The following is a 55,438-nucleotide window of genomic DNA, read 5'->3' as shown; positions in this document are numbered from 1 at the left end:
CGGGCCGCGGCGGTACATCGCGGACTGCCGTTCGTGACCTTCGGGCACAGTATGGGTTCGCTGGTGTCCTTCGAATTCGTCCAGCTCGCCGAGGCCGCGGGTATGCCGGTGAACCAGGCCGTGATCTCCGCCGCGGTCGCACCGTGCCGTGGCGAGCACCGCAAACCGGCCCCCACCGACGACGACGAACTGCTCGACCATCTGGCGAAACTCGAGGGAACCGGCTCCGATGTGCTCGCCAGCCGTGAGCTGATGCGGATGGCGCTGCCCGCCATCAAGGCCGATCACGCGGCCTCCGACGCCTACCGGTGCGATCCGGAGGTGAAGATCGCCACCCGGATCCACGCGATCGGCGGTGACCGCGATCCGATCGTCAGCATCGCCGATCTCAACGGCTGGCGCCGCCACAGCGGCGAGGTGGAGGTCACGGTGTTCGACGGCGGCCACTTCTATCTGAACGACCATGTGGCGGCCCTCGCCGGGCTGGTGGCCGAGAGCGCACGGTCGGGATCGAACGCATGACACGAGGATCTGCAATGGCTCAGGACACTGCGACCGACCATATCGTCATCTCCGGTATGGCCGTCGAAACGGCCGGTGGAATCGACGAACCCCGCGCCCTGTGGGACGCGCTCGTCGAATCCCGGGAACTCATCGGCCCTTTCCCGCGCGATCGTGGCTGGAATATCGACGAGCTGCTCTCGCTGCACCGGATGGAGGGCTGGAGCCGGGTCAACGATGCCGGGGGATTCCTGGACACGGCGGCCGAATTCGATCCCGGTGTCTTCGGAATCGGAAAACGTGACGCCCTCGCCGCGGATCCGCAGCAGCGGGTGATGCTGCGCACGGTCTGGCGTGCGCTGGAGAACGCCGGGATGAATCCGGGGGAGCTCGCCGGGGCGGATGTCGGGTGCTTCCTCGGCGCGTCGCCGATGGAATACGGTCCGCGCGGGGCCGCGGTCAACGAGTACTCGGGTCACCGGACGATCGGTTTCAGCACCTTCGGTATGTCCGGGCGGGTCTCGCACAGTCTGGGACTGATCGGCCCGTCGGTGAACATCGACTCGGCGTGCGCGTCGTCGCTGACGGCGCTGCACTTGGCGGCGGCGGCCGTCCGGGCCGACGAATGCGAGTGGGCGCTGGCCGGTGCCGTGAGCGTCATGGGTTCGGCCGGTGCGTTCTACGAATTCTCCCGGCTGGGTGCGCTGTCGACCGACGGCCACTGCCGCGCATACGCCGATAACGCCTCCGGGACGCTGTGGGGCGAGGGCGTGGGCGTGGTCGTGCTCGAGAAAGAATCCCGGGCCCGGCGGCTCGGGCACCGTATCTACGGCCGGATCCTGGGCTCCCACCACAATCACAACGGCGCGGGCAAACCGATCCTGGTGCCGCGAACCGATGCGCAGGAACGGGTGATCCGCAAGACGATCGCCACGGCCGGTATCGATCCCGCAATCGTGGGGATGATCGAGGGGCACGGCACCGCCACCCGCGCCGGTGATCCCGTCGAGATCCGGGCGTTGCAGAACACCTATGGCGAGGGCGGCTCGACCGCTCCGCTCGGTTCGGTGAAGGCCAATGCCGGTCACGCTCAGGCGGCCGCCGGAATGCTCGGCCTGACCAAACTCCTGCTGTCCGGCCTGTACGGACAGATACCACCCACCCTGTACGCCGAGACGCCGACCACCCGGGTCGATTGGGATCGCACCGGTGTGCGGCTGGCCGCCGAACTCACCGAGTGGAAACCGGTGGACGGATACCGCTACGGCGCCATCTCGTCGTTCGGGGCCGGTGGAGCCAATGCCCACGCGATCATCGCGATGCCTGCCTGTGAGGAGAACGGCGATGTCTAGCCATCGGATGCCCGACGGGTCGGTTCCGGTTCTGCTGTCCGCGGATTCGCCGGATCTGTTGTCGACGGAAGCGGCCGCGATCGGCGCCTATGTACGCGAGCACGCTGCGGTCACCGCGGGGGAGATCGCCGATATGCTCTTCCGGACCCGGGTGGCGCGCCGCCACCGGGCCTTGGCACTGGTGCCCGACCGCGACACCCTGGACGGTGCGCTGGCCGCGGTCGCCGCCGGACGCGAACATCCCGCCGTGGTCCGCAGCAGCACCGTCGTCGCCCGCAAACATGCCTTCGTGTTCCCGGGACAGGGCGGGCAGCGACCGGGTATGGGGAAGGTCTTCTACGAAGGCTCGCCCGCCTATCGCGACGAGGTGGACCGCTGTGTCGCCGAATTCGCCGAATTGTTCGGTGCCGCACCGCTGGACTATCTGCTCGACGATTCCGTGGCGGCGCACGATTCGGCCCGGCTCGTGCAGCCCGCGTTGTTCCTGCAGATGGCCGGACTGGCCGCGCTGTGGCGGTCGGCCGGGGTGGAACCCGCGGCCGTGGTCGGGCACAGCCAGGGCGAGATCGCCGCGGCCTACGTATCCGGGAAGATGACGCGCCGCGACGCGCTGCTGGTCGTGGGTGCCCGGGCCGAAGCCGTCGACGGTATCGCTCCCGAGGATTACGCGATGGCGGTCGTCGAGGCCGACCGCGAGGAGGCCGAATCCCTGCTCGCCCGGCGGTCGGGCTGGGCCGAGGTCTCGGTGATCAATTCCCCGCGCATGGTGGGTATCTCGGGTGATCGCGCAGTGGTCGCCGAGGTGGTCGACACCCTGGCCGAGGCCGGGCGGTTCAGCCGGGTCATCCGGGTTCGCTATCCGGCGCACACCGGTATGGTCAGCGGCCTGCGCGCGGATCTGCGTTCGAGCCTGGCCGACCGGCTGACCGAACAGCACTTCCTGGACAGCGCGATTCCCGCGTTCGGCGCCACCCTGGGTGAGGCGTTCCCCACCGAGACGACGCTCGACGACTATTGGTTCTGGAACCTGCGCAACACCGTTCGTTTCGATCGAGCGATCGCCGCGGCGGTGGCAGCCGGTGCCGATTCGTTCGTGGAACTGGCCGAACATCCCACCCTGCAACTCCCGATCCGGGAGAACCTGGAAACTGTTACGGCACCGTCCGAAACCGTCAACGCGGTGCCCGCGACGGTCACCGGTACCTCCAATCGGAGCGCCGAGGACCTCACGCTGTTCACCCGTAATCTGGCGTCTCTCGCGGTGAACGACCAGAACTACCGCTGGTCGGCACTGGCCACGGTGAGCGGGACACCCCGCCCGCCGCTGCTCGACTTCCCGAATACACCGATGAGCCGGCAGCGGTTGTGGTTGCCCCTCGGGGTCGGCGCCGAACCGGCGGCCCGGCCGGTCGCCGCGGCCCCGCAGGTGGCGCCGGCACCGGCGCCGGTGACTCCGGTGCCCGAACCGGCGGTGCCCGCCCAGCTGCTCGTCGAGGAGTGGACCCGGCTGACCCGGCGCAAGCTGGTGGCGCCGCGCGCCGTCGGCCTGGTCGACGCGACCGGCGACTGCGCCGAACTGGCTGCGGCGCTGTGCACGGCGGCGGAGAACCACGGGGCGACTGCCCGGCTCGTCGCTGCGGATACCGGTGGCGACCTGGCCGGGATCGAAGCCGTCGTCGTCCTGCTGCCCGCGGCCTCCGATCAGGAGATCGGCGAGGCGGTCGCGGATTTCTTCGGCACCCGCGCCTGGTGGTCGAAACCCGAGGCGACCGTCACCGATTTCTGGCTGGTCACCGTCGGTGGTGAAGCGGTCCTGCCCGGGGACGAGCCGCATCCGGTACCGGCCGCCGCGGCGGCCGGTTTCCGGTCGATCGGCGCGGAGTACCCGGGGATCGCCTTCCGGCATCTCGATCTCGCCGCGGCGACCGCGGATACGGCGGATGCGGTGCTGACGGCGTTGCACACCGCCGAGGAGCCCGAACTCGCCGTTCGCGCGGGCAACCTCTACGCGAAACGGCTCACCGAGGCCGAGCCGGCCGCCGAACCGGCTGCCGTACCGCACAATGTGCTGATCACCGGGGGGACCGGCAAGGTCGGCCTGGAATTCTGCGCGTATTTCGCCCGGACCGGCTCGCGGCGGATCACGCTGGTCAGCCGATCCGGCGAAACCGTGGCGGTGACCCGGAAACTCGCACCGATCCGGGCTACCGGAGCGACGGTCCGGGTGCTGTCCTGCGATATCGGTGATCCCGCGGCCGTGCGGGAGTTGGCGGCCGAGTTCGACGGCACGCCGATCGATTTCGTCCTGCACGCCGCCGCGGACTACGCGGGGATCGAGGGCATCGAACTGGCCGAGATCACCCGTGCACAGGTGGTCGAACTGCTGCGGGCCAAGGTCGGCGGGCTCACCGAGGTGCTGGGTGTGCTGCCGATGGCCGCGGGGGTCCGGGTACTGCTGTGCTCGTCGCTCGCCGCCACCCTGGCCGGGCGGGGCACCATCGTCTACTCGGCGGCCAACCGGATGCTCGACGCACTCGCGCACCGGTTGCGTGCCGCCGGAACGGACTGTGTGTCGGTGCAGTGGGGGCAGTGGGCGGTCCACGAAGGGGTCGGTGCCTCCGATATCGCGAAGCTGGCCGAGGTCGGCTATCTGCCGATGCGTTCGGCCGACGCCATCGCGCTGGGACTGGGCCGGTCGGCCGGGAACACGGTCGTCGCAGCCTTCGACTGGGACCGTGGCCGTTCGGTCTTCGGCGCGTTCGGCTACGGACCGCTGCTGTCCGGACTGGTCACCCCGGCGGCCGGAAGCGGCCCGGATCCGGCGCCGGCAACCGCGGCACCGGACTCCGGTGCCGCGGTACCCACGGCCCAGCGGATCGTGGAGCTGTTCGCGCAGGTTCTCGGTGAGGACGATCTCGGGTCGATCGACACCACCCGGCCGCTGGTGGCGCTCGGGCTGGACTCGCTCCAGGCCCTGGAACTACGTCGCCGGGTCCAGCAGGAATACGGTTACGAATTACCGGTCGGCGACCTGGTCGGCGGGGCCTCGCTCGACGATGTGGTCCGGCTCCTCGGTGATCGGCCCGCGCTGCGGCCGGCCGGGTCCGCTGCACCCGGCACCGCACCCGCGCGAACCACGCCGCCACGCACCGGGATACGCCAGGTCAGCGCCTTGCCCGTCGACGCGGCGGATCTCGGTGAGAAGGCCGGATGGGCGGCCGAACAGGTCGTCCCCGCGGATCTGGACAGCGAGCGGTTGCGTTCGGCCCGGCACGATCTCGACCTGTTCGGTGCCGCCGCCATGCATCGTGCGCTGGAACCGGTTCTGCGCGACGGTGCCGTACACACCGTCGACGACATCGCCGAACGGTTGAAGGTCGCGGCGCGGCACCGCTGGCTGCTGCGGCAGTGGCTACAGGAACTCACCCGGCACGGGTCGCTGACCGGCGACGCCGACGGCGGCTATCGCTATGTGCGTGACCTCCCGGCCCCGGTCCGGAGCGAGCTCGTGCAGGCCTGCACGGATCTCGGTTACGCACCCGAGCTCGCCACTTTCCTCGGCGGTACCAACGAACATCTGACCGAACTGATCCAGGACCGGATGCGGGTGCAGGAACTGCTGTTCCCGGGCGGCGATATGTTCACCGCCGAGGCGACCTATCGCGAGAACGCGATCAGCCGCTATCTCAACCACGCCGCCCGGGAGATCGTTGCCGGAACGGTCACCCGGCTGCGCGCGGATCGGTCGCCGGTGCGGATCCTGGAACTCGGTGCGGGGGTCGGCGGGACCACCGACGATGTCGTGGCCGGGCTGACCGATCTGCCGGTCGAATACCACTTCACCGATGTCTCGAACTTCTTCCTCGACGCGGCGCGCGCGAGGTTCGCCGACCGGCCGTGGATGCGGTTCGCCATCGTGGACATGAACGCCGATCTGGCGCGGCAGCCGCGCTACGACCTGGTGATCGCCTCCAACGTATTGCACAACGCCCATCACATCGGGCACACGCTGCGCGAACTGCACGATCTGCTGAATCCCGGCGGTGCGGTGGTGTTCATCGAGACGGTGGTGGCGCACAGCCAATTGCTCACCTCGGTGCATTTCCTCATGTCGCCCGCACCCGGACAACCGCATGCCGGGGCCACGGATGTGCGGGCCGGTACGGATCGGATCTTCCTGACCGAGGACGAATGGGTGGATCAGCTCGCCGCGTCGGGACTGCGGCCGATGCTGGTGCTGCCCGAGGCCGATCATCCACTGGCGCTGCTGGATCAGCGGGTGTTCGCCGCCGTGCGCGACGCGTAGGCCCCGGACGTGAACGAGTAGAAGTCGCCGGGTCGGCGGCGGGGAACATCAGGATGGAGAACACGATGTCAGAGAAACGGGCGGATTCCGGCGACGCGATCGTCGTCGAATCCGTCGTGAAGTCGTTCGGCGAGGTGAAAGCACTGCGCGGTATCGACTTCCGGGTACCGGCCGCAAGTGTGCTCGGCGTGCTCGGTCCCAACGGCGCGGGGAAGACCACTACCGTGTCGGTGCTGTCCACGCTGATCCGGCCGGATTCGGGCCGCGCGGTGGTGGCGGGATACGACGTGGTCCGCGATGCCGCCGAAGTACGGAAATCGATCATGCTCACCGGCCAGTACGCGGCGCTGGACGAAATGCTCACCGGCCGGGAGAACCTGGTGCTGTTCGGCCGGCTGCTGGGCCTGCGCCGCGGCGCCGCCCGGCAGCGGGCCGACGAGCTGCTGGAACGCTTTTCGCTCACCGAAGCGGCCGACCGGCGCGTCGGACAGTATTCCGGTGGTATGCGGCGCCGGATCGATATCGCGTGCGGACTGGTGCGCTCGCCCCGGGTGGTGTTCCTCGACGAACCGACGACCGGCCTGGATCCGGTGAGCCGCCAGCAGCTGTGGGCACTGGTCCGCGAACTCAAGGCCCAGGGCGTGACGATTCTGCTCACCACCCAGTATCTGGAGGAGGCGGACGCGCTCAGCGACAACATCATCGTGGTCGACAAGGGCACGGTGATCGCCGAGGGCACCGCCGATGTACTCAAGGCCCGTTCGGGTTCGAGCTACTGCGAAGTCGTACCGGTGGAGCCCGGCGATGTCCCGGCCGTGGTGGCCGCGCTGTCCCCGCTCGCGGAATGCACCGTCGCCGATTCCGCCGACCGGGTCTCGCTGCCCGCGCCCGACGGCGCCGCCACGCTGACCGCGGCGCTGGCCCGGCTCACCGAGGCCGATATCGACCTGATCGATATCGCATTGCGGCGGCCGTCGCTGGACGAGGTCTTCATCCGGCTCACCACCGGAACCGCGGAGACCGAGCCGGTAGAGGTCACCGCGTGAGTGGGCCGGGCCTCGCAGCGAGCAGCGCCGGTCTCGCGGTCGAGCCGGCGGCGGGCTCGCCGGTGAGCCTGCGGGTTCCACCCGGTATGCAGTGGGCCGCGCTCAGCGAGCGGTCGATCCGGGCGGCCGTGCGGGAGGGCGATCTGATCCTCGCCTTCGCCGCCCCGCTGACCTTCTTCGTCTGTTTCTATGTGCCCCTGCGGAAATCGGTGGAGGCGAGTGGGGTCGACTACGCGCAGTACCTGCTTCCGCTGATCATCGTGCACGCGATGTTCTTCAGTTCCATGTTCGCCGCCGACCGGGCGGCCCGGGAAGTCGCCGGGGGGATGGGCAGCCGACTGCGGGCCATGCCGGTGGCCTCGTGGGTGCCGCCGGCCGCGCGAGTTTCGGCGAATCTTGCCCGCGCGCTCACCGCGATCTGCGGTGCGCTGGTGATCGGGGCGTTGTTCGGGTTCCGCTTCCACGGCCCGGTAACCGCACTGGTGTTCCTGGGGCTGGTCCTCGGGTTCGGGCTGGCGATGATGCTGGCCACCGACGCGCTCGGCACCGCGACAGCGAACCCGCAGGTGGGCGCGACGGTGCTGTTCGTCCCGCAACTCCTGCTGGTCATGATCTCTACCGGTTTCGTCCCGGCCGAGGGCTTCCCGGGCTGGATCCAGCCGTTCGTCCGCAATCAGCCGGTATCGCAGGTTGCCGACGCGTTGCGCGGGCTCGCCGACGGACGCTACCCGGACGGACTCGCGATCGCGGTGGCCTGGGTCGCGGGACTGCTGGTGGTGGGCGCTGCCCTGGCGGTATGGACGGAAAGGAAGCGGCGGTGACCACATTTCTGGATCAGGCGCTGGTGGAGACCGGGCGGCTGCTGCGGCGCTGGAGCCGGCAACAGGAGGTGCTGTCCACCACGCTGGTGCTGCCGATCCTGTTGCTGCTCATGTTCGAATTGGTGCTGAGTAGAACGCTCGGCACGACCGGCGACGCGGAGCCGCTGTACGGGTTCGTGCCGTTGATCGCCGTCGCGGGCGCGATGTACGGGGCGATGGGTACCGGGGAATCGCTGTTCGGCGAACGGCAGAGCGGGCTGCTGCGCCGGTTCTGGGTGTTGCCGGTGTATAGGGCCAGTGCGCTGCTGGGCCGGTTGATCGCCGAATGCGCGCGGGCCGCGGTCGCGACTGTGCTGGTGGTGGTGGTCGGGGTACTGCTGGGCCTGCGTTTCGACAACGGCTGGGCCGGCGTGCTCGGTGTGATCGCGGTCCCGGTGATCGTGGTCGCCGGATTCACGCCCTTGGTGGTGACGGTCGGCGTGAGCCGGGCGGGTGGCCAGGCAGTCCAGATATTCGCGATCCTGGTGCTGGTCGGTATGTTCTTCAATTCCGGTTTCGTGCCGCTGGAGAACTACCCGGGTTGGTTGCAGCCGATCGTCCGAGGACAGCCGATGAGCTGTGCGATCGAGACCATGCGCGGATTCCTGCTCGGCGGGCCGATCGCCACACCGCTGGCGCAGACCGTGGCCTGGGCGGTGGGGATGGTCGCGGTATTCGGGGCGCTCGCCGTCCGCGGATACCGGAACGCGGCCGAGAGCTGATCGGCCCGCACCGAATTCCGGTGCCGACTATTCTCGGGTCTGCTTTGCGTGGCCGGTCTTCGTACCGTGCGGTGATGCGTCGAATTACCTTACCCCTGTGCGTTATCGGTGTCGCGATGGCCGGTCTGATCGGCCTCGCGGCACCTGCGAGCGCGGAATCGGTCCGCACCACACCATTGCGGACGCTGTCGAGCGGCCTGTGCCTGGGTGAAGTTCAGGTGACCGCCTCGACCGGGTCCGTGCCCGGCACGGCCGGTATCTCCGTGCCGCCGGTCTCCAGTTCCTTCGGAATTCCTGGACTGTCCGGTGCGTGCTCGTTCGAGCTGATCGTGCGCTGGCGCAACCTCGACACCGGGGCGACCGGTGCGGACCGGATCCGCGAGACCGTCGGCAGCCCCGGATGCGATATCTGGATCTGCTCCGGCCGGCAGATCCGGCCCGGATCGGGCCGCGTCGCCTTCGAGGTCGCGTCGAACCTGCCGCACCTGCCCGGATCGGCCGAGATCTTCGTTCCCTGAATCAACAGATGCCGGGGGAGCGGCCGGTCCGGCCGCTCCCCGCCGGTCACAGCTCGATGCGCTGGTCCGCGGGCAGGAAGAGCTTGTCCGATTCCACGACCCCGAATGTCCGATAGAACTCCGCGATATTGCGGACGACCTGGTTCACCCGGAACTCGTCGGGGGAGTGGGTATCACCGGCGAGCAGGCGTTCGGTGACCTCGGGGGTCGATTTCGACCGCCAGATCCGCGAATACGAATTGAACATGGTGTGGTAATCGGGCGCGGTGACCCCTTGCCGCTGTTCGGCGATACGGTACGCGTTCAGCGCGATCTGCAGACCCCGCAGATCGGCCAGGTTCTCCCCGACGGTGAGTGCCCCGTTCACATGCTGTTCCGGGGACAGTCCCTCGGGAACGAGCGTGTTGTACTGCTCGATGAGGGCCTGGGATTTGGCGTCGAAAGCAGCCCGGTCGGCAGGGGTCCACCAGTCGCGCTGATTGCCGTCGCCGTCGAATTTCGACCCCTGATCGTCGAAACCGTGGCCGATCTCGTGCCCGATCACCGCACCGACACCGCCGTAGTTCACCGCGATCTCGGCGTCCTTGTCGAAGAACGGTGGCTGCAGGAACGCGGCGGGGAACACGATCTCGTTGTTGGTGGCGGAGTAGTAGGCGTTCACCGTCTGCGGGGAAGCGCTCCACTCGGTCTTGTCCACCGGCTCACCGAGCCGGTCGAACGCCCGTTTCACCTCGAAATCATTGATGGCGCGCAGGGATTCGATCAGCTTGCCGCGGGTCACCTTCAGGCCGGAATAGTCGACCCATTTGTCCGGGTACCCGAGTTTGGCGACGATCTTGTCCAGCTTCTCGATGGAGGCCTTCCGGGTTTCCGGGGACATCCAGGTCGAGGCGGTGAAATTCTCCCGGTAGGCGGCCATCAGGTCGTCGACCATCGCCTTGACCCGGTCCTTGGCCTCGGGCGGGAAATGCTTGTCCACGTAGAGTTTGCCGAGCTGTTCGCTCAGATTGCTGTCCACCGAGCCGACGGCCGATTTCCACAGTTCCGGGCGTTGTTTCAGCCCCGACATCAGGCGCCCGTTGAAATCGAAATTGGCGTCGGAGATCTCCTTGGGCAAGACATTGGCATAGGTCTTGAGCACCGCGAGCTTCAGATAGTCCCGCCAGATCGCGATATCGGTCGCGGCCCAGATCTTGCCCGCCTCGGTGACGAACGACGGCTGGTTCACCACCACCTTCGCGAAAAGCTCCTGCGGCCGGTCGGTGATACCCCGCAGCCAGGGCGCCCAGTCGTATTCCGGGGCCAGCGCGGTGGCCTTCTTCCATTCGAAGACGTTGTAGGTCGCTTCGGCGTCGCGGTTGCGGACATTGTCCCAGTGCGCGGCCGCGATCCGGGTCTCCAGCGCGAGCAGCCGCCCGGCGATACCGGCCGGATCGGGCATATCCGCGCCCTTGGCCAGCCGCTCAAGGTAGGTCCGGTAGCCCGCGAGCTCCTCGGCGAACTGCGGATCGCGGTAGTACTGCTCGTCCAATCCCAGCCCGGACTGACCGATCGAGGGGATATAGGCCGTCGAGTTCTTCTGGTCGACGCTGACCCCGATACCGATCAGCCCGCCGATCGGCAGCCGGCCCATCACCTCGGCCAGGGCCGGTTTGTCCTTCGCGTCCTCGATCTCGGCGAACATCGAGTCCAGCGGGGTCAGGCCCAGGCGTTCGATCTCGTCCAGGTTCATCCGCGCGTCGAACAGATCGCGGATCTGCTGGGCCTCGGTCCCGTCCTCCGGGTCGCTGATGCTCTCGATGATCTCCCGCAGCTGCTGCTGGGTGCGCTCACCGGCCTCGCTGAACGCGCCGTAGGAGGTCTTGTCCGGCGGCAGCTGGTATTCACGCAGCCATTTGCCGTTGACATGCCGGTACAGATCGTCCTGTGGCCGGATCGCCGGATCGGAACCGCTCATATCGACCGATACCAATTTCACCGGCTGGGCCTCCGAACAGGAAGCCAGCCATGCGGCCGCGGGTGCCAGACCGAGCGCTACCAGGAATCCGCGGCGATCGAGCACGAACCGACGATCCGATGATTTCAACGAAACCTCTCCCCGATGCGAGACCCCGCACCTCTTCTAGGCGAACCGGCCCCATGAGGCTACCGGCGCCGTCCCGCGGCGTCGCGCGGGGCGAGGCCACGGCGGACTCTACGGTCGGGATCCGGCACCCGGGGATCAGCCGGGGCCACCCGAATGCTCGCCCTGCGTTCGGTATTCGGCCCAGGGTTTCGGGGTCCCCACCACGCCGGGTTTGATCACGACAGCGTGTTCGATCATCACGGAGCCCTCCTGTCGTACCAGGCCAGGGGAGCCTTCGGGCCAGAAGGTGATGTGGGTACCTTTCGGGGCGAATACGTCGAAAACTCCGGTTCCTGCGGAATTCAATGACTGGAAAGACTGGTCGGCGGCTGGGCCCCGGGCCGGTGCACACGACATCTGGATCACATTCGCCACGACCGGTCGACCGGCCGCCTGCGTAATTATTCTGGTATGTGCTGCGCTGAAGTGTTCATTGCTCGTCAGAATTCGTCCGTAAGTTTTGCCGTCCACGCTCATCCGTGTCCACCTACTCAAATTTCCTATTAATTTCTTCTTGACCTGTATCTGATACGAGTCCGGGTTCGCATGGGCTCTGGTGAAGATCAGATTTTCGTCCGGCCAAGGTGCAGGCCATGATTTTCCGTAGGCCCACTTCGGCTTAGCAGGTAGTGGCAGAATCCGCTCGAGCAGCCTTCTCAGTGGCGTCGATCCGGATCTCCGGGTGCCTTCTGCGTACCCGGTACTTATTTTCTTGTAGCCTTCGCGCGTAAACGACAGATTCTCTTTGCTGTCGGCGATTTTTGATGGAAACCGGACGCCGACTATATTTTTGTCCGGATCGAGCACCGGAACACTACGGATCTGGTTCGAGGTGAATCGGTGCAGCCGACCGCTACGTGGGCTCTGGCCGGTGAAATACGGCGACTCCGCGTCCACTCGGCCGGGCACAGCCGGAGTCTTGGAGTCGATCGTGACGAAATTGTCGACGATCGCCCGGATGTCGTGCGCAGTTCCGGATAGACGCCGGTACAGCCCGTCGGCTGCGCCGGTACCGATTGCGCGCAACCGCTGCCCGGTTATGCGCGCGAGTTCATCGAGCCGCATCATCACGGTCTCCGGGCCCCCGCGAGGCGCCGCGAGCGGGGCACGTGTCGGGTACGAGTGCGCTGAGCATCAGCCGGAAATGATCTATCGGGCCTGCCGTAGCGCCCGGGTGTGGAGCCGGAACTGACCCGGGCTGCCCGGATTCAGCAGAATGTCGACATTGGCCGGCACGATATCGGCCAATTCGCTGCCCAGTACCGGCCACCAGCGATCCGCGTCGACTCGCCGCTTATGGACGGCCGCGGTCGCGACGGCGACACAGGGCACCCCGTCGGGGGCTGCCCCAACCAACGGTTCGTTGTATTCGTCACAACTGATCTCGACCACGGCGTCGCGCAGCGTCGGAACGATCTCGCCTCCGACATCGTCGCCCTGGGCGATTCGCCGTAGCACGGCGTCGGTCGGATCGGTCGGGGCCGCGTCGTCGGCGGGGACGTAGTTCGGATTCGGCTGGAAAGGGCCCGGTCCACCGGCCTCGTCGAGCATCCAGCCGCCGACGATCATCTCCGAAGGCGGCTGCGCGTCCGGTGCGTCGTCCTGCCAGCCTGGATCGATCAGCAGTAACCAGTTGTCCTGGCGGATCGGCCGCGGCGCCCGACCTCGGATATCCACACATCCTCCGCTCTGCTGTGCATGTCCCGGGGCATCCGATTCTTCCGGATCCGGCACAACTCACGTACCGGAACTGCTCCCGACTGTGAAGAGCGAGGAACGGATCGTGCGCGCCACCCCCGGGCCCGATTTCGGTTCTAGCTGGGGGTTCGCTATCCTTGACCGGTTGCCTGCGGGCCCGGTGCCCGCGATTCGGCCGCGAACCCCCGGTGGTTGATCGTTGGAGATCGTAGAGAACCGCTGGTAGGCGCGCGTTCGGATGGTGACAGACCATGCCCGTCGGGTCGGCAATCCGGCGTGCTTATCGTCCAGGTCGAGGAGGCTGAAGTGATTCAGCAGGAGTCGCGGCTGCGCGTCGCCGACAACACGGGTGCCAAGGAGATTCTCTGCATCCGCGTTCTCGGTGGTTCGTCGCGCCGCTATGCCGGTATCGGCGATGTCATCGTCGCCACTGTGAAAGATGCCATCCCGGGCGGCAACGTCAAACGGGGTGACGTCGTGAAGGCCGTCGTGGTGCGCACCACCAAGGAACGGCGCCGTCCGGATGGTTCCTACATCCGTTTCGACGAGAACGCCGCCGTGCTCATCAAGGCGGACAACGACCCGCGCGGCACCCGCATCTTCGGCCCGGTCGGCCGCGAGCTGCGCGACAAGAAGTTCATGAAGATCGTTTCGCTGGCCCCGGAGGTGCTCTGACATGAAGGTGCACAAGGGCGATACCGTGCTCGTCGTCTCGGGCAAGGACAAGGGTGCCAAGGGCAAGGTCATCCAGGCCTTCCCGAAGGACAACCGGATCCTGGTCGAGGGCGTGAACCGGATCAAGAAGCACGTCGCGAACTCCGCGAACCTGCGTGGCGCCTCTTCGGGCGGCATCGTGACCCAGGAAGCGCCCATCCACGTGTCCAACGTGATGGTCGTCGACTCGGACGGTAACCCGACCCGGATCGGCTACCGCACCGACGAAGAAACCGGCAAGCGGGTTCGGATCTCCCGTAAGAACGGGAAGGACATCTGATATGACCACCTCCGAGAAAGTGCAGCCCCGGCTCAAGCAGCGCTACCGCGCCGAGATCAAGGATGCGCTGAACAGCGAGTTCAACTACCCGAACGTCATGCAGATCCCCGGCGTGGTCAAGGTCGTGGTGAACATGGGTGTCGGTGACGCCGCCCGTGACGCCAAACTGATCAACGGCGCGGTCGACGACCTGGCCCTGATCACCGGCCAGAAGCCGCAGATCCGTAAGGCCACCAAATCCATCGCGCAGTTCAAACTGCGTGAGGGTATGCCGATCGGCGCGAAGGTCACCCTGCGCGGCGACCGGATGTGGGAGTTCCTGGACCGGCTGGTCTCGATCGCCCTGCCCCGTATCCGCGACTTCCGCGGTCTGTCGCCCAAGCAGTTCGACGGCAACGGCAACTACACTTTCGGCCTGAGCGAGCAGTCGATGTTCCACGAGATCGATGTGGACAAGATCGATCGCCCGCGTGGTATGGACATCACCGTTGTCACCACCGCGACCAACAACGAAGAAGGCCGTGCCCTGCTGAAGCACCTCGGCTTCCCGTTCAAGGAGAACTGAGACATGGCCAAGAAAGCACTGGTCAACAAGGCCAACCGCAAGCCGAAGTTCGCTGTCCGCGCCTACACCCGCTGCCAGCGCTGCGGCCGGCCGCACGCGGTGTACCGCAAGTTCGGCCTCTGCCGCGTGTGCCTGCGCGAAATGGCGCACCGCGGCGAGCTGCCGGGCGTGCACAAGAGCTCCTGGTGAGCTGAGCCGGGCGGTTTCGACCGACCGGTCGTCACAAGGTATCGAGAAAGACCCGGGCCTCGGCCCGGGTCTTTCTCGTGTTTCCGTATCATCGCCGCCCGATACAGGTGCCGGGCTCCGCTTCGCGACGTTCTCGCCCAGCGACCATGTGCAATGGATGCCGGGTGAGCAACCGCAACCACCAGCGCGGCAGGGAGCAGATGACGGACGACCGATCGAGCGCCGAACGGACCCAGGCATTGGCCCGGCAGGCGTTGTACGGGCGTCTACTGCACATATTGCGGCTGCTTCCGGCCGGATCGGCGCTGTCGCTGGTACACCCGGATATCCCGCAGGCCTGTCTGCACGGGGGGGCGTCCTGCCCGATACCGGCGGCGGAACGGATGGTCCCGTCGAAGTCTTCGATATCTCTTACCGGGTCATCGGTGTCGAACCGGCGGCCGCCGGTGGCTGTTTGTGAGCTCCTGGACCCGAGCCGGCAGGTTCGACGTCGGCGTCCGTATCGCTCGCGCCGTGCTACACGACTGCGGCCTCGGCGCGAAACGCCTGGTCGGTGGCGCCTGAAGGTATCCGAATGCGGGACTTTCTGCCAGACTTGCCCGATGAGTGCAGAGCCTCTCCGGCGTCGCGACGTCCACCCCGGTTGTGGAGAGGCGAGTCCTGGGTGGATTCGGCCCCGCATCCGAGGTTGACCCGGCGCGCCGAGGCGATCAATTGCGCGGCCCCGAGCTGGATCGGGTCGATATCGAACCCTTTCTGGAGAAGCGGTTTCCCGCGGTTCTCCAGGCCCGAGCGCTGGCCGAGCGCTTGGAGCGCATCGTTGCGGAGATGGGTGCGGAGATATCCGAAAAGCTCTACCGCCGAACCCTCGATGCGGTGCGAGACGGAAACCTTCGCCTCATCGGAGCCGACGCGGAACACATCCGATTGCTCCGCGCATCGGAATCGCCACGGAGCCATCCGGAACGCGATGTCCCGGATATCGGACTGCCCGGCGATCCACGACAACTTCGGGAGTTCTGGGAGGGGCTTTCCGCTGCCGACAGGGCCGAACTCTTTCGCCTTGATCCGTTCCTCGGAAACCGGAACGGGATTCCACAGGTGGACCGTGACATGTTCAACCGCCGCACATTGATCGTGCTAGGGAACAAGGCCGAGACTTTCGAAGATCGTCAGCGATACAAGGGAATTGCGAGAATGCTGGACGATGTCGGCGAGGGACAACCCCGCGTCTATCTCTCCCATCTCGACGCCGATGGGGGGCTCGCCTTCTCGTACGACAATCCGGACTTCGCCGATAACCACGCGGTATTGCTGAAACCTCTCGTACACGATGATGAGGAGCTCGGCTACGCGAGACCGACCATGCAACAGCTACGGCAGCTCGCGTTACTCGCGGCGCCCGGTGACAGAACAGCAGTGACCTATTGGGGAGCATACGACCAGCCGCGGTCGATCTTGCAGAGTATGTTCCCGCAATTCGCGCAGGACGGTGCCGCCGGAGTGCGTGAATTCCACGAAGGTCTGCGAGCGACGCACGAGCGGGCTTCGGCGCACACCACCACGATCGGACATTCCTACGGAGGTGTCCTCGCCGGCCATGCCGGTCGAGGGGGTGCCTTGGATACCGACAGCGTCCTGCTCCTCGGAAGCTGGGGAACGGGTGTGAACCGCGCCGCCGAGCTGAGACTCACCGGGGTCGCGCCCGAACGGACCGGCGAGCATGTATTCGCGACGATGGCGTCCAGTGATTTCACGAGATTGATGCCGGACACGCACGGTGTTCTTCCCACCGATCGGGCCTTCGGTGCCACGGTGTTCGACTCCGTATCCAGTATCCCCGACCAGTGGAATATCTACGACCACACGGCGGAGGCATACCTGCACTCCGCGAACTCGGCTTCGGCGAATGTGGGGCGCGTCATCACCGGACGCGGCGACCTGGTTTCCTGATCGCCCGAGGTCGAAGAGCGAACGCAGTCCGGTGTGGCAACGGTTGCCCGAACGGGCGCCGCCTTCAGTCCGATCTCACGAGGTGGATGGGGCGTACAGCTGGGGAAAGGGACCGGAACGGGCCATTTTGTGGTCGTCGTCATCGGTTTCTCGGAAGCCACTGTACTGGCACACTGGTCGGATGATCCCCGCGCGTGCCGTCTACTCGTACGCGGCTTGCCGCGACGGGCTGATACGGAGATGCGCGCGATCCGCCGGCGCCGGATCCGAAACGATTGCGGGACTGTCGTGAGGAGGTCCGAGGAAGAAGAGAACGCTTACGATTTTCTCTCACACCATCTGCATCCCGGTATTCTTCGCGCTAATGTATTGGCGAGGCGCCTGGAACGCATCGTCGAGGATATGGGTACCGGGATATCCGAAGGGCTGTATCGAAGAGCCCGTGATGCGGTCCTGAGAGAGAACTATCAATTTATTACGGCAGAGGAGGACGGCCTCCGGGTCCTGCGGGAATTGTTGCGGCAAGAACGAACTCCTCACGTATCCGTATCGCGCGTTCCGGATCTCGGTTTACCGCAGAATCCGCGGGAACTTCGGGACGTGTGGGAAGGTCTCTCCCGATCGGATAGGGAAGAATTGTTCCGGGCGGATGCTTTCCTGGGAAATCGTAACGGAATTCCTGTGACCGATCGTGACTTCTTCAACCGGCGAACTCTGCAGAATCTATGGACGCAGGCTCGTCGCGACAGTGAAGATGGTCGGACCGAGATCTACAAAGAGCTGATTCAAATGCTCAACGTCCCGTCGCGAGGGCAGCCGCCGTTCTACCTTTCCCACATCGACGATGATATGCGAGTGGCGTTTTCGCTGGATAACCCTGATATTTCCGACAACCACGTCATGCTGCTGAAACCGGCCGGGCCCGAGGATCCGGTCGGCTATGCAGATCCGAACCTTAAGCAGCTGCGTCGGATAGCCCTGGCGGTCGAACCGAAGGCCAGGACCTCGGTGACCTTCTGTGGGGTCTATGACCAACCCCATTCCATGGTGGAGTCGATATTCCCCCAGTTCGCCCAGGACGGCGCGGTGGTGACGCGCAACTTTCACGAGGGGCTACGGGCGTCGCACATCGGGTCGCCCGCGCATACAACGACTATCGGTCATTCATATGGGGGTGTCGTCGGAGGACATGCCGCCGGCGACGGGGCGACTCTGGACACCGACAATCTCCTCTTCATGGGCAACTGGGGAACCGGGGCGAACCACGTCAGCGAACTGAGCCTGCGCGGAGTCGCATCGGACCGCACCGCCGAACACGTCTTCGCGACGATGGCTCCTCGTGATTCTGTGCAACTGATGCCGAAAACACATGGCAGGTTGCCGACCGATCCCGAATTCGGTGCCAAGGTTTTCCGTTCCGAGTCTTCGCCCGGCGAGGATCGTTGGAGTCCGCATGACCATTCGACCCGCAACTACCTGAACTCCAGCAACCCGTCCGCCGGGAAAATCGGTCTTGTCATCACCGGACACGGCGACCTCGTTTCCTGACAGGCGCACCCGGGAGATACCGTGACGTAGATGATCAGGATGCCCGAATGAAGCCGGAATCCACGCAGTCGGCAGCTCGGGAACAGCTGTGTCGGTACTTGGTGCACACGCTGCGCTCGCTTCCGGCCGGGTGCACCCTGTCGCTTTCGCATCCAGAACTCCCACACGCCCATCTGCATTCGGGCGTCGCCCTGCCCGTCGATGATTCTGCTACCGAGATCGACGCCGAGTTCTTCGATATCGGGTACTGGGTCGTCCCTGTACAAACCGCGGTAGCGGGCAGCTGTTTCGATCTGATCGTGCAGTGCTGGGTTCGACTCGGATGGCCGATTCGAACCGATCGCGACAGTCCGCCGCGGGCGGCCTACACGCGCACACCCGACCACTTCGGTTTTTCTGTTCGCGAGAGCGTGGACGGATACGTGAGTTTATCGGGTTCTACCGCGCCGTTCGCAGTCGGTTCGCCGATCGGCCGGCCACTACCGGAGTTGATCGAGCATCCACTCACCTCATCGGAAACTTCTCGTTCGGCGAGGGATTCGCTCGGTAGCGCCGAGGACCGACTACCCGGCCGGGCCGAGCCTCGATAGGCTGCCGGTATCGCCGCTGTTGTTCAGATGCGAAGCAGCCCGCTGACCAACAGAAGCAGTGATTGTTGTGTCTGCGTGCGGGCGTTTTCTTTGTCTTCGGCATGAGCGACGATCAAACCTGCCTCGGACACTGCGCTGAGCAGCAGTTGGGCGAGTACCGGAACCGCTTCGGCCGTGATCGCACCCATAGCGCGGGCGCGTTCCAGTTCGGCCGTGATGAGTCCGAGCCCGTGGCGCGCTTCCATCTCGCGCCACGCCTGCCAGCCCAGTACCGCGGGCGCGTCGAACAGGGCTATTCGAACGACCTCCGGCCGCTGGCACAGCTCCAGGAAGGTGTTCAGGCCGGAGGCCAAGGAGACCAGAATGTCATCGGTGGCCGCCGTCCGAAGGGAGTTCCGGACTTCGGCGGTGATCTCGGTTTCGAGCTGTTCGAGTACCGCCAGGAAGAGACCGCGCTTATCGCCGTAGTGGTGTTGCAGCGCACCTCGGGTCACCCCGGCTTCGGTGACCAGTTGCGCCGCCGAGGTGCCGGTGTATCCGTGTTCGGCGAACAGCCGCCGTCCGGCCTGTTCGAGCATCGTCCGGGTGGTGCGGGAGCGGTCCTCCTGGCTACGGCGTGGCATGTAGCCGAGTGAACTCCAGAATTCGCCGGGCGAGCAACTCGGGCTGGTCCTCCGGTATCAGCGTGTAGGAATCGTCGATGAGTTCCGCGGTGGCGTCGGGCAGATCCCGGACGAGACGTTCGGCGAACGATACCGGGAAAAGTCTGTCCTCCGCGGCCCAGACCACCAGTACCGGCACGCGCACCGACGCGAACCGGGTCGCGGCATCCAGGGTGTAGCGGCGATGCGCATGCTGCAGAAAGCGCCGCAGATCCGCGCGAATCGCAACCGATTCTCGGCTGGGCCGCAGATACGAATCGACCGCCGCCGGCGGGATCGGGCGCTTGGTGAGCCGCCCCAGGGCCAGGGGTAGCCGCTGCACCTTCCCGAAACGCAGGACTTCGGCCATGAGGCGGACGAATCCTGGGATGCGGGCCGCTTGCGGTAGCAGGGTGAACGGCTGCGGCAGGAAGCTTTCGTAGGAGTCCACCGCGGCGAGTACGACGCGGCCGATCCGCTCCGGCCGACGGGTCAGCAGTACCTGGGTGATGGCGCCGCCGGTGTCGTTGGCGACGATGGTGACATCGGTGAGATCCAGGTGCTCCAGGAATTCGGCGATGAGATCCGCCACGCCGGTCGGGGTGAGGTCCGCATCCGGAACGGGTACGGAATGCGCGCCGAGTGGCCAGTCGGGCGTGATGCAGCGGTAGCCCGCGGCTGCCACCGGCGGGACCACGTTTCGCCACAGATCCGCATTGACGAGCAGCCCGTGCACGAAAACCACCGGTGGCCCGCTACCGGTATCGGCATAGCGGATGCTGCCGCCGCTCAGGCTCGCGATATCGCTGGGGCCGAGTTCGTTTCTCATCGCCTGTCCTTTCGATGGGGTGGTCCCTTCGATAGTTACATACATACAGAATGTATGTCTATGGTTTGTGTGCTGTCCGGTGCCGGGCCGCACGTGCGAGGCGCCGGTGTCTCCTGCCGGTATCTCGTACCGGTGACCGGCTGCGGTGGGGTGTCGTGGCGGGGGCCGAGGTGGCCACCGGGTCGTTACGCCTGTTCCGGTAGCTGTTGCGGCATAGTCGAATTCGTTCCCAATGGCGAACAGAACCGGATAAACCGGACGTGGTCGGCGTCGGTTAGTATCGGCGACTGTGAGGCATATCGCGCGAGCGCCGCAGCTGCTGCGGATGTTCGTGCTCGTTTTCGCCGCGGTGGTGCTGACGCTCGAGGTACGCGACGGCCAGATGGTCGACCCGCGCGAGACCACCTACGTCTCGCTCGTATCCGCCATCATCGCGGCGAACAACCCGGCCGGGTCCGAAACCGAGCGGCCCGGGGAAACCGGCGGACAGTCCGTGCACTGCCGCTACGCGTGCATGCGAGCCGCTGTCCCGCGCCCCCGCCTCGATGATCTGTGGCCGGTCGCGCTGATCTTCCTCGGACTCGTTGTGGGACTGCTGGAGCCCGCACGTCGCGGCGCCCGGATCGCGTTCCCGGCATCCGGTCTGTCCGCGACCGGGGGAGAAATCCTGCTACGCCTCTGCGTCTGCCGGAGGTGACAGGCCTGCGCTGTGCCGGTGGGTCGATACCCGCCGGTCGGTGAAGGCCGTCCCGGCGCCGGGCGTGCGCCTCGGACCGACCGCGGGACGCCGCTTGTCGGGCGCGCATTCGCGGATCGTAGGTGTCCGCACGGTCTGTGGCGCGTCCGGGTCGATCGCGGCCCGGCGGTCACCGCTTCGCCGTCCCGGTCGCCGCCCGTCGACCCCACGCTCGCGCTGATCCGTACTCGGTCGCCGGTGTGTGCTCACTGCCGGGCCCGGTGCCGAGAGGCGGCCTCGTCCACTCCAGAAGCGCCGGCGGATTCGGAAAGGCACTTCCGAACCCAGTGCCGGGCACCTGCAGAAAGGAACGCGCCGAACGAAAAATCCTTCTCGTTCTCGGCCGGGTCCGTCCGGCGAAACGAGAGTTCAGCCGCCCGACCACCGCGTCGGGGAAAACGCAGATCCGACCGAACAATCGACACATACCTAGGAGTTCTTCCGTGAGATTCCACCTTCCACTGACCGTCCTCGCCGCATCGGCGGGCTGTCTCGTTCTCGGTAGCGGTTCGGCTTCGGCCCTGTCCGTGGATCGATCCGAGGAAGCGGTCACCGTGAACCTCACCGATACGGAGGCCCGGGCCATCGAGGAACTGAACCTCGGGCCCGTGCTGGGCGCGCTGCCGCCCAACTTCACACCGCAGGCGAAACAGCGCCTCGGCGAGAGCATCACCGAATACGCCGGGCGCGCCGCCGAGCAGCCGGGATCGACCCTGTCGGTGATCATCGACGAGCCGATCGCGGCACCGCCGGGTATCAGCGTGACCGTCACCCGCTGACGGAAATACCGCTCGACCGGCGGATCTCGTCGCCGGTCGAGCGGCGCCCGGTCGGCCGCGTGATCGCGGGGTGGGCCGCTGACCGTCCCGGGTCCGCGAACCCGGCAATGGCTACACCCAGACCGACGCCATCGTGAACGGATGTCCGCGTAGCCCGGACCATTTGGGTTTCGCGGCGATCCACGTGTCGTCGATCGAGCTCTCGGCGAGTTCGGCCAGCTGCCAGCCGACGGCGGACGCGGCCGTCACATGGTCACTGAAGGTGTGCAGATGGGTGGATATGGCCAGCGGTTCACCGTCGGAGCCGGTGTAATGGGTGGGCATACCGGTGACCATCATGAACTGCGGATGGTAGCTGACCAGCACGAACATACCGCCCGGCGTGGCCAGTCTGCGTGCCTCGGTGTAGAAGGGGGCGAGATCGGGCAGGTGCTCGTCGATCAGGGCGGAGATCACGAGATCGTAGGCGGCGCCGGGGAATCCGGTATCCCGGGCGTCGCCGAGCGCGAGGACGGAGTGGATATCGCGGTCGCGTGCCCGCGACAGCATTTCCGCGCTGAGATCGATGCCGTCGATACGGGCCGGGCTGTGCCGGCGCAACCAGGCCGCGGTGCGCCCGGTGCCACAACCCAGGTCGGCGGCTCGCCGCGCGGCTTTCCACGCCGGGCGGCGGAGGCGTTCCAGTAGCGCGAGATCCATGAAATCGAGAACTGTCCGGTCGTAGGTGGCGGCCCAGCCGTCGTATCCGGTGGCCACATCGACGGTCCGGTAGTGGCGCCGGTCGAATTCCGCGAAGGCTGGCATGGCCATATCTTGTGAGTGGGCCCGCCCGCCGCGCAATACATTTCCGAGTCGGCGTACCGGATCAGGCGAAATGGGATTTGTAGATCTGGCCGTGCACGCCGACGGTGCGGTCCACCACCTGGGATACGGTGAAATCCGCCGCCGCGGAGAGATATGCGTAGGCGGTGGCGCGGTCCATCCCCTTCGCCTCCTCCAGAAAATCGAGCGCGTTGACGACCGCGCGGCGCATGGCGATGTTCAGATCGCTGGACTGGCCGTTCTGCGAACCGTCCGGGTCGGAGAGGCCGATGGGGATCCAGGCCTCATCGGTTTCGCCGAACGGGTACCGGTAGGCGACCTCGGGCGCGTCCCCGGAGCCGGGTTTGCAGACGGTGAGGCGGAATGTGCCGCGCAGCGAACCTTCCATCGCGGTCAGCGCGGCTTCGCCGTCGCCCATGGCCATATGGGGGTCGCCGACGTAGAACAGGGCGCCTTCGGCGAAAACCGGCAGGTAGAAAGCGGAACCGGCGCCGAGGAGCCGGATATCGATATTGCCGCCACCGCGCGTGGGCGGAATCGAATTGGCGGAAGCCGCTTTCGGGTCCGCATCCGGTGCGAAGGCCACGCCCATCATGCCCATGAAAGGCCGTAGCGGGAACCGGACCTTCGCTGCCCCGAAGGGCATGACGCCGAGGCCCGATTCGATGGCGGTGAAGGTGGAGACATTGCCGTAATCGCGCGGATCGCCGGTGGGCCGCCGGTCGGTGGCCACCGGCGGCATCACCTCGTCGAGCGAGATACCGGCCGGTGCCTCGCCGTTGGCGGTCCGGGCCAGTGCGCCCTTGCCGTGCCGGCTCGATACGATGCCGTAGGGCACCCGGGGGACCGCGCCGAGGGTCTCGATCTTCAGTACATCGCCCGGCCGGGCGTCTTCCACGAACACCGGGCCGGTGACGATATGCGGGCCGTCCTTGTCGAAATCGCGGGGGGTGCGGTCGTAGCCCTCGGCGATCGCGATCGCGTCGGCGAGCACATCGTTCTTCGCGACCCCCTTCGCACCGAAGTACGCCAACGGGTCGCGACCCTGGTCTTCCAGGATTCCCTCGTGGGAGACGGCGTCGATGGTGACGGTCTCGCCCGATTTCATCCGCAGCACCTCTTTGCTGTGGATGTTGGGCACATACCCCCAGAGCACCTGGTCCACTTCCGAACGCAGATAGTGGTCGCCGGGGATATCGCCCTGGCCGGGTTGCAGGATCGGCACACCGCCGCTGAACGGGAGCGCCGGGGCGGAAGTCGACACGGGGTTCGCGGGAGTGCCCGATGTGCAGGCGGTCGCGGTCGCCGCCGCGCTCACCGCCCCGACCGCCGCGGCCGCGCGGAGGAAACCCCGCCGGCCCAGACCGCGCACGAGGGTCTCGGCTGCTTCGCGGGCGAGGGGATCGGTCATGGGTACCTCCGGTGCTGTCTGGGCGAGCGTCCGGAAGGTATCGAGACAAAATTTCCATTCTGTTTCTTATTCGTGTCAGGGGCCGTTCACCGCCGGACTGTGCCGCAGCGCTCACCGAATCGGCCGGTGATCGCCCGCGGAGGGCCCTCGCCCGGGGGTTCGCGCGCTACATTCGGGGCATGCCGACGTCGAAGAATCCGCTCCGCCGGGTCGCGTGGCTCGTACTCGGCCTGCTGTTCGCCGGTGCGATTTCGGCGCCGGTCGCCGCGGCGGAACCGCCCGCCCGGATGGATACCTATGTCGAGGACCGGGTAGGTGCTCTCGGCACCGGCGACACCGACCGGGTACGGGCGGCCGTCGATACCCTCTACGCCGATCGTCAGGTGCGTCTCTGGGTCGTCTACGTGGGCGATTTCGCCGGTGACAGTCCCCAGGACTGGGCCGCGCAGACCGCACGGATATCCGGATTCGGCGACCGGGACCTGCTGCTCGCGGTCGCCACCGGCGATCGCGCGTACGCCTTCGACGGTGAACTGCCGAGCGGGGTGAGCGAATCCGAACTCGACCGGATCCTCGTCGACGACGTCGAACCGGCGCTGCGCGACAGCCGATGGGCCGATGCGGGTGTGGTCGCGGCGCAGGGTATCGACTCCGCGGTGGGTGGTGGCGGAGTGAGTCTCGGGCCGGTGCTGGTGATCGGCGCGCTGATCGTGCTCGCGCTGGCCGGTCTGCTCCTGTACCAGCGCTACCGGCGGCGGGCGCGTGATCGGGCCGAACTCGAGCAGGCCCGGGAGACCGACCCCACCGACCCCGCGGCACTCGCCGCGCTACCGCTGGAGGCGCTGCACGGCCGTTCGCGCGAGATGCTCGTGGAGATCGACAACGCGGTCCGGACCAGCACCGAGGAACTGGACCTCGCCCTGGGGGAATTCGGCGAAACAGCCGTGCTGCCCTTCCGTATCGCACTGGACAATGCGAAGGCCGCCGCCGCGAAAGCCTTCACGATCCGGCAACGTCTCGACGACGCCGTACCGGAAACACCCGACGAACAGCGCACGCTGCTGATCGAGCTGATCACCAGCGCCGGACACGCCGATCGCGAACTAGACGCCCGCGTCACCGAATTCGACGGTATGCGTGATCTGCTCATCAACGCGCCGTCGCGGCTCGACGCCCTGACCCGCGATATCGTCGATCTCACCGGCCGGATCCCGGCCGCGGACACCGAACTGGCCCGGTTGGCGGGCACCTATACGGCCAGTGTGCTCGAACCCATCCGCGACAATGCCACCATGGCGCGGGAGCGCATCACCTTCGCCGACGAATGTATCGGCGAGGGACGCCGGGAACTCGGGAAACCCGTGGGTGAGCAGGGTGGCGCTGTCGCCGATATCCGGGCGGCCGAAAGCGCGATCGGGCAGGCCCGCACGCTGCTCGACGCCGTCACCGGGGCGGCGGCGAATATCCAGCAGGCACGGGCCGGCCTGCCCGCCGTATTGGACGAATTGCGTGCCGACCTCGATACCGCCGCCGATCTCACCGAACACGGCGGTCCGCAACTCGCCGCGGCCGTCGCCGCCGCGCGGACCGTACTGGACAGCGCGGCGACCGCCGCCGAAACCGACCCGCTGAGCGTTTTCCACGATGCGGTGGCCGCCGACGGCGATCTGGACCGTGCGCTGGCCGCGGCCGGCGAGCGCAAACTGGCCGCCGAGGATCTGGCGCGCCGCCTGGAACAGGCTCTCGGAGACGCGGCTGCCCGGGTCCGGATGGCCACCGATTTCGTCAGTACCCGGCGTGGTGCGGTGGACGCGGTGCCGCGCACGCGGCTGTCGGAAGCTCAGCGTCACCTCGACGAGGCGGTGCGGCTGCGCACCGAGGACCCGGCCGTGGCTCTCGATCATGCCCGTTCCGCGGCCGATCTGGGCGGCCGTGCCCTACAGGAAGCACAGGCCGGCGTGCGGACTTGGGAGGCCGGCCGGCCGTCGGCGGGTGGCGCGCAGGCGGGTGCGATCCTGGGCGGCATCCTGATCGACAGCATGCTGCGTGGCGGCATGGGCGGCGGCATGGGCGGAAGACCCGGCCGCCACGGCGGCTACCGGGCCGGGTCTTTCGGTGGGTCGGGCGGTTCCCGGCGGATCAGTCGTGGTGGGCGCTTCTGATCTCAGCTGCCGGACGACCGGCTGACCGTGGGAACGAAGCGGTGCAGCAGGGCCGTTTCCGTATCCGGGTCGGTGGGCCACAGCAGCAGCTGGAGTACAGAGCGAATGAGCCAGGTGGCGGCCAGCGGGTCGTCGCGCGGGAATCCGACCAGATCGGCCGCGACCCGGATCAGGGCCGGCGATTCGGCGAAGGTCACCACAGCGCCGGGGCCGTGCTGGGAAGCCAGGAACGCCATGACGACCGGATCGGCGCGGATCTCGCTGAGCGCGACGGTGAGCGCCGTGTGAATGCGATCGGCGCCCGTGCGGTCGGTGACGGCGGCGTGGATGCGGTCGGTGATGTGGGTGGCGGCCCGGGTGAGGACGGTTTCGCGCAGATGGGTCCGGCCTCCGGTGTGCCGGTAGACGGTGGCGCGGGAGCAATGCGCGTGCCGGGCCACGGAGTCGACGTCGAGCCGGTCGAAGCCGTGGCGCGCGATGAGGTCGGCCGCCGCAGCGTAGATGTGGTCGGCTGCCGTGTCGTGCCGGGTGGCGCCCAGCAGCCAGTCCCAGTCTCTGCCCATCGTCTCAGTATGAGACGAAGGCATTGCGATTCTGTGGGTATCTGTGCAGCTGGCTCTATCCATATGAGACAAGTGGACGCCCTGATGAGCGATTGCGTGTATCGACTTCGGTCGCAGGACTTGTACCGGTGTGGTCGGGACGGTCAGCGTGGAGTTCATGCACGAATTGGGCGATCCGTATCCGTTCTACGAACGATTGCGTCGCGAGGACCCGGTCCATCGGGTGGGTGACTCGCGATTCCATCTCGTCGCGACCTGGGATCTGGTGACCGAAGCGGCAACCCGGCCCGACGATTTCTCCTCGAATCTGACCGAGACGATGATGATCCACCCCGACGGCGCGGTCACCGAGATCGCGCTCGCTCCTTTCGGCGACGCCGGGCATGTGCTGGCGACCGGTGACGATCCCGCCCATCGAGCGCATCGCAAGCTGGCGCTTCCCACACTGACCGCGGCCCGGGTCCTCGCGCTGGAACCCTTCGTCACAGCGACACTGGAGCAGGCGTGGACCGGCGGCGACCACATCGACTGGGTCGCGGCAGTGGCGCACCGGCTGCCGATGGCGGTGGTGGCTCGGCTGCTGGGTCTGTCCGACTGCGATCCCGGCACCTTGCTCTCGTGGACCTTCGCGGCTACCCAGCTGCTCGATGGAGTGGTGAGCGCTGATCAGGTCGCGGCGGCGACCGTCGCGGCCACCGAGATGGCCGGCTATCTGGCCGAATGTCTGGACTGAGCCCTTTCCCGTCCGGTACCGGGCGTACTCGGTGACCTGGCGCGGGCCGTGGCCGAGGGAACGATATCGACCGGTACGGCGGTACTGATGCTGGTGCAATTGGTCGCCGCCGGTGGCGAATCCACTGCGGCGCTGCTCGGGACCGCAGCCCGGGTGCTCGCAACACGCCCGGATCTCGCCACCGCATTACGCGCCGATCCGGAGCTGATCCCGGTTTTCGTCGACGAAGTCCTCCGGCTGGAATCGCCGTTCCGCGGGCACTACCGTCATGTCGTGGCGGATACCGCCCTCGGCGGTGTCGATCTCCCGGCCGGGTCGCATCTGTATCTGCTGTGGGGGTCGGCCAATCGCGATCCGGCCGTATTCGACGATCCGGACGAGTTCCGGTTGGACCGCCGCCGCAGTCATCTCGCCTTCGGCCGGGGTATCCACTTCTGTGTGGGTGCCGCGCTGGCCCGGCTCGAGGCCCGCGCGGCCATCGGCATGCTGCTTCGCGAGACCCGGGACTTCACCGCCGTCGATCCCGAACCCGACTGGGTGCCGAGTCATCTGGTGCGCCGGCTCGCCCGTCTCGACCTTGCGATAACTCCCGCCTGCTCGGCTGCGCTGGGTGGGATCCGCGGCCGGTACACCGGATTGTGAACGGAGAAGCCAGTTGTCGACCATCGAGGTCACCGAACCCGGTATCCGGTCGAAATCGATCGGGCGCCCAGGGATCAGAGCTCTGCTCCGGCTTGGTCGACGTAGGTGGGCCAGCGATCCCGCTCGATCCGGTGGAAACCACCGGCACCGGCAAGGAAAGCGCTGGACAGGACCACGTCCGGGCGCAGGGCGGCGAGGGTGTCCAGCGCAGTGCGCAACCCGTCCTCATCGCTGTAGCCGGGTATGTAGCCGGCGCGCCAGAGGCCGTCGTCGTAGCGGAGAAATGTGTCGCCGGTGAACAGATAGCTGCGGCCGCCGTGGCCCGGGACGAGATAGCAGGTGCTGCCCGGCGAATGCCCCGGTGTCGGGATCACTTCGATCCCGACGTCGTCCACCTTCCGTTCGGCGAGTGGCACATCGATGGGAGCGAAGGCTTCGATCTGCCCGGCCTCGGCGGCCGGGGCGTGCAGCCGGCTGCCGAACTGTTCGGATACCGCGCGCAATACGGGCCCGGCCTCGTCCTGATGACTCAGATACTGGCGTGCCACACCACCGAGTTCGGCGAGGGCTTCGAAATCACCGGTGTCGCCGGGAGAGTAGAAGAGGACATTGTCCCCGGAGGGCGGAGTCCACAGGTAGGCGTGGGTCCGCGGGCCGCCGGGGACGACGAATTCGCGGGTCTCCCACAGGTCGGGAAGTATCCGGCGCATGGTCGTGCCGGGCCGGTCGGCTTCGGTTCGAGTCGTCGAGTCGCTGGGCATGAACCGAAGCTATTACCCCAATGTTGGTTCAGGTCAAGGCCGCGTTGCCGGTGTGGTCATCGGCGATTCCACCCCTGGGCGTGACGTGATGAGCGGAACCAACTGTTCGTCGGGGTCCCATGCGCCGTGGTGGCCGGCCATCGACGATTCCAGCGGTTCACGTTCCGGGCGCACCAGCACACAGCGACCCCGGGCCACCACCACCACCTCGCCGATACGATTCGTGATCACCGGCCCGGGCGGGGTGGGGCCGAACCAGTGCTCGTCCAATGCCTGCTCACGACTCACCACCTGCGCGTGCTCGGACAGCTCGCGCTGCCAGCTGTCCAGGACATCGGGAAGTGCGGCGGGGTGGTCCAGGTAGAGATGGCGTACCCGTGCTTCGCCGGCGACGAGGCGTACCCCGTGGTGCAGCCCGTTGTGCGCGTCGAGATCGATGAAGGTGTCCGCCTGGATCATTCCGTGGTCTCCGGTCACCAGCAGGGTGCAGGTATCCGGCAGGTCGGTGAGCAGTCCGGCCGCGAAGGCGTCGATATCGCGCAGTACGGCCAGCGCCTCCGGTGATTCGGGTCCGTACAGATGCCCGGTCGAATCGAGGTCCGGGAAGTAGGCGTAGGCGAACCGCGACCCGGTACCCCGATGATCGGCGACTGCCAGGATCCCGGCCCGGACCTCGTCGAGGGTGGGGGCCGGATGCAGGGTGCCCGGGGCGCGGAAAGCGGCCCGGGTCAGCCCGGAGCGGATCTGGTATTCCGGGACCACATAGTGCACCTCCACGCCATGCGCGGCGAGGTCCTGCAGACGGCTCGGGCCCGGCTGTGCGGTTTCGGGCGGAAAGGTCTCGCGCGCGTCCTCGCCGGTCGCGGAGTCGAATCGCCAGCGCAACGGGTTGAACAACCGGACCCCGGCGGAGTCTGGTACGGCGAAGCTGTAGCCGATGATGCCGTGCGCCGAACAGGGAGCGCCCAGTGCCAGACTGGCGAGGCTGGTCGCGGTGGTTGCCGGGAACCCGGCGGTGAGCGTGGTGGAGATCCGGCCCGCCAGCGTCGGCGCTGTATCGCGGTGCCGCGCCAGCAGTTCGGCGCCGAGTCCGTCGATCAGCAGCAGCACCACATCGCGGTTGGGTTCGAGCGGTAGCGGTCCGGGCGTATTCATCCCGAACGACGCGGCGACGGACGGCAAAATATCGGCGAGTGTGTTCCGCACCACTGCAATGGTGCAGTATTCGCGGTGATTCCGGTGTGCAGCGGGCGGGACACCGCCTCCCGTTCGGGACAGCGCTCCGATACCGATGGTGACGGTGAGGTCCGGTTTCCGCCGGAATCCGGGCCGCGATGTTCCTAGCGTCTGTGCTGTGAAAACCGAATCGACCCTGGATATCCGGACTACGGTGTTGCGCGCTCCCACGGTGTGGTTCATGGCGCTCGCCGCCGCGCTCGGTACCGCGAGTATGTACCCACTGCAACCGGCGGTCGCGGAAGTTGCGGATTCCCTGCACACCTCGCCCGCGGTGATCGGTACCGCGCTGGCCTGCGGGCCGATCGGTTATCTGGTGGGGCTCGCGCTGCTGGTTCCGCTGGTCGACCGGTTCGCGCCGCGGTCGGTGGTGGCGGTGCAGTTCGCCCTGCTCGCCGCCGCGCTGGCGGCCGGCGCGGTGGCCGGATCGTCCTGGCATCTCGCGCTGGTCACCGGGCTGGTCGGCGCCGGCTCGGCGGTCGGCGCGCAATTGAGCTCGGTCGCCGGTCGTTTCGCGGAACCAGGGCGGCGGGCCACGGTACTGGGCGTGGTGACCGCGGGTATCTCGGCCGGGATCCTGGCCGGGCGGATCGGCGGCGGGTGGCTCACCGATTCGCTCGGCTGGCGCGTGATGCTGCTGGTGTTCGCGGTAGCGTGCGCCGCCGCGGCGGTCGCCGCCCGACGAGTACTGCCTGCCGCCGAAGGGCCGGCAGGTCGTGGTTACCTCGCGACCTTGCGCGGGATCCCCGGGCTGTTCGCGCGGTTCCCGGTACTGCGGGTGGCGGCCGGTCGCGGAGCCCTGTGGTTCTTCGCCTTCTGCGCGGTCTGGGCGGGACTCGCGGTGGCCCTCTCGCAACCGCCCTTCTCCTTTTCGCCCGCGCGGATCGGCCTGTTCGCCCTCGCCGGCCTCCTGGGAGTCGTCGCGACCCGGATCGCCGGAACCTGGACCGATCGGGTCGGCGCGCGCCGGGTGATCCTGGTAGGTCTCGCGCTCGCCCTCGCCGCGGTGGTGGTGCTGGGTGCGGGCTTGTCGAACACGATCGTGACGCTGGTCTGCCTCGGTCTGTTCGATGCCGGGCTCTTCGCGGCCCAGGTGGGCAACCAGAGCACGGTGCTGGCCGTCGATCCCGCTGCGCCTGCGCGGTTCAACAGCGCCTATATGGTCGTCTACTTCCTCGGGGGCAGCGCGGGTACCGGGTTCGGTGCGGTCGCGGTCGGCTGGTTCGGGTGGAGCGGCCTCGCCGCGGTCGCGGCGGGGGCGATCGCAGTGGCTGTGGCGTTCACCTGGTGGATCGGGCGGCCGGAACGGATTACGGCGACTGCGCGCAACTACTGAGCGGAGTGCGGTATCGGGCGTTGTCGGCCGGAGTGCGCGGAATGTTTACACCGGCGAATTGGTTAGATTGCATCATGCATGTTATGTGTATTATGCACATCGGTCGATCGTTCACTTATCGAGGAGCACGCTCGTGACCAAACCCGAACCCGTCGTCCGCCCCGCGGCGGTACTGGCGGTGCTCGCATTCGCCGGGATCGTGGCGTCGTTGACGCAGACCCTGGTGATGCCGTTGCTCGGGCAGCTACCGGAGATCCTGGACACCGAACCCTCGAACGCGACCTGGGTGGTGACCGCGAGCCTGCTGGCCAGCGCGGTGACGACCCCGGTCGCCGGCCGGCTCGGTGACCTCCTCGGCAAGCGGCCCGTTCTGGTGGGATCAGTGGTCCCACTCGTGATCGGCTCGGTGATCTGTGCCGTGTCCTCGTCGCTGTGGCCGATGCTGATCGGGCGTGGTCTGCAGGGGATGGGCGTGGGCCTGATCCCGGTCGGTATCGCCGCACTACGCGATCTGTTGCCGCCCGCCAAACTGGGTTCGGGTATCGCGCTGATCAGTTCGTCGCTCGGTGTGGGTGGCGCGCTCGGTCTGCCGCTGGCCGCCGCCGTCGTCGAATACAGCAGCTGGCGGTATCTGTTCTGGGGTGTCGCGGCGCTGGCCGCGGTGGCCGGTGCACTGATCTTCTTCGTCGTTCCCGCGACCCCGCCGCGGGCCGAACGCGGCCGGTTCGATGTACTGGGCGCGCTCGGCCTGGGCGCCGCGCTGGTCTGCCTGCTGCTCGCCGTGTCCAAGGGTGCGAGCTGGGGCTGGACCAGCGCCACCACGATCTCCCTGTTCGTCGCCGCGGTTGTGGTGCTGCTGCTGTGGGGTGTCTGGGAGCTGCGTTCGCGTGATCCGCTGGTCGATCTGCGGGTCACCGCCCGACCGCGGGTACTGCTGACCAACGCCGCCTCGATCGTCATCGGTATGTCGATGTTCGCGCAGGCGCTGATCTTCCCGCAGCTGCTGCAGTTGCCGGAGGCCACCGGCTACGGTCTCGGCCAGTCGATGGTCGCGATGGGTCTGTGGATGGCGCCGGGCGGGCTCATGATGATGCTGTCCTCGCCGCTGAGCGCGAAATTGTCGGCGCTGGCGGGGCCCAAGGTCACCCTGGTCTTCGGCGCGGTCATCATCGCGGCCGGTTACGGCACGTCGGTACCGCTGATGGGCAAGCCCTGGGGTCTGATGGTCGGCGCCATCATCATCAGCCTGGGTGTGGGTTTCGCCTACGGCGCCATGCCCGCGCTGATCATGAGCGCGGTACCGATCACCGAGACCTCCGCCGCCAACAGCTTCAACACCCTCATGCGTTCCATCGGCACCTCGGTGGCCTCCGCGGCCATCGGCGCGGTGCTGGCCGAGATGAGCACTGCTTTCGCCGGCGGCATCTCGGTACCCACGGAGAACGGTTTCAAGGTCGGCATCCTGATCGGCTGCGGTGTCGCGGCGGCCGCCGCTGTCATCGCACTGACCATTCCCACCGCCAAACGGGCCGCGGCGGCGGTCGCGCACTCGGATAAAGAGAAGTCCGACACGGTGCACGCGATGGCCGAAGCGGTGCCCGCCGCACCTGCCGGACTGTCGGTGGAAGCCGAACGGGTCGTGGCCGACGCCGAGGCCGGGACGCCGAACGGGGAGCGCGCACCGGCGCCCCGGCACGCCGCCCCCGAACCCGCATCGTTCGCCGCGAGGGGAACCAACGGTACGAACGGCTCGGCCGGGACTGTGCCGCAGCCGAGTGGTAGCGGTTCCATTCTGTTCGGCCGGGTGAACGATGCACGCGGTATCGCAGTGGCCGGCGCCACACTGACCCTGATCTCGCCGTCCGGGCAGCAGCTGGGCAGGGCCCTCTCGGGCCAGGACGGTTTCTACGAGCTGGCCGCCCCGGCCCCGGGCTCGTATGTGCTGATCGCTTCGGCCGAAGGCCGGCGCCCCGACGCCTCCACCGCCGTCCTCGGCAGCAACCCGGTGTCCTACGACGTCACACTCACCACCCTGGCCAGTCTCGCGGGCACGGTCGCGCGGACCGGCGACGGTAGCCCGGTGGCCGGTGCCACCGTGACCGCCCTGGACATGCGCGGCGAAGTCCTCGCCGCCGCGGAATCCGACGGTTCCGGTGTCTTCGACCTCGCGGGTCTGCCCGAAGGCGAGTTCACGATCGCGGTCAGTGCGTTCGGTTACCACCCGACCGCCGTGTCGGCGCAGGTGAGCAGCCGGGAGACCGCCCTGCTCGAGGTGCTGCTGCGCCCGGGCGTGCGAGTGGCGGGCGTGGTGCGCGGCGGCGGCCGGCCGTTGGCGGAGGCCAGGGTTACGCTCACCGATTCGCTGGGCAATGTGATCGAGACACTGGCCACCGATTCGGACGGGTCCTACGCATTCGGCAATCTCGACGGGGGCACCTACACGGTCGTCGCGACCGGCTATGCGCCGTCGACGGCGCAGATACATGTCGGGGAACACGATGTCGAGGGCCTCGATATGGAGCTGCGGGCGGAACCGCTCGCCGACTCCGCCGGCTCGGACGAAGTGGACAGCGAACGGTTCGGTGAACTGCCGGAGGTGCACCGCACCTCTCGGTGAGTCGCCGCTCCAGCGGACAACAGAGAGGGGCTCGGGTCGAAACCCGAGCCCCTCTGTCGTTTCGTGGAGGTGGACGCCGGTAGCCGGGCTCGCGCCCGGGCTACTCGCCGCCGGTACCGCGATCGATCGCCTGCGTGATCAGGCTCACGATCTGCTGTTGACCTGCGGCGAGCATGTCGAACTTGCTGCGCATCTCGAGCGTGAGCGTGTCGATTCGGCTTTCCATATGGTCCATGCGGCCACCCAGCTCACCGACAGTGCTCCGGATGCCGGTGATATCGCCCTGGATGCCGGTGATATCGCCCTGGATGCCGGAGATATCACCGTGGATGCCGCTGATATCACCCCGGATTCCGGTGATGTCTTCGCGGGTCGCATTGTGCAGCCGTAGATTCTGTTCCCGGAATTCCCGGATCTCGGCTCTGATCTCCGAGACATCCCGGTCGGCGCCCCCGGCGAGTACCCGCGCGGCGGCCGCGTCCTGCTCGGTACGCCGGACCCGTTGTTTCAGTTCCCCGATCTCCCCCTCGAGTGCGGCCACGCGCGCGTCGAGGTTCCCCTTCTCTGTCATACGGCCAGAATACCGCGGTGAGCAGGCCGTTCCGGGCCCTGATTTTGTCGTACTCGAGCCAGCTCCTACACTAGACCGGTTGCCAGGGCACTTCTGTGTCCGTGGGCGGCCCCGCGTGGGTGCCCGGGCGATGCGAACTCATCCGGCGGTGACTGCCGTCCGGACCAGCCGAATTGCTGTAGGCCCACGGCCCGCGCCCACTGGCGTGGGTGTTGTATGGGAACCGCAGCGAGAAAGGTGTCGAGGTCGAACTATGACCATGACCGATCCGATCGCAGACTTTCTGACACGTCTGCGCAACGCCAATTCGGCGTACCACGATCAGGTGAAGGCCCCGCATTCGAAGCTCAAGGCGAATATCGCCGAGATCCTGAAGCGTGAGGGTTATATCGCCGATTACCGCACCGAGGACGCGACCGTGGGCAAGAGCCTCGTCGTCGACCTCAAGTACGGCCCCAGCCGCGAGCGCAGCCTGCAGGGTCTGCGTCGCGTGTCGAAGCCGGGTCTGCGCGTGTACGCGAAATCCACCAACCTGCCCAAGGTCCTGGGCGGCCTCGGCGTGGCGATCATCTCCACGTCGACCGGCCTGCTCACCGACCGCCAGGCGGCCAAGCAGGGAGTGGGCGGGGAAGTCCTCGCCTACGTCTGGTAAGGGGAGGTACGGACAATGTCGCGTATCGGTAAAGATCCCGTCGCGGTTCCCGCGGGCGTGGAAGTGACCGTCAACGGCCAGGACGTCGCGGTGAAGGGCCCCAAGGGCCAGCTGTCGCTGACCATCGCCGAGCCGATCAGTGTCGCGCAGGAAGACGGCCGCCTGGTGGTCTCTCGCCCGGACGACGAACGTCGCAGCCGCTCGCTGCACGGCCTGACCCGGACCCTGATCGCCAATATGGTCACCGGTGTCACCCAGGGCTACGAGAAGAAGATGGAAATCTTCGGCGTCGGCTACCGCGTGCAGCAGAAGGGCAGCAACCTCGAGTTCGCCCTCGGCTACAGCCACCCGGTGCCGATCGAGGCGCCCGAGGGCATCACCTTCGCGGTGGAATCGCCCACCAAATTCTCCGTATCCGGGATCGACAAGCAGAAGGTCGGCCAGATTTCGGCGGTCATCCACGGCCTGCGCAAGCCCGACCCGTACAAGGGCAAGGGCATCCGCTACGCCGGCGAGGTCGTTCGCCGCAAGGTCGGAAAGACGGGTAAGTGATCATGGCGCAAACCGAGAATCAGAAGGCCAAGCGCATTCCGCTGGGCAAGGATGCTTCCACTCGCCGGCGGCTGTCGAAGACGCGTCGCCACTTCCGCCTGCGCAAGAAGATCGAAGGCACCACCGCGCGTCCGCGGCTGATCGTGCACCGCTCCTCGCGGCACCTGCACGTCCAGCTGATCGACGACTCCGCCGGTCGTACCCTCGCTTCGGCGTCGACCATCGAGGCCGATGTGCGCGCCCTGGAAGGCGACAAGACCGCCAAGGGCAAGAAGGTCGGCGAACTGATCGCCGAGCGCGCCAAGGCCGCCGGTGTGGAGACCGTGGTGTTCGACCGCGGTGGCCACGACTACCACGGTCGGATCGCGGCGCTCGCCGATGCCGCTCGGGAAGGCGGGTTGAAGTTCTGATGACCAACATGACTGCACATACCTGTGTGAACGGAAGGAACGTCTGATGCCGGGACGTCAGCGGCGTGACGGCGGAAACGGACCCGCCGGACAGAACACGAGCGGACCCGACGGGGGTCGCGACAACCGCCGGGGCGGCGGCGACCGCCGGGGCGGCGACCGTCGTAACGACCCGGCCGAGAAGAACCAACTCGAGCGCGTCGTCGCCATCAACCGTGTTTCCAAGGTGGTCAAGGGTGGTCGGCGCTTCAGCTTCACCGCTCTGGTCATCGTGGGCGACGGCAACGGCCTGGTCGGTGTCGGCTACGGCAAGGCCAAGGAAGTTCCCGCGGCCATCCAGAAGGGTGTCGAGGAAGCACGCAAGGGCTTCTTCCGCGTCCCGATGATCGGCTCCACCATCACCCACCCGGTGCAGGGCGAAGCGGCGGCCGGTGTCGTCATGCTGCGTCCGGCCTCCCCGGGTACCGGTGTGATCGCCGGTGGCGCCGCGCGTGCGGTGCTGGAATGCGCGGGTATCCACGACATCCTGGCCAAGTCGCTCGGAAGCGACAACGCGATCAACGTCGTGCACGCGACCGTTGCCGCGCTCAAGATGCTGCAGCGTCCCGAAGAGGTCGCGGCCCGTCGTGGTCTGCCGCTCGAGGACGTCGCTCCCGCGGGCATGCTGCGTGCCCGTGCCGGACAAGGAGTCTGACGATGGCAGATCTCAAGGTGACCCAGATCAAGAGTTCGATCGGCGCCAAGCAGAATCAGCGGGACAGCCTGCGTACCCTCGGCCTGCGGGGCATCCGCAAGTCGGTGGTCCGTGCGGACAATGCCCAGAACCGTGGGCTGATCAATGTCGTGCGCCACCTCGTAACAGTTGAGGAGGTCTGACATGACCATCAAATTGCACCATCTGCGTCCCGCTCCGGGCGCGAAGACCGATAAGACCCGGGTGGGTCGCGGTGAGGGTTCCAAGGGTAAGACCGCGGGTCGCGGCACCAAGGGCACCAAGGCGCGTAAGAACGTGCCGGCCGCCTTCGAGGGTGGCCAGATGCCCATCCACATGCGGCTGCCGAAGCTCAAGGGCTTCACCAACCCGTTCCGGGTCGAGTACCAGGTCGTGAACGTGGGCGCCATCGCCGAGCTGTTCCCCGAGGGGGGCACCATCGGTAAGGCCGAGCTGGTCGCGGCGGGCGCAGTCCGCAAGAACCAGCTCGTCAAGGTGCTCGGCGAGGGTGAGATCTCCGTCGCCGTTCAGGTCAGTGCGGACAAGTTCTCCGGCTCCGCCAAGGAGAAGATCACCGCCGCTGGTGGCACCGCCACCGAACTGGGCTGACGTTCGCCGGTTTCGACCATCGACATGGTCGGGTCAAGCGCGCAGGAGGTAGCGCAGTGTAACCACGCAGCGCTCCCGACCATGTCGAAAAGACACAGCGGCGCCGGACGAGTGCAGGCTCGTCCGGCGTCACTGTTAGAGTTCAAGTGTTGTCTGCCAAGACCCGTCATGGGTTCGGCGATTCCGACCGGGACACGCTGAAAAATTCCATGGCCTGACCATGTCGTTCGCCAGGAGGATCTGTGCTTTCCGCCTTCGTTACAGCCTTCCGGACTACGGACTTGCGGCGGAAGATTCTCTTCACGCTGGGGCTGGTCGCGTTGTACCGCCTCGGTGCCGCGCTACCGTCACCCGGGGTCGACTACAAGGCGGTCCAAGAGTGCATCGACCTTGTCTCCGGCGGTGAATCCGGCGGTATCTACCAGCTCATCAACCTGTTCTCCGGTGGTGCGCTGCTCCAGCTCTCGGTGTTCGCGATCGGCATCATGCCCTACATCACCGCGAGCATCATCGTCCAGCTGCTGACGGTCGTCATCCCGCGGTTCGAGGAACTGCGCAAGGAAGGCCAGGCCGGCCAGACCAAGATGACGCAGTACACCCGCTACCTGTCGATCGCGCTGGCGATCCTGCAGGCCACCGGTCTGGTGGCGCTGGCCGCGCGCGGTCAGCTGCTCCAGGGCTGCCAGAAGGACATCCTGGCCGATACCAGTATCTTCGGCATGATCATCATCGTCCTGGTGATGACTGCCGGTGCCGCACTGGTCATGTGGTTCGGCGAGCAGATCACCGAACGCGGTGTCGGCAACGGTATGTCGCTGCTGATCTTCTCCGGTATCGCCGCCCGTATCCCGGGTGAGGGCAAATCGATCCTGGACAGCCGCGGCGGCCTGGTCTTCGGCCTCGTCTGTGTGGCCGCGCTGCTCATCATCATGGCCGTCATCTTCGTCGAACAGGGCCAGCGCCGGATTCCGGTGCAGTACGCCAAACGCGTGGTCGGCCGGAAGATGTACGGCGGCTCGTCGACCTACCTACCGCTGAAGGTGAACCAGGCCGGCGTCATCCCGGTCATCTTCGCGTCCTCACTGCTGTATCTGCCGAACCTGATCGCCCAGCTCACCGGGTCCACTTCGGCCACCGATCCCAGCTGGTGGCAGGAGGCGATCCAGAAGTACCTGGTGAACCCCGGCAACCCGGTGTACATCGCGATCTACTTCGGCCTTATCGTTTTCTTCACCTACTTCTACGTCGCGATCACCTTCAACCCGGAGGAACGCGCCGACGAGATGAAGAAGTTCGGCGGCTTCATCCCGGGCTACCGCCCCGGTAAGCCGACGGCCGATCACCTGACCTACGTGCTGAGCCGGATCACCCTGCCCGGCTCCATCTATCTCGGTCTGGTCGCTGTACTGCCGAATCTGTTCCTCGATATCGGCTCGTCCGGTGGGGCGCAGAATCTGCCGTTCGGTGGCACCGCCGTGCTCATCATGGTGAGCGTCGGCCTGGACACCGTGAAGCAGATCGAAAGCCAACTCATGAATCGCAATTACGAAGGGTTCCTCAAGTGAGAGTCGTACTACTCGGACCGCCGGGAGCGGGCAAGGGCACTCAAGCCGTGCTGCTATCGGAGAAGCTGGGCGTACCACATATCTCTACGGGCGATCTCTTCCGCGCGAACATCAGCGAGCAGACCCCCCTCGGTCTTGAGGCCAAGCGCTACATGGACGCGGGCGAACTCGTGCCCAGCGATGTCACCAATCGCATGGTCCGGTCGCGGGTGGCCGAGCCGGACGCGGCGCGCGGTTTCGTGCTCGACGGCTACCCCCGTACCGTCGACCAGGCCGACGCGCTCGCCAAGATCCTCGACGATCTGGGCAGCGAACTCGACGCGGTGCTGTGCTTCGTGGTGTCCGAGGACACCGTGGTCGACCGGATGCTGGCTCGTGGCCGCTCCGACGACAACGAGGAGACCATCCGCACCCGGCTCCGGATCTACCGGGACGAGACCCAGCCGCTGCTGAACTACTACGACGGCCTGGTCGTCTCGGTGGACGGTGTCGGTGAGGTCGACGAGGTCAACGCGCGGGCCCTGGAGGCGTTGGGCCGTAATGCCACGACCGGTTAGTTCCACATCCGGATCGGGCGCCAATCCTTCGGCGATGGGGAGCTGACCCGCTATGGTTTTCGGCCGCAAGAGCAAGAAGGTGGTTCCGTTCCGCAGCGCCGGTGAGCTCGACGCCATGGCGGCGGCGGGCGCTGTCGTCGGCCGCGCATTGGTCGCGGTCCGCGAGGCCGCCGCACCCGGGGTTTCCACGCTCGATCTGGACCGGATCGCCGAACAGGTGATCCGGGACGCCGGGGCAGTGCCGTCCTTCAAGGGCTATCACGGCTTTCCCGCTTCGATCTGCGCCTCGGTGAACGACCGCGTGGTCCACGGGATCCCGACCGCGACCGAATTGCTGGCACCGGGGGATCTGGTGTCCATCGACTGCGGGGCGGTACTGGACGGCTGGCACGGTGATTCCGCGTGGACGTTCGGCGTGGGCGACCTGATCGAGGCCGACCGGCTGCTCAGCGAGGCATGCGAGAAATCGATGGTGGCCGGTATCGCGGCCATGGTTCCGGAGAACCGGCTCACCGATGTCTCGCATGCCATCGAACTCGGCACCCGCGCGGCCGAGGTCGAACACGGGCGGTCCTACGGCATCGTCGACGGGTACGGCGGGCACGGGATCGGGCGCGAGATGCATCTGGACCCGTTCCTGCCGAACGAGGGCGAGCCGGGTAAGGGCCCGCGGCTGGTCGTCGGCTCGGTGCTGGCCATCGAACCGATGTTGACCCTGGGCACCCATGAGACCGAGGTGCTCGACGACGACTGGACCGTGGTGACCACCGACAAGTCGCGGGCGGCGCACTGGGAGCACACCGTCGCGGTGACCGAGGACGGCCCGCGGATTCTCACTCTGCGCTCCTGATCTCATACTTCCACCATGATCGTCACGGGCCCGTCGTTGGTGAGTTCGACCGCCATCTGCGCACCGAACCGGCCACCGGCGACCGTGGCGCCGGACTGTCGCAGGGTTTCGGCGACGAGTCGGATCAGTGGTTCGGCGACCGGCCCCGGCGCCGCCGCGGACCACGAGGGACGCCGACCTTTCCGGGTGTCGGCATAGAGCGTGAACTGACTGACCAGCAGGATCGGGGCGGACAGATCCGCGGCGCTGCGCTCGCCCTCCAATATTCGCAGCCGCCAGATCTTCTCGGCCATCGCCCGCGCGGTCGCGTCGGTATCGGTGTGGGTGACTCCGACCAGTGCCAGGAGGCCGTGCCGGATACCGTCGGCGGACGGGTCGATCCGGCCGACTTCCTCGTCGCCGACACGCACCCGGGCCGAGGTTACACGCTGTAGCAGGGCTCGCATACCGGTCGATACTGCCGTCTCACCGGAATTCGATCGCGCTCGGGTGGAATGATTTCAGTGATACCCGTTGCGACGCCGTACCGGTGGAGGTTCACCGCTCTCGAGTTCTTCGCGTTGTGGACGGCGGCGACGGTGAGATCGGATTGCCGTCTTCCTTCCACTTCGCTGCCCGGACCCTGGATCGGCGGCAGTTCCGGTTCGATCTGCGGCGGGCCCGCGCCGATCTGTGTGACCGGCTGGGCGAGACCTTCGATCCAGTGCTCGACGTGCTCTCCCACCCGGATACGCCGGCCGTAGTGCGCGGCAGCGATCATCGGCGACGACGGCGAGTCGCGCGGTGTGGCGCGGTTGACGGAAGCGCGCCGTCCATGGGCCCTGTGGTCGCCTCGCTGCCGGGCGAGAGCTTCTGGCAGAGCGCCGGTTTCACGGTGATCGAGTGACCCGGTGCGGTTGTCGGATGAACTGTGGCGCAGCCGATCGAGATGCCCGCCGACGTCGCCCTGGTGCGCGGCGCGATCGATTCGATATCGGCCCGGTGGGCCGGGTCATCGAGAACGAGCGCCGTGGGGCCTGAACCCGTTCAGCGCCGCCGACCCTGCTCATCCCATTCCCGGACGGCCTGCAGTTGGCCGTGCTCGCCGAACAGGCTTTCCGCCGCGAGCCGGCCGTTGGGATGCCACCGCCGGAACACACCGTGCGGCTGTCCTCGGCAGATCTCGCCCTCGGACTTCAGTCGTCCGTCGGGCCACCATTCCCGGGAGCTACCGTGGCGCAGACCGTCGAGGTAGAACTCCTGGGACAGCAGTTGTCCGGGTACCAGTTCCTCCACCACCTCGCCGGTGAAAGGTTGTCCCGCGTACTCCAGCCGCAGATCGGCTGTCACCGAGGTCGGGTCCTCGTTCAGGTCGATTCGCCTCACCGCGGATCACCCATGGGTCCGTGCACGGGCACAGATTATCGATGCGCCGGGAAAAACGGCGCAGATGAACAGATTCGTGAACCGGTCGTGACCTGCGTACTGCAGCGAGCCCGCGGACGACCAGACGGCAGCGGATGCCTTGGCCTCGCCGGTGTTCGGGCTCAGCGGACCGGCATCAGTAGCCTGGGCGCGGGCTCGGCCCTGCCGCCCGGTGCGGGCACCCTCCTCGGCCGGTGGGATCCGGCCCAGGCGCTGTCGAGATGGTGCACATCGCCATCTCGATCCGCTCTGCGGTCCGCGCCGACCGGAATATCCGGTCGCTGTCAGCCGGAAAGCGGGAGCACGATCGGATCTCGCGCCAGCGGGATCATCGGGAAGCCTGCGGGGGCGCCCAGTATCGCGCCGTCGAACAGCCAGTCGTCGACATGCCGTTCGAAAAGCGCGCACGAAGGGCTCGGTACATCCGGATCGGCGACCCGGACCAGCCGGAAGCCGGCGCGCCGGTAGTAGGCGTGCAACTCGCTGTTGGCGGTCCACGCGTCCAGCCGTACCCAGCTCCGTTGGTGTGCCCGGGCGAGGGTGGCGGCGTGCGCGAGCAGCCGGCGGCCGACGCCGCAACCCGCGAAGCGTAGATCCACGATCAGATAGTGCACGATCAACGCGTTGCCCAGTTCCGCGTTCGTCCACAGCTCCCGGTCGGCGCGATCATTGACGGTGATCGTCCCGGCCGGTGCGCCGTCCACCTCCGCTATCCATGTTTCCCAGTCGGCTACGGCCCGGCTCACGGCGCGCGAGAAATAGTCGATCGGCAACCCGGACGCCTCGGTCGACCATTGGTCCGAACCACGGGCGGCGAGCCAGGAGGAGCGTTGCAGCCGCAGGCGGCGGATCAGATCCAGGTCATCGAGGGCGGCCGGCCGAATCTGCACGGTCATGAGCTAGAACCATATCTCGGACCGATCGGTCTGATCCAGCACGCCACGGATGACCTCGGTCCCGGCCGAATCGCCGAGTTCGTAGGCCAGCCGGTTGCTCGCCGCGATGGAACGATGCCGCGTCACCCGGGTGATGCGCTCGTGATTGGCGCCGATCCGCAGATGGTCCAGCAGTACGGTCCCAATGGCGACCCCGAGTACCGCGGCTTCTTCCGCTCCGGCCGGATGCGCGACCAGCGAATCCCGGTGCGCAGTCTCGCCGTGTCCTCGGTCGGCGAGCCGACGTGTGGTGCCCTCGGCGATATCGTGCGGTGAATCGATCCCGGTGGCCTCGGCCAGATCTCGCGGATAGAAGCTCACCTCCCACGACCACGGCTCGTTGTCCAGGTACTGCACCACGGTCCGGGCCAGCACCCACGAGGACTCCGGGACCCCCAGCCAGTGCGCGACACGCTCGTCCGCGGGTTCCATTCGGGCACTGAATTCTTTTGTCGGAACCCGGCCCGCCGCGCGTGCGATCTCCTCGAAGATATCGTGGCCGGCTCGCGGCCGATCCGGGCGTATATGGTCGGTGACGACCGATTCCAGCACTTCCCGGCTCCGCACGATGGTGCCCCGGGACGTAGCCGTATAGACAAGATTCTCGGTGACCAGTAGCTGGATCGCATTACGCGCCGTGGTGAGCGAAACCTGCATCTGCTCCGCCAATTCGGCATGACTGGGCAGGCGATCCCCCGGTTGCCACTTGCCTGCTCGTATCTCCTCGCGGAGGTGGTCCGCGATCCGCCGATACGTCGGACCGTCCGCCATCGTGCTCCTCGGGTGGTCTCCAGATAACGAAGTGTACGCTTTTCGTGATCGGGGGGGCCTGTATCGCTTGACAGTAGCCTTTCGCGGTTTATTGTAATCAACGTACTGACCCGGTGTTGTGCAGCTATCGAACGGCGAGGCAACCGTGACAGGTTCGGATACAACAGTCGTAATGGCTCTTCCCGGCGCCCAGCGGGGCGCTGATCCTTTGGCACAGAACGGTTCTTCCGGTCCGCTGCCGAATTCGGACTTACTGGTGCGCGCCGCGCGTGGGCACCGGGTCGTCGGGGGTCAGCTGCTCTGGTACGCCCGTGATCTGGCCGTTCTCCACGAGCGCAGATTGGTGGGCCGCGGTGGATCCATCGTCACCGATCCCGACCGCCTGGTCGAGATCGACCGGCGCCGTATGGAGCTCGTGCTGGCCATCGACGACTGGGTGGGGCGCAACGTCCCCCAGCACCGGCTCGGGGTCACCCTGCACACCGAGACCGTCGGCGCGATCATCGACCGGCTGGCCGAATCCGCGGTCCGCGCGCATCACGCGTTGATGACACTGGACGCCGACGACGAACTACTGCACAGCGCCTGGCATCACCTGGCCGAACTGGCCGATGCCTACGACGCGCTGGTGGGCGATGTACTGGCCGGAAGGCGCCGCCTGCCGGAGTGGTGACGCCCCGGGCCGGTCGCCGCCACGGCCGGCTTCGGGGTCCGCTTCCGCGAACTCGGGACGAGTGCGGGGGTTCAGCCGCCCGGATGGGGGCGGTAACTCTGCGTGAAATCGTCGGCCACTGTCGCCGCCAGCTCGACATACGCGCGCTTGGTCTGCTTCTCCAGCCGCGGCAGGTCGATCTCGGCGCCTTCGGACATATGCGGGTCGAACGGGATCATGTGCACGGCCCGGCAGCGCGACAGGAAGTACTGCCGCAACTGCTGCACATCGATATTCGGCGTACCGTCGCGCGGCGAGTTGATGACCACCACGGCGTTCTGCACCAGATGGTGGTAGCCGTGCAACGAGAGCCAGTCCAGCGTGGCCGACGCACTCTGCGCACCGTCGATCGCGGTGGGGGAGATGAGGACCAGCGAATGCGCCAGCTGTAGGACGCCCGCCATCGCCGAATGCATAAGGCCCGTACCGCAGTCGGTGAGGATGATGTTGTAGAACCGCTGCAGGATCCGGGCCACCGCGCGGTACTCGTCCTCGTTGAACGCCTCCGAAGCGGCCGGATCCCGTTCACTGGCCAGCACTTCCAGGCGGCTGGTCGCCTGCGAGGTATGCCGCCGCACATCCGAATACCGTTCGATCGACGGATCGAGCAGCAGATCCCGGACCGTCGACCGGGTCTGCAACGGAACCCGCTGCGACAGCGTGCCGAAGTCGGGATTCGCGTCCACCGCGATCACCCGGTCGCCGCGAACCGAGGCGAAGGTCGACCCGAGGCCGACGGTGGTGGTGGTCTTACCCACCCCGCCCTTGAGCGAGAGCACCGCGATCCGGTAGTCCCCGCGCACCGGTTGCCGGATCCGCGCGACCAATTCCTGTAGCCGGCGTTCCTCGGCCGACATACCCGGATTGATCCGGCCCCCCGAAGCGTGATGTACGACTTTGCGCCAGCCCTGACCGGAGGCCTTCTTCGCGCGGCGCACCGCGACATCGTCGAGGGACGGCCCGGGGCCCGGCGCGCCGAACTGTGCCGGGTTCTGCTGCCACGGCTGCGGAGGAGGTCCGCTGTGCTGTTGCGGGGGAGGTCCGCCCTGCTGCTGCGGGGGAGGTCCGCCCTGCTGCTGCGGGGACGGTGCCCCGCCCTGCTGCTGCCATCCGGGGGCGCTGCCACCCTGCTGCCGCGGTGGTGGCTGCTGCCACTGCGGGGCTGCGGGGTGGTGCTGGGCCGGGGCGGGGCCGGGCGCCTGCGGCGGCGGCCCTGGTTGCTGCCAATGCTGCTGCGGGCCGGGCGCCTGCGGACCCGGTGGTGGTGCCACGGGCGGCCGCGGTGGGTGGCCCGGGCCGGGGGAGACGGATTCGGGTGCCCGCCACTGCTGCGGATTCCCCTGGTTCGGCGGCGGCGCGGGTCGGTCCGCGCGTCTCGGATCGCCGATATCGCCGGGGTGGTCGTTGCGGGGCGGTGGCGCGCTGTGCGGTGGGTGGGTGGATTCGGTCGGACCGGACCGCGGCATCGGCGGGGTGCTCTCCGGTGCGGCGAAGGGATCGGGCGTACCGGCGGACTCGTGAAGGGGAGCGGGATCCGGAGACGTGCGGGCGGCCGGAGCCTGTTCGGCATCGTCAGAATCCGCGGGATCCGGGGTGGAAGGTGCGGTCCACTCGTCCGGGGCCGGCGGGACTGTCCGGTCCGGCGTGGCGGATTCGGGGGCAGCGTCCCGGGCGGCGGACTCGATATCCGACGGAGGCGGCAGCAGATCGGGCAACCGGCGCAGCGGCTGCTGCCGGGATTCGGGTGCCGCGGAGTTCGAGCTCTCGACGGGCGGCGGGTCCGGCAGGTCCGGCGCGGTCGGTGATCCGCCCGCACCGGCGTGCGCGTCGACGGGGGACTCGGCCGCGGGGTGCGGGGGGATCGGATGGTGTGGGCGCAGCCGGTCGAACTCGGGTGCCGGTTCGCCGGGATGGCGCACCGGCAGCTCCGCCGGCTCGACCGCCGGCGCCCGGAACGAATTCGGCGCGGCGGGCGGGAGAGCGGCTCCGGTGTCCGGACCCCATTGCGGACCCGGACCCGGGGCCGACCGGGCCGGGATCTCGGGCCGGTCGGCCGGTGGATACGGTGCCGGCGGTGCGGCCTGATCGGCTGGGCGGGCCGGGTCGGTACCGGTATGACGCGGGACCGCGGTATCCGCGGACCGCTCGTCCGGTGGGGTGGCCCACTCGTGGCGGCCGGTCGCCTCGGCCCAGTTGTTGCGCTGCGCGGGCCGGGGCCCGTTGTTGTTGGGCAGCAGTTCCCCGACGCGTTCCTCCAGGGAGGGCTGGTCCTTCTTGTTGTTCCGGAACCAGCCTTTGCCCTTCTTCTTGTCGGCGTCGGGCCGGTCGTCGCCGCGGCCGCGGCGGGAGAAGAAGCCCTCCGGGGGCTCGGGGGTCTCGGGAATGACCTCGTCCTGGGGCAGATTCTGGACCGGCGGCGGCTCGTAGTTGCGGAAATTCCCCTCGCCGACCCCGGTGACCTCGGTATCGGCCAGCCATGGCGGCAGCATGGGGAGGCCGTCGTTGCTGCGGCTCACCGGTCCCCTCCTGAATGGTCGACCTCGGACAGCGGCCAGTTTACGCGACAACTACCCTTGCACCCGGTGCCGGGGAGTCACGTTCCGACCGCGCGACGCATCGCGGAGGGTACCCCTTTTTGCCCGATCACATACCTACCGGTAAGCTGGCCAGGCGGTGTATCAAAGCGCCGCCTGTTCGTGTGCGATCGGTTGTCGTGTTCGCCGCCTGCGCACGGTGTGCCGCATCCGCGTCGCATCGCTGTGTTGCGGCCGGTCCCGCGGGCAGTACCAGGCAATCAGACCAGGTTGAGTGTAACCGGGATCGCGGAGGATATGGCGAAGAAAGACGGGGCCATCGAGGTCGAGGGGCGGGTTGTCGAGCCGTTGCCGAATGCGATGTTCCGGATCGAGCTCGAGAACGGGCACAAGGTCCTCGCGCACATCAGCGGCAAGATGCGCCAGCACTACATCCGCATCCTGCCGGAGGACCGGGTAGTCGTCGAACTCTCGCCGTACGACCTGTCCCGCGGTCGGATCGTCTACCGCTACAAGTGAACGAGTGAGCTCCGGCTCGCTCCCCGAGATTTCCCCGGTCGTGCCCGACCGGGGTCAACTGTGTCCACACCTATAGGCGTGGGCCGCTACGAAAGATTGGACGGACGTGAAGGTTCAGCCGAGCGTCAAGAAGATCTGCGAGAAGTGCAAGGTGATCCGGCGTAACGGCCGGGTCATGGTGATCTGCGACAACCTGCGGCACAAGCAGCGGCAGGGCTGACACCGGCGCCGAGCACCGAACGTAGTTCGGATTGGCACACAGAAGAACTCCCAGCTCCAGCCGCACACTGAGGATTTTTCCGGGGTGACCCGGAAGGTGTGCGCGCCTACCCCCGGAACGGAGGCCGGGGCCCCACCAGACGAGGGGACGGACAGGGAGCAGACCTCCGCAACAGTTAAGGAACCTGCCAGATGGCACGTCTCATGGGCGTCGACCTCCCGCGCGAGAAGCGCATGGAGATCGCACTGACCTACATCTACGGCGTCGGTCGTACCCGCTCCAAGGAGATCCTGGCCGCGACGGGCGTCAGCCCGGATCTGCGCTCGAAGGATCTCACCGACGAGCAGGTCACGCAGCTGCGTGACTACATCGAGGGCTCGTCCCTCAAGGTCGAAGGTGACCTGCGCCGCGAGGTCCAGGCCGATATCCGTCGCAAGATCGAGATCGGTTGCTACCAGGGCCTGCGTCACCGTCGTGGTCTCCCGGTCCACGGCCAGCGCACCAAGACCAACGCGCGCACCCGCAAGGGCCCGAAGCGCACCGTCGCCGGCAAGAAGAAGTAGGGGATAAGCGATGCCTCCGAAGTCCCGGGCCTCCGGCCCCAAGAAGAGCCAGAAGTCGCGCCGCAGGGAAAAGAAGAACGTTCCCCACGGTCACGCGCACATCAAGAGCACGTTCAACAACACGATCGTGTCCATCACCGATCCTTCCGGCAACGTCATCTCCTGGGCGTCGTCGGGCCATGTCGGGTTCAAGGGTTCGCGCAAGTCGACCCCGTTCGCCGCGCAGCTGGCCGCCGAGAACGCGGCCCGCAAGGCGCAGGAGAACGGTGTGAAGAAGGTCGACGTGTTCGTCAAGGGGCCGGGTTCCGGCCGCGAGACCGCGATCCGTTCGCTGCAGGCCGCCGGCCTGGAAGTGGGCACCATCTCCGATGTCACTCCGCAGCCGCACAACGGCTGCCGTCCGCCCAAGCGGCGTCGCGTCTAAGCGGGAAGGAAGGTAGAGCACAATGGCCCGTTACACCGGACCCATCACCCGCAAATCGCGTCGCCTGCGCGTCGACCTGGTAGGCGGTGACCAGGCTTTCGAGCGTCGCCCCTACCCGCCCGGCCAGCACGGCCGCGCGCGCATCAAGGAGAGCGAGTACCTGCTCCAGCTGCAGGAGAAGCAGAAGGCCCGCTTCTCCTACGGCGTCATGGAGCGGCAGTTCCGCCGGTACTACGAAGAGGCCAACCGCCTCAAGGGCAAGACCGGTGACAACCTGCTGCGCCTGCTCGAGACCCGGCTGGACAACGTCGTGTACCGCGCCGGTCTGGCCCGGACCCGTCGTCAGGCCCGCCAGCTCGTGAGCCACGGCCACTTCCTGGTGAACAACAAGAAGGTCAACGTGCCTTCTTTCCAGGTCACCCAGTACGACATCATCGATGTCAAGGAGAAGTCGCTGGCGACCCTGCCGTTCCAGGTGGCGCGGGAGACCGTCGGTGACCGTCCGGTCCCCGGCTGGCTCCAGGTCATCCCGGGCCGGCTGCGCATCCTGGTGCACTCGCTGCCCGAACGCGCGCAGATCGATGTACCGCTGCAGGAACAGCTGATCGTCGAGTACTACTCGAAGTAATCGGCTGCGCCGCTGGTGCGGGTCGTCGAGACGACGGCCCGCACAACCCCTAGACGAGGCGTCAAATAGCGGGCGCCCAAAACAGGAGGATTGATCCCATGCTGATTTCCCAGCGTCCGACCCTCACCGAAGAGGTCATCGCCGACAACCGGTCGAAGTTCACCATCGAACCGCTCGAGCCGGGTTTCGGGTACACCCTCGGTAACTCGCTGCGGCGCACCCTGCTGTCCTCGATCCCGGGGGCCGCGGTGACCAGCATCCGCATCGACGGCGTTCTGCACGAGTTCACCACCGTGCCCGGGGTGAAGGAGGATGTCACCGACATCATCCTGAACCTCAAGGGCCTGGTCGTGTCCTCCGAAGAGGACGAGCCGGTCACCATGTACCTGCGCAAGCAGGGCCCGGGGACCGTCACCGCCGATGACATCGTGCCGCCGTCGGGTGTCGTCGTGCACAACCCGGATATGCATATCGCCACCCTGAACGACAAGGGCAAGCTCGAGATCGAGCTCGTCGTCGAACGCGGTCGCGGTTATGTCCCGGCGGTGCAGAACAAGGCGACCGGTGCGGAAATCGGCCGGATCCCGGTGGATTCGATCTACTCGCCGGTGCTCAAGGTGACCTACAAGGTCGAGGCCACCCGTGTCGAACAGCGCACCGACTTCGACCGGCTCATCCTGGACGTGGAGACCAAGAACTCCATCAGCGCGCGGGACGCGCTCGCCTCGGCGGGCAAGACCCTGGTCGAACTGTTCGGCCTGGCCCGTGAGCTGAACGTCGAAGCCGAAGGTATCGAGATCGGCCCCTCCCCGGCCGAGGCGGATCACATCGCCTCCTTCGGGCTGCCGATCGAGGATCTGGACCTCACCGTCCGTTCCTACAACTGCCTGAAGCGCGAGGGTGTGCACACCGTCGGCGAGCTGGTGGCGCGTACCGAATCGGATCTGCTGGATATCCGCAACTTCGGTCAGAAGTCCATCGACGAGGTCAAGGTCAAGCTGCACGCGCTGGGCCTCTCGCTCAAGGACAGCCCCGCCTCGTTCGATCCGTCGAGCGTGGTCGGCTATGACGCGAGCACCGGAACCTGGTCCGACAGCGGCACTTTCAGCGATAACGACGGCGGCGAGCAGGACTACGCCGAAACCGAACAGCTCTAGGCAGTCGGGGTAGGCGCCCCGGACCGGCCTTTATCAAGGAGAACCTACAATGCCCAAGCCCAAGAAGGGTGCTCGCTTCGGCGGGTCGGCGTCGCACCAGAAGGCGATTTTCGCCAATCTGGCCACGGCGCTCTTCGAGCACGGTCGGATCACGACCACCGAGGCCAAGGCCAAGGCGCTGCGCCCCTACGCCGAGAAACTGGTCACCAAGGCCAAGGCCGGTACGCTGGCCGACCGCCGCGAGGTACTCAAGGTGATCCGGAACAAGGACGTCGTCCACGATCTCTTCGCCGAGATCGGGCCGTCGTTCGAGGGCCGCAGCGGCGGCTACACCCGGATCGTCAAGACCCTGCCGCGTAAGGGCGACAACGCCCCGATGGCGATCATCGAGCTGGTCCGGGAACAGACCGTGACCAACGAAGCCGATCGCGCCCGCCGGGTCGCCGCGTCGCAGAAGGTCGAGGAGAAGGCCTCCGAGACCGAGACCGAGACCGAGACCGAGACCGAGACCGAGACCGAAGCCGAGGCCCCCGAGGCTCCGGCCGAGGAAGCCGCGGCCGACGAGAAGGCCGACGACAAGGCGTAATTCGTCTGCCGGGGGCGCGCCCGCCGCGCCCGGCGGTTCGTCGACGAGCCCGCCGCCCGCTATGGGTGTGCGGGCTCGTCCCGTATCCGGAGGATTTCCAGGTGAGCGCATACGAGCCGCGGCGATCGCCCGACCCCGGCGCACACGAGCCGACGGTCTTCCCGCACACCGGGAGAACGGCCGGGGCGGCCGGGTTCGCGAACGAATCGCGACCGGAGACCGTGAGTGAACCCGCGGTGGCCCCGGAAACCGGTCGGATCCGGTTGGATATCTCCTACGACGGCACCGATTTCGTGGGCTGGGCACGCCAGCCCGGGCTGCGCACCGTACAGGGTGTGCTCGAGGAATCGCTGGCGAAGGTGCTGCGCGCACCGGTGCAATTGACCGTTGCCGGCCGCACCGACGCCGGGGTGCACGCCGAAGGACAGGTCGCGCATTTCGACACCGTGGCGGAGATCGACGCGGACAAGCTGGTGCACCGGATGGCCAAATTCTTGCCCAGGGATGTGCGGATCACCGGCGTGCGCACCGTGCCCACCGAATTCGACGCCCGCTTCTCGGCGATCCGCCGCCACTATGTCTACCGGCTCACCACGGCACCCTACGGAGCCGATCCACTCACCACCCGCAGTGTGGTGGGTTGCCGGACGGTCGATCTCGAGGCCATGCGCGCGGCGTCGCGCGCGCTGCTGGGACTACACGATTTCGCTGCCTTCTGCCGCCGCCGGGAAGGCGCCACGACCGTTCGCGAACTCCAGCGCTACGACTGGGTGCGGTCGGGCGACCGGCTGGACGCCTACGTGAGCGCCGACGCGTTCTGCTGGTCGATGGTGCGCAGCCTGGTCGGCGCGGTACTGGCGGTGGGGGAGGGACGGCGGACACCCGAATGGGTCGCGGGCCTGCTCGCGGAACGAAGCCGCTCCAGTTCGGTGACGGTGGCACCGGCCCACGGCCTGAGCCTGATCGCGGTCGATTACCCGGCCGAATCGGAATTGGCCGCCCGCAACGCACAGACCCGGGAAATGCGGTCGATCCCGACCGGAGACTGTTGTTCTTGACGCGCCGCCTTCGGCGTCGCGGGCGGGGGCTTGTTCATTTGCCCCGCGGGGCGGGCCCTTGTGACCCCGCCTCGGTGGGTGGGCGCCGCCTTCGGAGTCGGGGGAGGGCTCGTGGCTCGGGTTCATCTCGGCGATCGGTCGCTGCGCGCTTTTGTTTGTTGTTCGGGGAGTTTCGCGTCCGGTGAAGGGGGCTACCTGTCAGCGATTGTGTTGGTTCGGAAGATTTTCGCCGACAGTGGGTTCGATTCCCGGTGTCGGATTGTGCGCGTCCGCATCCGTTCACGTCGTCGGCCCGGCCGGGTGGGTGGGGGCGGATCGCGGGGATAGGGTCGGGGCAGGAATAGGTCCCCTCGACGACAAGGTTGCGGTAGTTATGACGATCGATCTCGGACGATACGGCGTATGGCGCTACTACAAACTTTTCACCCCGGAAGCGGCGGCCGAACTCGAGCGGCTGGGCTACGGCGCACTGTGGCTCGGTGGCTCGCCGACTCCCGACCTCCCGGTTGTGGAGGATCTGCTGGCGGCGACCGGCACGCTGAAGGTGGGCACCAGCATCGTCAATATCTGGACCGCGCCGGCCGACGCGGTCGCCGAATCCTTCCACCGGATCGAGCAGCGGTTCCCGGGGCGCTTCGTGCTCGGTATCGGCTGCGGGCACCCCGAAGCCGATAAGCCCTACCGTTCCCCCTATGAAGCGCTGGTCGAATACCTCGACGCGCTGGACGCCGCCGGAGTCCCGGTATCCGGCCGGATGCTCGCGGCGCTCGGGCCCAAGGTCCTGAAGCTGGCGGCGGACCGTACCGCGGGTGCCCTGCCGTACCTCACCACACCGGAACACACCGCGCAGGCCCGGGAGATCATCGGCGACGCCCTGCTGGTTCCCGAACAGAAACTGGTCGTCGACACCGACCCCGAGGCCGCCCGGGCCACCGGACGCACCGTGGTGGAGATGTACCTCGGCCTGCGGAACTACACCACCAACCTCCGGCGCCTCGGCTATACGGACGCCGATATCGCGAAACCGGGTAGTGATCGGCTGCTCGACGCGCTGGCCGTGCACGGTTCCGCCGAGCAGGTCGCCGAGCAGGTCCGCGGCCATATCGAGGCGGGCGCCGACCATCTGGCCCTGCAGCCCCTGAACACGGACTATCTGGCCACGTTGCGCGAGCTGGCGCCACTGCTCACGAAGCAGGCCTGATCCGGCGGTGGGCCACTCGCCGGGCGAGAGGCCCACCGGGGCCGGGCTCAGGAACGAACGAGTCGCGCGATCGCGTCGGTGGCTTCCTTGATCTTGGCCTCGGCTTCCGGGCCACCGGCGACCGCGGCGTCGACGACGCAGTGGCTGATATGGTCCTCGAGCAGTCCCATCGCGACGGCCTGCAACGCCTTGGTCATGGCGGAGACCTGGGTGAGGATATCGATGCAGTACTTCTCCTCCTCCACCATCCGCTGCAGGCCGCGCGCCTGGCCCTCGATCCGGCGCAGCCGTTTGAGATAGTCGTCCTTGGCGGTTATGTAGCCGTGGCCCGCGTGATCGTGGGCGGTGTGGCCGGTGGCCGTCTCGTCGGCGGATCCCGCCGGGGTGGATGTGGAAGTCACCGATTGTCTCCTCTGCGCCGGTCGAGAGGACCGTTGATACCCCCCTAGGGTACATGTCCGGGCGGGGCTTGTCAGGTACGGGTCCTCGCCCGTGCGCCCGAGGACCGCACGCGGAACAATCGAGACCATGACTTCCCAGGATCGGCCCGCGCTGGCCGTCATCGGCGGTAGTGGATTCTACGATTTCTTCGACGGCGCGATCGACGCGGTCACAGTACGAACCCCCTACGGAGACCCGAGCGCCCCGATCGCCGTGGGCGAGGTGGAAGGTCGTCCGGTCGCCTTCCTGCCGCGCCACGGAACCCGCCACGAATACTCCCCGCACACCGTGCCCTACCAGGCCAATATGTGGGCCCTGCGCTCGATCGGCGTGCGCCGGATCTACGCGCCCTGCGCCGTCGGCAGCCTCCGGCCGGACTGGGGACCGGGCGCTGTCGTCATTCCCGACCAACTCGTCGACCGCACCTCCGGCCGCGCACAGACCTATTTCGACGGCAACGGTATCCATGTCTCCTTCGCCGACCCGTACTGCGCGGACCTGCGCGCCACAGCGATGAAATCCGCCGACAGCGCCGTGCACGTCCACCCGCACGGCACGATGGCCGTCATCCAGGGTCCGCGCTTCTCCACCCGGGCCGAGAGCCGATGGTTCGCGGCCCAAGGCTGGGAACTGGTCAATATGACCGGCTACCCCGAAGCGGTCCTCGCCCGCGAACTGGAGATGTGTTACGCGGCGATCGCCCTGGTCACAGACCTGGACGCGGGTGTCACGGAAGGGGAAGGGGTCCGGGCCGCCGATGTGTTCGCCGAGTTCGAACGCAATATCGGACCGTTCAAGGAACTCGTCCGCAGCGCCGTCGCCGCGATCGCCGATACCGGCACCTGCGAACACTGCCGGGTCCACGCCGGCGTCGCGCTGCCGTTCGAACTGCCCTGAACCGCTCCCACCGGCCCGCCCGCCCGCGGGATAGTCTCGTCCGGTGGATACGCCCCTGCGCCTGGAGGTGATCGTCGCCAGCGTCCGGCCCGAACGGTTCGCACCGGTGGTCGCCGACTGGTTCGTGCGCACCGCGCGCGACCGGCCCGAATTCGATACCGGCGTGATCGATCTGCTGGACACCCCACTGCCGCTCGGCCTCACCGAATCCGCGGCCACCGCCGGATTCCGGGAACGACTGGCCGCCGCGGACGCCTTCGCGGTGGTGACCTCGGAATACAACCACGGCTACCCGGCATCGGTGAAAACCGCCTTCGACAGCGCGAAACACGAATGGCGGGCCAAGCCGGTCGGTTTCGTCTCCTACGGCGGACTCTCGGGCGGACTCCGCGCGGTGGAACAACTTCGCCAGGTGGTCGCCGAGATCCATATGGTCTCGGTACGAGAATCGGTCAGCTTCCACCGCGCACGTAAACAGTTCGACACCGCGGGCAACACCGGCGACGGCGCCGCCATCGACGCCGCGGACCGGATGCTCACCCAGCTCGCCTGGTGGGGACGGTCGTTACGCGACGCACGAGCCACCCACCCCTACCCGGGCTGAATTGATTGCGGCGCCTGCGGCGCCGCGGGGTCGAGGCCCCAGAGGTCCCGCCGTTGCGCCCTCGAGACTCG

General features: G+C 67.2%; 59 protein-coding genes and 2 pseudogenes (1 of these 61 cut by a window edge). 43 read left to right on the top strand and 18 right to left on the bottom strand.

The features are described from left to right. From ACWCPQ_RS22750 to ACWCPQ_RS22720, 7 genes are all read left to right on the top strand, one after another. Positions 1-522, top strand: the 3' portion of a protein-coding gene (locus ACWCPQ_RS22750; protein ID WP_449902020.1) for a thioesterase II family protein. The gene continues 234 nt to the left of window position 1, outside the view; the window shows 522 of its 756 coding nt (coding positions 235-756); its start codon lies off the left edge, out of view; its stop codon occupies positions 520-522. Positions 523-536: 14 nt separating this feature from the next. Continuing rightward, positions 537-1,853 carry a beta-ketoacyl [acyl carrier protein] synthase domain-containing protein gene (locus tag ACWCPQ_RS22745; protein ID WP_449902017.1) on the top strand — a complete coding sequence of 439 codons (1,317 nt, stop codon included), beginning with the start codon at positions 537-539 and terminating at the stop codon, positions 1,851-1,853. 55 nt (positions 1,854-1,908) lie between these two features. Further along, complete coding sequence (gene nbtC, locus ACWCPQ_RS22740) at positions 1,909-6,159, top strand: nocobactin polyketide synthase NbtC (protein ID WP_449902133.1); 4,251 nt, start codon at positions 1,909-1,911, stop codon at positions 6,157-6,159. 65 nt (positions 6,160-6,224) lie between these two features. Beyond that, positions 6,225-7,205: an ATP-binding cassette domain-containing protein gene (locus tag ACWCPQ_RS22735; RefSeq protein ID WP_449902015.1), complete on the top strand. Its 981-nt coding sequence runs from the start codon at positions 6,225-6,227 to the stop codon at positions 7,203-7,205. Next, the gene (locus ACWCPQ_RS22730) at positions 7,202-8,026 is read left to right on the top strand and encodes an ABC transporter permease (protein WP_449902013.1); all 825 of its coding nucleotides are present in this window, start codon (positions 7,202-7,204) and stop codon (positions 8,024-8,026) included. Before ACWCPQ_RS22735 ends, ACWCPQ_RS22730 begins: the two co-directional genes overlap by 4 nt. After that, positions 8,023-8,787 carry an ABC transporter permease gene (locus ACWCPQ_RS22725; RefSeq protein ID WP_449902011.1) on the top strand — a complete coding sequence of 255 codons (765 nt, stop codon included), beginning with the start codon at positions 8,023-8,025 and terminating at the stop codon, positions 8,785-8,787. Before ACWCPQ_RS22730 ends, ACWCPQ_RS22725 begins: the two co-directional genes overlap by 4 nt. A 74-nt stretch (positions 8,788-8,861) precedes the next feature. Then, positions 8,862-9,305, top strand: a complete 444-nt coding sequence (locus ACWCPQ_RS22720; RefSeq protein WP_449902009.1) for a hypothetical protein — start codon at positions 8,862-8,864, stop codon at positions 9,303-9,305. Positions 9,306-9,351: 46 nt separating this feature from the next. Here the strand turns inward: ACWCPQ_RS22720 and ACWCPQ_RS22715 are convergent, their stop codons facing one another. The 3 genes from ACWCPQ_RS22715 to ACWCPQ_RS22705 all read right to left on the bottom strand — a co-directional run bounded on the left by ACWCPQ_RS22715 (position 9,352) and on the right by ACWCPQ_RS22705 (position 13,107). Further along, positions 9,352-11,367 carry a M13 family metallopeptidase gene (locus tag ACWCPQ_RS22715; protein ID WP_449902007.1) on the bottom strand — a complete coding sequence of 672 codons (2,016 nt, stop codon included), beginning with the start codon at positions 11,365-11,367 and terminating at the stop codon, positions 9,352-9,354. A gap of 159 nt (positions 11,368-11,526) precedes the next feature. Next, positions 11,527-12,498 carry a hypothetical protein gene (locus ACWCPQ_RS22710; RefSeq protein ID WP_449902005.1) on the bottom strand — a complete coding sequence of 324 codons (972 nt, stop codon included), beginning with the start codon at positions 12,496-12,498 and terminating at the stop codon, positions 11,527-11,529. A gap of 81 nt (positions 12,499-12,579) precedes the next feature. After that, positions 12,580-13,107, bottom strand: a complete 528-nt coding sequence (locus ACWCPQ_RS22705; protein WP_449902002.1) for a type VII secretion system-associated protein — start codon at positions 13,105-13,107, stop codon at positions 12,580-12,582. Positions 13,108-13,434: 327 nt separating this feature from the next. On the opposite strand from ACWCPQ_RS22705, the gene rplN reads away from it, so the two are divergent. From rplN to ACWCPQ_RS22685, 4 genes are read left to right on the top strand one after another with little or no spacing between them, the layout of a single operon-like run. After that, positions 13,435-13,803: a 50S ribosomal protein L14 gene (rplN, locus tag ACWCPQ_RS22700; protein ID WP_014349098.1), complete on the top strand. Its 369-nt coding sequence runs from the start codon at positions 13,435-13,437 to the stop codon at positions 13,801-13,803. 1 nt (position 13,804) lies between these two features. Next, a complete protein-coding gene (rplX, locus tag ACWCPQ_RS22695; protein WP_030522663.1) occupies positions 13,805-14,122 on the top strand; it encodes a 50S ribosomal protein L24 in 318 nt (105 codons plus the stop codon). A 1-nt stretch (position 14,123) separates the two neighbouring features. Then, positions 14,124-14,687 (top strand): 50S ribosomal protein L5, encoded by a 564-nt coding sequence (rplE, locus tag ACWCPQ_RS22690; protein WP_449902000.1) that lies wholly within the window; start codon positions 14,124-14,126, stop codon positions 14,685-14,687. Between the two features lie 3 nt (positions 14,688-14,690). After that, the gene (locus ACWCPQ_RS22685) at positions 14,691-14,876 is read left to right on the top strand and encodes a type Z 30S ribosomal protein S14 (RefSeq protein ID WP_014349101.1); all 186 of its coding nucleotides are present in this window, start codon (positions 14,691-14,693) and stop codon (positions 14,874-14,876) included. 516 nt (positions 14,877-15,392) lie between these two features. Here ACWCPQ_RS22685 and ACWCPQ_RS22680 read toward each other — a convergent pair. Further along, on the bottom strand, positions 15,393-15,797 hold the full coding sequence (locus ACWCPQ_RS22680; RefSeq protein WP_449901997.1) for a hypothetical protein: 405 nt from the start codon (positions 15,795-15,797) through the stop codon (positions 15,393-15,395). Between the two features lie 276 nt (positions 15,798-16,073). On the opposite strand from ACWCPQ_RS22680, the gene ACWCPQ_RS22675 reads away from it, so the two are divergent. From ACWCPQ_RS22675 to ACWCPQ_RS22665, 3 genes are all read left to right on the top strand, one after another. Beyond that, on the top strand, positions 16,074-16,829 hold the full coding sequence (locus tag ACWCPQ_RS22675; RefSeq protein WP_449901995.1) for an alpha/beta hydrolase: 756 nt from the start codon (positions 16,074-16,076) through the stop codon (positions 16,827-16,829). Between the two features lie 288 nt (positions 16,830-17,117). Next, positions 17,118-18,377: an alpha/beta hydrolase gene (locus ACWCPQ_RS22670; RefSeq protein ID WP_449901993.1), complete on the top strand. Its 1,260-nt coding sequence runs from the start codon at positions 17,118-17,120 to the stop codon at positions 18,375-18,377. A 47-nt stretch (positions 18,378-18,424) separates the two neighbouring features. Then, positions 18,425-18,967, top strand: a complete 543-nt coding sequence (locus tag ACWCPQ_RS22665) for a hypothetical protein (protein ID WP_449901992.1) — start codon at positions 18,425-18,427, stop codon at positions 18,965-18,967. Positions 18,968-18,990: 23 nt separating this feature from the next. Here ACWCPQ_RS22665 and ACWCPQ_RS22660 read toward each other — a convergent pair whose 3' ends face one another. Continuing rightward, the gene (locus ACWCPQ_RS22660; protein ID WP_449901989.1) at positions 18,991-19,590 is read right to left on the bottom strand and encodes a TetR/AcrR family transcriptional regulator; all 600 of its coding nucleotides are present in this window, start codon (positions 19,588-19,590) and stop codon (positions 18,991-18,993) included. Then, positions 19,577-20,437 carry an alpha/beta fold hydrolase gene (locus tag ACWCPQ_RS22655; RefSeq protein ID WP_449901987.1) on the bottom strand — a complete coding sequence of 287 codons (861 nt, stop codon included), beginning with the start codon at positions 20,435-20,437 and terminating at the stop codon, positions 19,577-19,579. Before ACWCPQ_RS22655 ends, ACWCPQ_RS22660 begins: the two co-directional genes overlap by 14 nt. A gap of 289 nt (positions 20,438-20,726) precedes the next feature. Between ACWCPQ_RS22655 and ACWCPQ_RS22650 the strand changes: the two genes are divergently transcribed. Both ACWCPQ_RS22650 and ACWCPQ_RS22645 read left to right on the top strand, forming a co-directional pair. Then, complete coding sequence (locus ACWCPQ_RS22650; protein WP_449901985.1) at positions 20,727-21,134, top strand: hypothetical protein; 408 nt, start codon at positions 20,727-20,729, stop codon at positions 21,132-21,134. A 482-nt stretch (positions 21,135-21,616) separates the two neighbouring features. Then, entirely contained in the window at positions 21,617-21,952 is a 336-nt protein-coding gene (locus tag ACWCPQ_RS22645) for a hypothetical protein (RefSeq protein ID WP_449901983.1), read from the top strand. 111 nt (positions 21,953-22,063) lie between these two features. Here the strand turns inward: ACWCPQ_RS22645 and ACWCPQ_RS22640 are convergent, their stop codons facing one another. Next, positions 22,064-22,756 carry a class I SAM-dependent DNA methyltransferase gene (locus ACWCPQ_RS22640; protein ID WP_449901980.1) on the bottom strand — a complete coding sequence of 231 codons (693 nt, stop codon included), beginning with the start codon at positions 22,754-22,756 and terminating at the stop codon, positions 22,064-22,066. Positions 22,757-22,817: 61 nt separating this feature from the next. Next, positions 22,818-24,185, bottom strand: coding sequence for an acetamidase/formamidase family protein (locus ACWCPQ_RS22635; protein ID WP_449901977.1), 1,368 nt, complete (start codon positions 24,183-24,185; stop codon positions 22,818-22,820). Positions 24,186-24,364: 179 nt separating this feature from the next. On the opposite strand from ACWCPQ_RS22635, the gene ACWCPQ_RS22630 reads away from it, so the two are divergent. Then, a complete protein-coding gene (locus tag ACWCPQ_RS22630) occupies positions 24,365-26,347 on the top strand; it encodes a TPM domain-containing protein (RefSeq protein WP_449901975.1) in 1,983 nt (660 codons plus the stop codon). A gap of 2 nt (positions 26,348-26,349) precedes the next feature. Here ACWCPQ_RS22630 and ACWCPQ_RS22625 read toward each other — a convergent pair whose 3' ends face one another. Further along, complete coding sequence (locus ACWCPQ_RS22625; RefSeq protein WP_449901972.1) at positions 26,350-26,910, bottom strand: TetR/AcrR family transcriptional regulator; 561 nt, start codon at positions 26,908-26,910, stop codon at positions 26,350-26,352. 157 nt (positions 26,911-27,067) lie between these two features. Here ACWCPQ_RS22625 and ACWCPQ_RS22620 point away from each other — a divergent pair. Next, a pseudogene (locus ACWCPQ_RS22620) lies at positions 27,068-28,285 on the top strand (cytochrome P450). Positions 28,286-28,359: 74 nt separating this feature from the next. Here ACWCPQ_RS22620 and ACWCPQ_RS22615 read toward each other — a convergent pair. Together ACWCPQ_RS22615 and ACWCPQ_RS22610 are read right to left on the bottom strand one after the other, a co-directional pair. Further along, the gene (locus tag ACWCPQ_RS22615; RefSeq protein ID WP_449902131.1) at positions 28,360-28,995 is read right to left on the bottom strand and encodes an MBL fold metallo-hydrolase; all 636 of its coding nucleotides are present in this window, start codon (positions 28,993-28,995) and stop codon (positions 28,360-28,362) included. A gap of 84 nt (positions 28,996-29,079) precedes the next feature. After that, positions 29,080-30,252 carry an alkaline phosphatase family protein gene (locus tag ACWCPQ_RS22610; RefSeq protein ID WP_449901970.1) on the bottom strand — a complete coding sequence of 391 codons (1,173 nt, stop codon included), beginning with the start codon at positions 30,250-30,252 and terminating at the stop codon, positions 29,080-29,082. A 148-nt stretch (positions 30,253-30,400) separates the two neighbouring features. On the opposite strand from ACWCPQ_RS22610, the gene ACWCPQ_RS22605 reads away from it, so the two are divergent. From ACWCPQ_RS22605 to ACWCPQ_RS22595, 3 genes and pseudogenes are all read left to right on the top strand, one after another. Then, positions 30,401-31,618, top strand: a complete 1,218-nt coding sequence (locus ACWCPQ_RS22605; RefSeq protein ID WP_449901968.1) for an MFS transporter — start codon at positions 30,401-30,403, stop codon at positions 31,616-31,618. Between the two features lie 133 nt (positions 31,619-31,751). Then, positions 31,752-33,158 (top strand): annotated as a pseudogene (locus ACWCPQ_RS22600) (MFS transporter); the annotation flags it as partial. Between the two features lie 42 nt (positions 33,159-33,200). Further along, positions 33,201-34,235, top strand: coding sequence for an MSCRAMM family protein (locus ACWCPQ_RS22595; protein ID WP_449902128.1), 1,035 nt, complete (start codon positions 33,201-33,203; stop codon positions 34,233-34,235). 100 nt (positions 34,236-34,335) lie between these two features. Here ACWCPQ_RS22595 and ACWCPQ_RS22590 read toward each other — a convergent pair whose 3' ends face one another. Further along, the gene (locus tag ACWCPQ_RS22590) at positions 34,336-34,806 is read right to left on the bottom strand and encodes a hypothetical protein (protein ID WP_449901965.1); all 471 of its coding nucleotides are present in this window, start codon (positions 34,804-34,806) and stop codon (positions 34,336-34,338) included. Positions 34,807-35,059: 253 nt separating this feature from the next. On the opposite strand from ACWCPQ_RS22590, the gene rpsH reads away from it, so the two are divergent. From rpsH to map, 9 genes are all read left to right on the top strand, one after another. Next, the gene (gene rpsH / locus ACWCPQ_RS22585; protein WP_014981717.1) at positions 35,060-35,458 is read left to right on the top strand and encodes a 30S ribosomal protein S8; all 399 of its coding nucleotides are present in this window, start codon (positions 35,060-35,062) and stop codon (positions 35,456-35,458) included. 15 nt (positions 35,459-35,473) lie between these two features. Further along, positions 35,474-36,010, top strand: a complete 537-nt coding sequence (rplF, locus tag ACWCPQ_RS22580) for a 50S ribosomal protein L6 (RefSeq protein WP_411946291.1) — start codon at positions 35,474-35,476, stop codon at positions 36,008-36,010. A gap of 2 nt (positions 36,011-36,012) precedes the next feature. After that, the gene (gene rplR, locus ACWCPQ_RS22575; protein ID WP_449901962.1) at positions 36,013-36,420 is read left to right on the top strand and encodes a 50S ribosomal protein L18; all 408 of its coding nucleotides are present in this window, start codon (positions 36,013-36,015) and stop codon (positions 36,418-36,420) included. Between the two features lie 46 nt (positions 36,421-36,466). Further along, positions 36,467-37,114, top strand: a complete 648-nt coding sequence (gene rpsE / locus ACWCPQ_RS22570; RefSeq protein WP_449901960.1) for a 30S ribosomal protein S5 — start codon at positions 36,467-36,469, stop codon at positions 37,112-37,114. Between the two features lie 2 nt (positions 37,115-37,116). After that, the gene (gene rpmD / locus ACWCPQ_RS22565; RefSeq protein WP_028479343.1) at positions 37,117-37,296 is read left to right on the top strand and encodes a 50S ribosomal protein L30; all 180 of its coding nucleotides are present in this window, start codon (positions 37,117-37,119) and stop codon (positions 37,294-37,296) included. Between the two features lies 1 nt (position 37,297). Then, positions 37,298-37,741, top strand: a complete 444-nt coding sequence (rplO, locus tag ACWCPQ_RS22560) for a 50S ribosomal protein L15 (RefSeq protein WP_449901957.1) — start codon at positions 37,298-37,300, stop codon at positions 37,739-37,741. Between the two features lie 242 nt (positions 37,742-37,983). Beyond that, positions 37,984-39,306: a preprotein translocase subunit SecY gene (gene secY / locus ACWCPQ_RS22555; RefSeq protein WP_449901955.1), complete on the top strand. Its 1,323-nt coding sequence runs from the start codon at positions 37,984-37,986 to the stop codon at positions 39,304-39,306. Next, positions 39,303-39,863 (top strand): adenylate kinase, encoded by a 561-nt coding sequence (locus tag ACWCPQ_RS22550; protein WP_039822471.1) that lies wholly within the window; start codon positions 39,303-39,305, stop codon positions 39,861-39,863. The genes secY and ACWCPQ_RS22550 overlap by 4 nt, the downstream gene beginning before the upstream one ends. A 52-nt stretch (positions 39,864-39,915) precedes the next feature. Beyond that, positions 39,916-40,713 (top strand): type I methionyl aminopeptidase, encoded by a 798-nt coding sequence (map, locus tag ACWCPQ_RS22545; RefSeq protein WP_449901952.1) that lies wholly within the window; start codon positions 39,916-39,918, stop codon positions 40,711-40,713. A gap of 2 nt (positions 40,714-40,715) precedes the next feature. Here map and dtd read toward each other — a convergent pair whose 3' ends face one another. After that, positions 40,716-41,159: a D-aminoacyl-tRNA deacylase gene (gene dtd / locus ACWCPQ_RS22540; RefSeq protein WP_449901950.1), complete on the bottom strand. Its 444-nt coding sequence runs from the start codon at positions 41,157-41,159 to the stop codon at positions 40,716-40,718. Positions 41,160-41,275: 116 nt separating this feature from the next. Between dtd and ACWCPQ_RS22535 the strand changes: the two genes are divergently transcribed. Next, complete coding sequence (locus ACWCPQ_RS22535; protein ID WP_449901948.1) at positions 41,276-41,599, top strand: hypothetical protein; 324 nt, start codon at positions 41,276-41,278, stop codon at positions 41,597-41,599. A 140-nt stretch (positions 41,600-41,739) separates the two neighbouring features. Here the strand turns inward: ACWCPQ_RS22535 and ACWCPQ_RS22530 are convergent, their stop codons facing one another. The 3 genes from ACWCPQ_RS22530 to ACWCPQ_RS22520 all read right to left on the bottom strand — a co-directional run bounded on the left by ACWCPQ_RS22530 (position 41,740) and on the right by ACWCPQ_RS22520 (position 43,823). Further along, positions 41,740-42,078: a toxin-antitoxin system YwqK family antitoxin gene (locus tag ACWCPQ_RS22530; RefSeq protein ID WP_449901946.1), complete on the bottom strand. Its 339-nt coding sequence runs from the start codon at positions 42,076-42,078 to the stop codon at positions 41,740-41,742. 323 nt (positions 42,079-42,401) lie between these two features. Further along, positions 42,402-43,013: a GNAT family N-acetyltransferase gene (locus ACWCPQ_RS22525; RefSeq protein WP_449901943.1), complete on the bottom strand. Its 612-nt coding sequence runs from the start codon at positions 43,011-43,013 to the stop codon at positions 42,402-42,404. A gap of 3 nt (positions 43,014-43,016) precedes the next feature. Continuing rightward, positions 43,017-43,823, bottom strand: a complete 807-nt coding sequence (locus tag ACWCPQ_RS22520) for a GntR family transcriptional regulator (protein ID WP_449901940.1) — start codon at positions 43,821-43,823, stop codon at positions 43,017-43,019. Between the two features lie 172 nt (positions 43,824-43,995). Here ACWCPQ_RS22520 and ACWCPQ_RS22515 point away from each other — a divergent pair, with 172 nt between their 5' ends. Further along, positions 43,996-44,496: a DUF4254 domain-containing protein gene (locus tag ACWCPQ_RS22515; RefSeq protein ID WP_449901938.1), complete on the top strand. Its 501-nt coding sequence runs from the start codon at positions 43,996-43,998 to the stop codon at positions 44,494-44,496. 71 nt (positions 44,497-44,567) lie between these two features. Here ACWCPQ_RS22515 and ACWCPQ_RS22510 read toward each other — a convergent pair whose 3' ends face one another. Then, a complete protein-coding gene (locus tag ACWCPQ_RS22510; protein WP_449901936.1) occupies positions 44,568-47,051 on the bottom strand; it encodes a nucleotide-binding protein in 2,484 nt (827 codons plus the stop codon). Between the two features lie 315 nt (positions 47,052-47,366). On the opposite strand from ACWCPQ_RS22510, the gene infA reads away from it, so the two are divergent. The 9 genes from infA (at position 47,367) to ACWCPQ_RS22465 (ending at position 53,425) form a co-directional block, all read left to right on the top strand. Then, on the top strand, positions 47,367-47,588 hold the full coding sequence (infA, locus tag ACWCPQ_RS22505) for a translation initiation factor IF-1 (protein WP_003418601.1): 222 nt from the start codon (positions 47,367-47,369) through the stop codon (positions 47,586-47,588). Between the two features lie 106 nt (positions 47,589-47,694). Continuing rightward, the gene (rpmJ, locus tag ACWCPQ_RS22500; protein ID WP_025347279.1) at positions 47,695-47,808 is read left to right on the top strand and encodes a 50S ribosomal protein L36; all 114 of its coding nucleotides are present in this window, start codon (positions 47,695-47,697) and stop codon (positions 47,806-47,808) included. A gap of 191 nt (positions 47,809-47,999) precedes the next feature. Continuing rightward, positions 48,000-48,371 carry a 30S ribosomal protein S13 gene (gene rpsM / locus ACWCPQ_RS22495; RefSeq protein ID WP_030522614.1) on the top strand — a complete coding sequence of 124 codons (372 nt, stop codon included), beginning with the start codon at positions 48,000-48,002 and terminating at the stop codon, positions 48,369-48,371. Positions 48,372-48,381: 10 nt separating this feature from the next. After that, positions 48,382-48,795, top strand: coding sequence for a 30S ribosomal protein S11 (gene rpsK, locus ACWCPQ_RS22490; protein WP_030522613.1), 414 nt, complete (start codon positions 48,382-48,384; stop codon positions 48,793-48,795). A 22-nt stretch (positions 48,796-48,817) separates the two neighbouring features. Then, complete coding sequence (rpsD, locus tag ACWCPQ_RS22485) at positions 48,818-49,423, top strand: 30S ribosomal protein S4 (RefSeq protein WP_030522612.1); 606 nt, start codon at positions 48,818-48,820, stop codon at positions 49,421-49,423. 98 nt (positions 49,424-49,521) lie between these two features. Continuing rightward, complete coding sequence (locus tag ACWCPQ_RS22480) at positions 49,522-50,580, top strand: DNA-directed RNA polymerase subunit alpha (protein ID WP_030522611.1); 1,059 nt, start codon at positions 49,522-49,524, stop codon at positions 50,578-50,580. 49 nt (positions 50,581-50,629) lie between these two features. Continuing rightward, positions 50,630-51,166 (top strand): 50S ribosomal protein L17, encoded by a 537-nt coding sequence (gene rplQ, locus ACWCPQ_RS22475; RefSeq protein WP_449901933.1) that lies wholly within the window; start codon positions 50,630-50,632, stop codon positions 51,164-51,166. A 221-nt stretch (positions 51,167-51,387) separates the two neighbouring features. Further along, positions 51,388-52,224 (top strand): tRNA pseudouridine(38-40) synthase TruA, encoded by an 837-nt coding sequence (gene truA / locus ACWCPQ_RS22470; protein WP_449902126.1) that lies wholly within the window; start codon positions 51,388-51,390, stop codon positions 52,222-52,224. Between the two features lie 373 nt (positions 52,225-52,597). Further along, entirely contained in the window at positions 52,598-53,425 is an 828-nt protein-coding gene (locus tag ACWCPQ_RS22465; protein WP_449901930.1) for an LLM class F420-dependent oxidoreductase, read from the top strand. A 47-nt stretch (positions 53,426-53,472) separates the two neighbouring features. Here the strand turns inward: ACWCPQ_RS22465 and ACWCPQ_RS22460 are convergent, their stop codons facing one another. Next, positions 53,473-53,826, bottom strand: coding sequence for a metal-sensitive transcriptional regulator (locus ACWCPQ_RS22460; RefSeq protein WP_449901928.1), 354 nt, complete (start codon positions 53,824-53,826; stop codon positions 53,473-53,475). A gap of 127 nt (positions 53,827-53,953) precedes the next feature. Between ACWCPQ_RS22460 and ACWCPQ_RS22455 the strand changes: the two genes are divergently transcribed. Next, positions 53,954-54,763 (top strand): S-methyl-5'-thioadenosine phosphorylase, encoded by an 810-nt coding sequence (locus ACWCPQ_RS22455; protein ID WP_449901925.1) that lies wholly within the window; start codon positions 53,954-53,956, stop codon positions 54,761-54,763. Positions 54,764-54,806: 43 nt separating this feature from the next. Then, on the top strand, positions 54,807-55,367 hold the full coding sequence (locus ACWCPQ_RS22450) for an NADPH-dependent FMN reductase (protein ID WP_449901923.1): 561 nt from the start codon (positions 54,807-54,809) through the stop codon (positions 55,365-55,367). The last annotated feature ends 71 nt before the right edge of the window (positions 55,368-55,438 follow it).

It is taken from the genome of Nocardia sp. NPDC001965, assembly GCF_053594175.1.
Note: the sequence above shows the minus strand (reverse complement) of the source record. Positions and strands in the feature narration are given on the sequence as shown.

Excerpts from the sequence above, each read along its gene's own strand:
- rplQ (WP_449901933.1), top strand. The coding sequence starts at position 50,630 with ATGCCCAAGCCCAAGAAGGGTGCTCGCTTCGGCGGGTCGGCGTCGCAC.
- map (WP_449901952.1), top strand. The coding sequence starts at position 39,916 with ATGGTTTTCGGCCGCAAGAGCAAGAAGGTGGTTCCGTTCCGCAGCGCC.
- ACWCPQ_RS22735 (WP_449902015.1), top strand. The coding sequence starts at position 6,225 with ATGTCAGAGAAACGGGCGGATTCCGGCGACGCGATCGTCGTCGAATCC.
- ACWCPQ_RS22525 (WP_449901943.1), bottom strand. The coding sequence starts at position 43,013 with ATGACCGTGCAGATTCGGCCGGCCGCCCTCGATGACCTGGATCTGATC.
- rpsE (WP_449901960.1), top strand. The coding sequence starts at position 36,467 with ATGCCGGGACGTCAGCGGCGTGACGGCGGAAACGGACCCGCCGGACAG.
- ACWCPQ_RS22745 (WP_449902017.1), top strand. The coding sequence starts at position 537 with ATGGCTCAGGACACTGCGACCGACCATATCGTCATCTCCGGTATGGCC.
- ACWCPQ_RS22625 (WP_449901972.1), bottom strand. The coding sequence starts at position 26,910 with ATGGGCAGAGACTGGGACTGGCTGCTGGGCGCCACCCGGCACGACACG.
- ACWCPQ_RS22640 (WP_449901980.1), bottom strand. The coding sequence starts at position 22,756 with ATGCCAGCCTTCGCGGAATTCGACCGGCGCCACTACCGGACCGTCGAT.
- ACWCPQ_RS22665 (WP_449901992.1), top strand. The coding sequence starts at position 18,425 with ATGAAGCCGGAATCCACGCAGTCGGCAGCTCGGGAACAGCTGTGTCGG.
- rplO (WP_449901957.1), top strand. The coding sequence starts at position 37,298 with ATGACCATCAAATTGCACCATCTGCGTCCCGCTCCGGGCGCGAAGACC.
- dtd (WP_449901950.1), bottom strand. The coding sequence starts at position 41,159 with ATGCGAGCCCTGCTACAGCGTGTAACCTCGGCCCGGGTGCGTGTCGGC.
- rpsM (WP_030522614.1), top strand. The coding sequence starts at position 48,000 with ATGGCACGTCTCATGGGCGTCGACCTCCCGCGCGAGAAGCGCATGGAG.
- ACWCPQ_RS22520 (WP_449901940.1), bottom strand. The coding sequence starts at position 43,823 with ATGGCGGACGGTCCGACGTATCGGCGGATCGCGGACCACCTCCGCGAG.
- rplR (WP_449901962.1), top strand. The coding sequence starts at position 36,013 with ATGGCGCAAACCGAGAATCAGAAGGCCAAGCGCATTCCGCTGGGCAAG.
- infA (WP_003418601.1), top strand. The coding sequence starts at position 47,367 with ATGGCGAAGAAAGACGGGGCCATCGAGGTCGAGGGGCGGGTTGTCGAG.
- ACWCPQ_RS22590 (WP_449901965.1), bottom strand. The coding sequence starts at position 34,806 with ATGACAGAGAAGGGGAACCTCGACGCGCGCGTGGCCGCACTCGAGGGG.
- ACWCPQ_RS22655 (WP_449901987.1), bottom strand. The coding sequence starts at position 20,437 with ATGAGAAACGAACTCGGCCCCAGCGATATCGCGAGCCTGAGCGGCGGC.
- ACWCPQ_RS22635 (WP_449901977.1), bottom strand. The coding sequence starts at position 24,185 with ATGACCGATCCCCTCGCCCGCGAAGCAGCCGAGACCCTCGTGCGCGGT.
- rplX (WP_030522663.1), top strand. The coding sequence starts at position 13,805 with ATGAAGGTGCACAAGGGCGATACCGTGCTCGTCGTCTCGGGCAAGGAC.
- ACWCPQ_RS22685 (WP_014349101.1), top strand. The coding sequence starts at position 14,691 with ATGGCCAAGAAAGCACTGGTCAACAAGGCCAACCGCAAGCCGAAGTTC.
- ACWCPQ_RS22515 (WP_449901938.1), top strand. The coding sequence starts at position 43,996 with ATGGCTCTTCCCGGCGCCCAGCGGGGCGCTGATCCTTTGGCACAGAAC.
- rpsK (WP_030522613.1), top strand. The coding sequence starts at position 48,382 with ATGCCTCCGAAGTCCCGGGCCTCCGGCCCCAAGAAGAGCCAGAAGTCG.
- rpsH (WP_014981717.1), top strand. The coding sequence starts at position 35,060 with ATGACCATGACCGATCCGATCGCAGACTTTCTGACACGTCTGCGCAAC.
- ACWCPQ_RS22660 (WP_449901989.1), bottom strand. The coding sequence starts at position 19,590 with ATGCCACGCCGTAGCCAGGAGGACCGCTCCCGCACCACCCGGACGATG.
- rplF (WP_411946291.1), top strand. The coding sequence starts at position 35,474 with ATGTCGCGTATCGGTAAAGATCCCGTCGCGGTTCCCGCGGGCGTGGAA.
- ACWCPQ_RS22710 (WP_449902005.1), bottom strand. The coding sequence starts at position 12,498 with ATGATGCGGCTCGATGAACTCGCGCGCATAACCGGGCAGCGGTTGCGC.
- rplE (WP_449902000.1), top strand. The coding sequence starts at position 14,124 with ATGACCACCTCCGAGAAAGTGCAGCCCCGGCTCAAGCAGCGCTACCGC.
- ACWCPQ_RS22615 (WP_449902131.1), bottom strand. The coding sequence starts at position 28,995 with ATGCGCCGGATACTTCCCGACCTGTGGGAGACCCGCGAATTCGTCGTC.
- ACWCPQ_RS22720 (WP_449902009.1), top strand. The coding sequence starts at position 8,862 with ATGCGTCGAATTACCTTACCCCTGTGCGTTATCGGTGTCGCGATGGCC.
- ACWCPQ_RS22455 (WP_449901925.1), top strand. The coding sequence starts at position 53,954 with ATGACTTCCCAGGATCGGCCCGCGCTGGCCGTCATCGGCGGTAGTGGA.
- ACWCPQ_RS22480 (WP_030522611.1), top strand. The coding sequence starts at position 49,522 with ATGCTGATTTCCCAGCGTCCGACCCTCACCGAAGAGGTCATCGCCGAC.
- ACWCPQ_RS22630 (WP_449901975.1), top strand. The coding sequence starts at position 24,365 with ATGCCGACGTCGAAGAATCCGCTCCGCCGGGTCGCGTGGCTCGTACTC.
- ACWCPQ_RS22595 (WP_449902128.1), top strand. The coding sequence starts at position 33,201 with ATGGCCGAAGCGGTGCCCGCCGCACCTGCCGGACTGTCGGTGGAAGCC.
- ACWCPQ_RS22465 (WP_449901930.1), top strand. The coding sequence starts at position 52,598 with ATGACGATCGATCTCGGACGATACGGCGTATGGCGCTACTACAAACTT.
- rpmD (WP_028479343.1), top strand. The coding sequence starts at position 37,117 with ATGGCAGATCTCAAGGTGACCCAGATCAAGAGTTCGATCGGCGCCAAG.
- ACWCPQ_RS22675 (WP_449901995.1), top strand. The coding sequence starts at position 16,074 with ATGCTGGACGATGTCGGCGAGGGACAACCCCGCGTCTATCTCTCCCAT.
- rpsD (WP_030522612.1), top strand. The coding sequence starts at position 48,818 with ATGGCCCGTTACACCGGACCCATCACCCGCAAATCGCGTCGCCTGCGC.